Annotated in this window: 52 protein-coding genes (1 of these 52 only partly in view); 24 read left to right on the forward strand and 28 right to left on the reverse strand. The window is 57.0% G+C overall.

Annotated features, from left to right (window positions below; all coding sequences use genetic code 11):
• From glgP to asd, 6 genes are all read right to left on the reverse strand, one after another.
• Positions 1-823 carry the 5' end (the start) of a glycogen phosphorylase gene (gene glgP, locus ACMWJS_RS16425; RefSeq protein WP_025910282.1) on the reverse strand. 1,625 nt of this gene lie to the left of the window's left edge, so 823 of the gene's 2,448 nt are visible here — the first part of the coding sequence; the start codon lies at positions 821-823; its stop codon lies off the left edge, out of view.
• 18 nt (positions 824-841) lie between these two features.
• A complete protein-coding gene (gene glgA / locus ACMWJS_RS16430) occupies positions 842-2,275 on the reverse strand; it encodes a glycogen synthase GlgA (RefSeq protein WP_008503065.1) in 1,434 nt (477 codons plus the stop codon).
• Positions 2,275-3,570, reverse strand: a complete 1,296-nt coding sequence (gene glgC / locus ACMWJS_RS16435; RefSeq protein WP_008503066.1) for a glucose-1-phosphate adenylyltransferase — start codon at positions 3,568-3,570, stop codon at positions 2,275-2,277. Before glgC ends, glgA begins: the two co-directional genes overlap by 1 nt.
• A gap of 17 nt (positions 3,571-3,587) precedes the next feature.
• Positions 3,588-5,561, reverse strand: a complete 1,974-nt coding sequence (gene glgX, locus ACMWJS_RS16440; RefSeq protein WP_414747314.1) for a glycogen debranching protein GlgX — start codon at positions 5,559-5,561, stop codon at positions 3,588-3,590.
• Positions 5,558-7,744: a 1,4-alpha-glucan branching enzyme gene (gene glgB, locus ACMWJS_RS16445; protein ID WP_414747315.1), complete on the reverse strand. Its 2,187-nt coding sequence runs from the start codon at positions 7,742-7,744 to the stop codon at positions 5,558-5,560. Before glgB ends, glgX begins: the two co-directional genes overlap by 4 nt.
• 249 nt (positions 7,745-7,993) lie before the next feature.
• Positions 7,994-9,097 (reverse strand): aspartate-semialdehyde dehydrogenase, encoded by a 1,104-nt coding sequence (gene asd / locus ACMWJS_RS16450; protein WP_024908885.1) that lies wholly within the window; start codon positions 9,095-9,097, stop codon positions 7,994-7,996.
• Positions 9,098-9,274: 177 nt separating this feature from the next.
• Between asd and yhgN the strand changes: the two genes are divergently transcribed.
• Positions 9,275-9,868 (forward strand): NAAT family transporter YhgN, encoded by a 594-nt coding sequence (yhgN, locus tag ACMWJS_RS16455; protein ID WP_003861574.1) that lies wholly within the window; start codon positions 9,275-9,277, stop codon positions 9,866-9,868.
• 485 nt (positions 9,869-10,353) lie between these two features.
• Here the strand turns inward: yhgN and tusA are convergent, their stop codons facing one another.
• Positions 10,354-10,596 (reverse strand): sulfurtransferase TusA, encoded by a 243-nt coding sequence (gene tusA / locus ACMWJS_RS16460; protein ID WP_008503071.1) that lies wholly within the window; start codon positions 10,594-10,596, stop codon positions 10,354-10,356.
• Positions 10,597-10,763: 167 nt separating this feature from the next.
• Here tusA and ACMWJS_RS16465 point away from each other — a divergent pair, with 167 nt between their 5' ends.
• Positions 10,764-11,429 carry a 7-cyano-7-deazaguanine/7-aminomethyl-7-deazaguanine transporter gene (locus tag ACMWJS_RS16465; RefSeq protein WP_008503072.1) on the forward strand — a complete coding sequence of 222 codons (666 nt, stop codon included), beginning with the start codon at positions 10,764-10,766 and terminating at the stop codon, positions 11,427-11,429.
• Positions 11,430-11,501: 72 nt separating this feature from the next.
• Positions 11,502-12,059, forward strand: a complete 558-nt coding sequence (locus tag ACMWJS_RS16470) for a DcrB family lipoprotein (protein WP_008503073.1) — start codon at positions 11,502-11,504, stop codon at positions 12,057-12,059.
• 4 nt (positions 12,060-12,063) lie between these two features.
• Here the strand turns inward: ACMWJS_RS16470 and ACMWJS_RS16475 are convergent, their stop codons facing one another.
• Positions 12,064-13,281 carry an MFS transporter gene (locus ACMWJS_RS16475; RefSeq protein ID WP_414747316.1) on the reverse strand — a complete coding sequence of 406 codons (1,218 nt, stop codon included), beginning with the start codon at positions 13,279-13,281 and terminating at the stop codon, positions 12,064-12,066.
• A 145-nt stretch (positions 13,282-13,426) separates the two neighbouring features.
• On the opposite strand from ACMWJS_RS16475, the gene ACMWJS_RS16480 reads away from it, so the two are divergent.
• Both ACMWJS_RS16480 and acpT read left to right on the forward strand, forming a co-directional pair.
• Positions 13,427-14,476: an AI-2E family transporter gene (locus ACMWJS_RS16480; RefSeq protein WP_045909021.1), complete on the forward strand. Its 1,050-nt coding sequence runs from the start codon at positions 13,427-13,429 to the stop codon at positions 14,474-14,476.
• Positions 14,477-14,580: 104 nt separating this feature from the next.
• Positions 14,581-15,201: a 4'-phosphopantetheinyl transferase AcpT gene (gene acpT, locus ACMWJS_RS16485; RefSeq protein ID WP_063622753.1), complete on the forward strand. Its 621-nt coding sequence runs from the start codon at positions 14,581-14,583 to the stop codon at positions 15,199-15,201.
• Here the strand turns inward: acpT and arnF are convergent.
• From arnF to ACMWJS_RS16525, 8 genes are all read right to left on the reverse strand, one after another.
• Entirely contained in the window at positions 15,134-15,538 is a 405-nt protein-coding gene (arnF, locus tag ACMWJS_RS16490; RefSeq protein ID WP_414747317.1) for a 4-amino-4-deoxy-L-arabinose-phosphoundecaprenol flippase subunit ArnF, read from the reverse strand. The genes acpT and arnF overlap by 68 nt on opposite strands.
• Positions 15,535-15,870: a 4-amino-4-deoxy-L-arabinose-phosphoundecaprenol flippase subunit ArnE gene (gene arnE, locus ACMWJS_RS16495; RefSeq protein ID WP_048226328.1), complete on the reverse strand. Its 336-nt coding sequence runs from the start codon at positions 15,868-15,870 to the stop codon at positions 15,535-15,537. The genes arnF and arnE overlap by 4 nt, the downstream gene beginning before the upstream one ends.
• A complete protein-coding gene (gene arnT / locus ACMWJS_RS16500; RefSeq protein ID WP_069720556.1) occupies positions 15,870-17,525 on the reverse strand; it encodes a lipid IV(A) 4-amino-4-deoxy-L-arabinosyltransferase in 1,656 nt (551 codons plus the stop codon). Before arnT ends, arnE begins: the two co-directional genes overlap by 1 nt.
• A complete protein-coding gene (arnD, locus tag ACMWJS_RS16505) occupies positions 17,522-18,424 on the reverse strand; it encodes a 4-deoxy-4-formamido-L-arabinose-phosphoundecaprenol deformylase (protein ID WP_048226324.1) in 903 nt (300 codons plus the stop codon). The genes arnT and arnD overlap by 4 nt, the downstream gene beginning before the upstream one ends.
• Positions 18,421-20,403 (reverse strand): bifunctional UDP-4-amino-4-deoxy-L-arabinose formyltransferase/UDP-glucuronic acid oxidase ArnA, encoded by a 1,983-nt coding sequence (arnA, locus tag ACMWJS_RS16510; protein ID WP_414747318.1) that lies wholly within the window; start codon positions 20,401-20,403, stop codon positions 18,421-18,423. The genes arnD and arnA overlap by 4 nt, the downstream gene beginning before the upstream one ends.
• A complete protein-coding gene (arnC, locus tag ACMWJS_RS16515; protein WP_048027754.1) occupies positions 20,400-21,383 on the reverse strand; it encodes an undecaprenyl-phosphate 4-deoxy-4-formamido-L-arabinose transferase in 984 nt (327 codons plus the stop codon). The genes arnA and arnC overlap by 4 nt, the downstream gene beginning before the upstream one ends.
• Before the next feature lies 1 nt (position 21,384).
• Entirely contained in the window at positions 21,385-22,524 is a 1,140-nt protein-coding gene (arnB, locus tag ACMWJS_RS16520; protein ID WP_048027756.1) for a UDP-4-amino-4-deoxy-L-arabinose aminotransferase, read from the reverse strand.
• A 453-nt stretch (positions 22,525-22,977) separates the two neighbouring features.
• Positions 22,978-23,484 carry a phenolic acid decarboxylase gene (locus tag ACMWJS_RS16525; protein ID WP_024908855.1) on the reverse strand — a complete coding sequence of 169 codons (507 nt, stop codon included), beginning with the start codon at positions 23,482-23,484 and terminating at the stop codon, positions 22,978-22,980.
• Between the two features lie 99 nt (positions 23,485-23,583).
• Between ACMWJS_RS16525 and ACMWJS_RS16530 the strand changes: the two genes are divergently transcribed.
• Together ACMWJS_RS16530 and ACMWJS_RS16535 are read left to right on the forward strand one after the other, a co-directional pair.
• Positions 23,584-24,465 carry a LysR family transcriptional regulator gene (locus ACMWJS_RS16530; RefSeq protein WP_414747319.1) on the forward strand — a complete coding sequence of 294 codons (882 nt, stop codon included), beginning with the start codon at positions 23,584-23,586 and terminating at the stop codon, positions 24,463-24,465.
• Positions 24,466-24,497: 32 nt separating this feature from the next.
• The gene (locus ACMWJS_RS16535) at positions 24,498-25,292 is read left to right on the forward strand and encodes an SDR family NAD(P)-dependent oxidoreductase (RefSeq protein ID WP_414747330.1); all 795 of its coding nucleotides are present in this window, start codon (positions 24,498-24,500) and stop codon (positions 25,290-25,292) included.
• A gap of 5 nt (positions 25,293-25,297) precedes the next feature.
• Here ACMWJS_RS16535 and ACMWJS_RS16540 read toward each other — a convergent pair whose 3' ends face one another.
• On the reverse strand, positions 25,298-25,744 hold the full coding sequence (locus ACMWJS_RS16540) for an NlpC/P60 family protein (protein ID WP_414747320.1): 447 nt from the start codon (positions 25,742-25,744) through the stop codon (positions 25,298-25,300).
• 321 nt (positions 25,745-26,065) lie between these two features.
• Between ACMWJS_RS16540 and ACMWJS_RS16545 the strand changes: the two genes are divergently transcribed.
• Positions 26,066-26,728, forward strand: coding sequence for an HAD family hydrolase (locus tag ACMWJS_RS16545; protein WP_074180434.1), 663 nt, complete (start codon positions 26,066-26,068; stop codon positions 26,726-26,728).
• 95 nt (positions 26,729-26,823) lie between these two features.
• On the opposite strand, the gene ACMWJS_RS16550 is transcribed toward ACMWJS_RS16545, so the two are convergent.
• Complete coding sequence (locus ACMWJS_RS16550; protein WP_023616134.1) at positions 26,824-27,849, reverse strand: TerC/Alx family metal homeostasis membrane protein; 1,026 nt, start codon at positions 27,847-27,849, stop codon at positions 26,824-26,826.
• 168 nt (positions 27,850-28,017) lie between these two features.
• Complete coding sequence (locus ACMWJS_RS16555) at positions 28,018-28,416, reverse strand: potassium channel family protein (RefSeq protein ID WP_024908850.1); 399 nt, start codon at positions 28,414-28,416, stop codon at positions 28,018-28,020.
• Between the two features lie 315 nt (positions 28,417-28,731).
• On the opposite strand from ACMWJS_RS16555, the gene ACMWJS_RS16560 reads away from it, so the two are divergent.
• On the forward strand, positions 28,732-30,069 hold the full coding sequence (locus tag ACMWJS_RS16560) for an MFS transporter (protein WP_414747321.1): 1,338 nt from the start codon (positions 28,732-28,734) through the stop codon (positions 30,067-30,069).
• 34 nt (positions 30,070-30,103) lie between these two features.
• On the opposite strand, the gene ACMWJS_RS16565 is transcribed toward ACMWJS_RS16560, so the two are convergent.
• The gene (locus ACMWJS_RS16565) at positions 30,104-30,841 is read right to left on the reverse strand and encodes an IclR family transcriptional regulator (RefSeq protein ID WP_167214992.1); all 738 of its coding nucleotides are present in this window, start codon (positions 30,839-30,841) and stop codon (positions 30,104-30,106) included.
• Between the two features lie 169 nt (positions 30,842-31,010).
• Here ACMWJS_RS16565 and ACMWJS_RS16570 point away from each other — a divergent pair, with 169 nt between their 5' ends.
• Together ACMWJS_RS16570 and ACMWJS_RS16575 are read left to right on the forward strand one after the other, a co-directional pair.
• Complete coding sequence (locus ACMWJS_RS16570; protein ID WP_196347278.1) at positions 31,011-31,703, forward strand: RraA family protein; 693 nt, start codon at positions 31,011-31,013, stop codon at positions 31,701-31,703.
• Entirely contained in the window at positions 31,703-32,641 is a 939-nt protein-coding gene (locus ACMWJS_RS16575) for an NAD(P)-dependent oxidoreductase (protein ID WP_414747331.1), read from the forward strand. The genes ACMWJS_RS16570 and ACMWJS_RS16575 overlap by 1 nt, the downstream gene beginning before the upstream one ends.
• A 32-nt stretch (positions 32,642-32,673) precedes the next feature.
• Here ACMWJS_RS16575 and ACMWJS_RS16580 read toward each other — a convergent pair whose 3' ends face one another.
• A complete protein-coding gene (locus ACMWJS_RS16580) occupies positions 32,674-33,870 on the reverse strand; it encodes an NAD(P)/FAD-dependent oxidoreductase (RefSeq protein WP_048226402.1) in 1,197 nt (398 codons plus the stop codon).
• Positions 33,871-34,098: 228 nt separating this feature from the next.
• On the opposite strand from ACMWJS_RS16580, the gene pitA reads away from it, so the two are divergent.
• The 3 genes from pitA to ACMWJS_RS16595 all read left to right on the forward strand — a co-directional run bounded on the left by pitA (position 34,099) and on the right by ACMWJS_RS16595 (position 36,547).
• Entirely contained in the window at positions 34,099-35,598 is a 1,500-nt protein-coding gene (gene pitA, locus ACMWJS_RS16585) for an inorganic phosphate transporter PitA (protein WP_414747322.1), read from the forward strand.
• Between the two features lie 174 nt (positions 35,599-35,772).
• Positions 35,773-36,162, forward strand: coding sequence for a polymorphic toxin type 44 domain-containing protein (locus tag ACMWJS_RS16590; protein ID WP_063622762.1), 390 nt, complete (start codon positions 35,773-35,775; stop codon positions 36,160-36,162).
• Positions 36,140-36,547 (forward strand): hypothetical protein, encoded by a 408-nt coding sequence (locus tag ACMWJS_RS16595; protein ID WP_414747323.1) that lies wholly within the window; start codon positions 36,140-36,142, stop codon positions 36,545-36,547. Before ACMWJS_RS16590 ends, ACMWJS_RS16595 begins: the two co-directional genes overlap by 23 nt.
• Positions 36,548-36,590: 43 nt before the next feature.
• Here ACMWJS_RS16595 and uspB read toward each other — a convergent pair whose 3' ends face one another.
• Entirely contained in the window at positions 36,591-36,926 is a 336-nt protein-coding gene (uspB, locus tag ACMWJS_RS16600) for a universal stress protein UspB (RefSeq protein ID WP_003861224.1), read from the reverse strand.
• A gap of 283 nt (positions 36,927-37,209) precedes the next feature.
• On the opposite strand from uspB, the gene uspA reads away from it, so the two are divergent.
• Entirely contained in the window at positions 37,210-37,647 is a 438-nt protein-coding gene (gene uspA / locus ACMWJS_RS16605; protein WP_003861223.1) for a universal stress protein UspA, read from the forward strand.
• A gap of 93 nt (positions 37,648-37,740) precedes the next feature.
• On the opposite strand, the gene rsmJ is transcribed toward uspA, so the two are convergent.
• Positions 37,741-38,493, reverse strand: coding sequence for a 16S rRNA (guanine(1516)-N(2))-methyltransferase RsmJ (rsmJ, locus tag ACMWJS_RS16610; RefSeq protein WP_414747324.1), 753 nt, complete (start codon positions 38,491-38,493; stop codon positions 37,741-37,743).
• A 7-nt stretch (positions 38,494-38,500) separates the two neighbouring features.
• Complete coding sequence (gene prlC / locus ACMWJS_RS16615; RefSeq protein ID WP_048027782.1) at positions 38,501-40,543, reverse strand: oligopeptidase A; 2,043 nt, start codon at positions 40,541-40,543, stop codon at positions 38,501-38,503.
• Between the two features lie 207 nt (positions 40,544-40,750).
• Here prlC and ACMWJS_RS16620 point away from each other — a divergent pair, with 207 nt between their 5' ends.
• The 4 genes from ACMWJS_RS16620 (at position 40,751) to ACMWJS_RS16635 (ending at position 46,183) form a co-directional block, all read left to right on the forward strand.
• Positions 40,751-41,593 (forward strand): 23S rRNA (adenine(2030)-N(6))-methyltransferase RlmJ, encoded by an 843-nt coding sequence (locus tag ACMWJS_RS16620; RefSeq protein ID WP_008503119.1) that lies wholly within the window; start codon positions 40,751-40,753, stop codon positions 41,591-41,593.
• Between the two features lie 71 nt (positions 41,594-41,664).
• Entirely contained in the window at positions 41,665-43,017 is a 1,353-nt protein-coding gene (gorA, locus tag ACMWJS_RS16625; RefSeq protein WP_008503120.1) for a glutathione-disulfide reductase, read from the forward strand.
• Between the two features lie 135 nt (positions 43,018-43,152).
• Positions 43,153-44,334 carry a glycoside hydrolase family 5 protein gene (locus tag ACMWJS_RS16630; protein ID WP_414747325.1) on the forward strand — a complete coding sequence of 394 codons (1,182 nt, stop codon included), beginning with the start codon at positions 43,153-43,155 and terminating at the stop codon, positions 44,332-44,334.
• A gap of 199 nt (positions 44,335-44,533) precedes the next feature.
• On the forward strand, positions 44,534-46,183 hold the full coding sequence (locus tag ACMWJS_RS16635; protein ID WP_024908843.1) for an alpha,alpha-trehalase: 1,650 nt from the start codon (positions 44,534-44,536) through the stop codon (positions 46,181-46,183).
• A gap of 59 nt (positions 46,184-46,242) precedes the next feature.
• Here ACMWJS_RS16635 and ACMWJS_RS16640 read toward each other — a convergent pair whose 3' ends face one another.
• Positions 46,243-47,832 (reverse strand): STY4199 family HEPN domain-containing protein, encoded by a 1,590-nt coding sequence (locus ACMWJS_RS16640; protein WP_045909052.1) that lies wholly within the window; start codon positions 47,830-47,832, stop codon positions 46,243-46,245.
• 148 nt (positions 47,833-47,980) lie between these two features.
• Here ACMWJS_RS16640 and ACMWJS_RS16645 point away from each other — a divergent pair, with 148 nt between their 5' ends.
• Positions 47,981-48,520 (forward strand): GNAT family N-acetyltransferase, encoded by a 540-nt coding sequence (locus ACMWJS_RS16645; RefSeq protein WP_063622767.1) that lies wholly within the window; start codon positions 47,981-47,983, stop codon positions 48,518-48,520.
• 71 nt (positions 48,521-48,591) lie between these two features.
• Positions 48,592-48,930 carry a lysozyme gene (locus ACMWJS_RS16650; RefSeq protein ID WP_048027789.1) on the forward strand — a complete coding sequence of 113 codons (339 nt, stop codon included), beginning with the start codon at positions 48,592-48,594 and terminating at the stop codon, positions 48,928-48,930.
• On the opposite strand, the gene ACMWJS_RS16655 is transcribed toward ACMWJS_RS16650, so the two are convergent.
• Both ACMWJS_RS16655 and ACMWJS_RS16660 read right to left on the reverse strand, forming a co-directional pair.
• Positions 48,909-49,511 (reverse strand): response regulator transcription factor, encoded by a 603-nt coding sequence (locus ACMWJS_RS16655; RefSeq protein ID WP_048226297.1) that lies wholly within the window; start codon positions 49,509-49,511, stop codon positions 48,909-48,911. The genes ACMWJS_RS16650 and ACMWJS_RS16655 overlap by 22 nt on opposite strands.
• Positions 49,512-49,665: 154 nt before the next feature.
• Positions 49,666-50,424 carry an SDR family NAD(P)-dependent oxidoreductase gene (locus tag ACMWJS_RS16660; protein WP_414747332.1) on the reverse strand — a complete coding sequence of 253 codons (759 nt, stop codon included), beginning with the start codon at positions 50,422-50,424 and terminating at the stop codon, positions 49,666-49,668.
• A 119-nt stretch (positions 50,425-50,543) separates the two neighbouring features.
• Here ACMWJS_RS16660 and ACMWJS_RS16665 point away from each other — a divergent pair, with 119 nt between their 5' ends.
• The 3 genes from ACMWJS_RS16665 (at position 50,544) to ACMWJS_RS16675 (ending at position 54,102) form a co-directional block, all read left to right on the forward strand.
• Entirely contained in the window at positions 50,544-51,443 is a 900-nt protein-coding gene (locus tag ACMWJS_RS16665; protein ID WP_045909057.1) for a LysR family transcriptional regulator, read from the forward strand.
• A gap of 50 nt (positions 51,444-51,493) precedes the next feature.
• Positions 51,494-52,519 (forward strand): inner membrane protein YhjD, encoded by a 1,026-nt coding sequence (yhjD, locus tag ACMWJS_RS16670; RefSeq protein ID WP_262766589.1) that lies wholly within the window; start codon positions 51,494-51,496, stop codon positions 52,517-52,519.
• A gap of 260 nt (positions 52,520-52,779) precedes the next feature.
• The gene (locus tag ACMWJS_RS16675) at positions 52,780-54,102 is read left to right on the forward strand and encodes an MFS transporter (protein WP_023617091.1); all 1,323 of its coding nucleotides are present in this window, start codon (positions 52,780-52,782) and stop codon (positions 54,100-54,102) included.
• 93 nt (positions 54,103-54,195) lie between these two features.
• Here the strand turns inward: ACMWJS_RS16675 and ACMWJS_RS16680 are convergent, their stop codons facing one another.
• Positions 54,196-56,238 carry an AsmA family protein gene (locus ACMWJS_RS16680; protein ID WP_414747326.1) on the reverse strand — a complete coding sequence of 681 codons (2,043 nt, stop codon included), beginning with the start codon at positions 56,236-56,238 and terminating at the stop codon, positions 54,196-54,198.
• Positions 56,239-56,288: the final 50 nt, after the last annotated feature.

Below are 56,288 nucleotides of genomic sequence, written 5' to 3' on the forward strand. Positions count from 1 at the left end.
TCGAGTCATCCGGGTACAGCACGCGGGACACGTTCTCGGAGTGGTTTTTATCCTCCACCGCCGCGAAGTAGTCACCCTGGTTAAATTTACCGAGGTTAATTTCGCTACTGGCCTGGGCGCTCCACAGGCGCAGCGTGTTGGTGGCGTCAGTGTCGTAGCCGGGGATAATCTGGTCGTAGGCCACGGCCAGGATCTCTTCCGTTTCCACCCAGCGGGATTTTTTCCCTTCCTGCTGAATACGTCCGCCAAAGCGCACCTTGTAGCGCGTGTTGTGGCGCTTGAACTCCCACGGGTTGCCGTACTCCAGCCAGTAGTCCGGGGACTCTTTCTGACGCCCGTCGACGATGTTCTGCTTGAACATGCCGTAATCGTAGCGAATACCGTAGCCGCGGCCCGGCAGCGCCAGCGTCGCCAGCGAGTCGAGGAAGCAGGCGGCGAGACGTCCCAGACCGCCGTTACCGAGGCCCGGGTCGTTCTCTTCGTCGATCAGTTCTTCTAAATCTAACCCCATCTCTTCCAGTGCGGTTTTGACGTCGTCATAAATACCGAGCGACAACAGCGCATTGGACAGCGTGCGGCCAATCAAAAATTCCATCGACAGGTAGTAAACCTGACGCGTCTCCTGCGAGAGCTGGGCGCGGTTTGAGCGCAGCCAGCGTTCAACTAAGCGGTCACGCACGGCAAACAGGGTGGCGTTCAGCCACTCGTGCTTGTTGGCAATAACCGGATCTTTCCCGATGGTGAACATCAGCTTGTAGGCGATGGAGTGCTTTAACGCCTCAACGCTGAGCGTGGGTGAAGAGTAGCTAAATGGAGCGTTCATATCAGTAACTTCGCCTCGTTACATCAAGCGTTGATAGAGATCGCGGTATGACTGCGCCGCGACATGCCAGCTAAAGTCCATGGACATCGCCTGACGTTGTACATAACGCCACAGCGATGGACGGGACCACAAGACGAAAGCACGCCGAATCGCCCGAAGCAGCGACCAGGCATTACTGTCCTCAAAGACAAATCCGCTGGCGATACCGTCCGCCAGGTTTTCCAGAGAGCTGTCGGATACGGTATCCGCCAGTCCGCCCGTGCGGCGTACCAGCGGCAGGGTGCCGTATTTCAGGCCGTACAGCTGCGTCAGGCCGCAGGGTTCGAAACGGCTTGGCACCAGAATGACATCCGCGCCACCCATGATGCGGTGCGAGAACGCTTCGTGGTAGCCAATCTGTACGCCTACCTGCCCCGGATGTTCCGCGGCGGCGGCAAGGAAGCCTTCCTGCAGCACCGGGTCGCCCGCGCCGAGCAGCGCCAGCTGTCCGCCCTGCTCCAGTAAACCGGGCAGCGCCTCCAGCACCAGATCCAGCCCTTTCTGGCTGGTCAGGCGGCTCACGACGGCGAACAGCGGCACTTTGTCGTTCACCTTCAGGCCCATCGCAATCTGCAGCTGGCGTTTGTTCTCCGCTTTGTCCTCCACGGAATCACGACCGTAGCGCGCCGCCAGCAGGAGATCGGTTTCCGGGCTCCAGATTTGTTCATCCACGCCGTTCAGGATGCCCGACAGGCGGCCTTCGCGATGGCGCTGCTGCAGCAACCCTTCCATGCCGTAGCCAAACGCCGGCTGGGTGATCTCACGCGCGTAGGTTGGACTCACCGCCGTGATGTGATCGGCGTAGTACAGCCCCGCCTTCAGGAACGAGATCTGCCCGTTAAACTCCAGACCGTGCATGTTAAAGAACGACCATGGCAGATCGATGTCATTCATGTGATGGGCGTAGTACATCCCCTGATACGCCAGGTTATGCACGGTAAAGACCGATTTCGCCGGGTGGCCGCGCGCGGCGAGATACGCCGGAGCAAGCCCGGCGTGCCAGTCGTGCGCGTGCACCACATCCGGACGCCAGAACGGATCCAGCCCCGTCGCCATTTCGGCGCCGACCCAGCCGAGCAGCGCAAAGCGCAGCACGTTGTCGGTGTAGGCGAACAGGTTCGTATCGTGATACGGGCTACCCGGGCGATCGTATAAATGCGGCGCGTCGATCAGGTAAATCCCTACGCCATTGTAATGTCCAAACAGCAGGGTAATGCGTCCGGCAAACGTTTCACGGCGGGTCACCACTTTCGCATCAGGTATACCGCGCCGGATATCCGGAAAGGCGGGCAGCAGGACGCGGGTATCCACGCCTCCGGCGATTTGCGCCGCCGGTAATGCGCCAAGCACATCTGCCAGTCCGCCCGTTTTTAATAACGGGAACATCTCAGAACATACGTGTAAAACCTGCATCATCGCTCCTGTTTGATCTGCAGCTTCCGCAACATTTCCCGTGTGACTAACACGATCCCCTCTTCCGAACGGTAGAAACGACGCGCGTCTTCTTCCGCATTCTCCCCAATAACCATCCCTTCAGGGATGACGCAGGCACGGTCGATCACGCAACGACGCAGACGACACGAGCGCCCTACCCAGACATCCGGCAACAAGACTGCCGAATCGATATTACAGAATGAATTTATCCGCACGCGCGGGAACAGCACCGACTGCACCACGACCGAACCGGAGATAATGCACCCGCCGGACACCAGCGAGTTCAGCGTCATACCGTGGCTGCCGGAGCGGTCCTGGACGAACTTGGCCGGCGGCAGCGACTCCATATGGGTACGAATCGGCCAGTTCTGGTCGTACATATCCAGTTCAGGCGTGACCGATGCCAGATCGAGGTTCGCTTTCCAGTACGCTTCCAGCGTGCCCACATCGCGCCAGTAGGGTTCCGCATTCGGGTCGGACTGCACGCAGGACAGCGGGAAAGGATGTGCATACGCCATGCCAGCTTTCGTGATTTTCGGAATGATGTCTTTACCGAAGTCGTGGCTGGAGTTTTCGTCTTTGTCGTCTTCTTCCAGCAGCTCATAAAGATAATCTGCGTCAAAGACATAGATCCCCATGCTGGCGAGTGATTTGGTGTCATCGCCAGGCATGGTTGGCGGGTTCGCCGGTTTTTCAACGAAGTCGATAATTTTGTCGTCCGCATCCACGTGCATGACGCCAAACGCCGTCGCTTCAGCAACGGGCACAGGCAGACACGCCACGGTGCAGCGCGCCCCTTTTTCGACGTGGTCGATCAGCATGTGGGAGTAATCTTGCTTGTAGATGTGGTCCCCGGCGAGGATCACGATGTATTCCGCGTTGTAGCGACGAATGATGTCGAGGTTCTGGGTCACCGCATCCGCTGTCCCGCGATACCAGTTCTCGCCGTGGACGCGTTGCTGCGCAGGAAGGAGATCGACAAACTCGTTCATCTCTTCGCTGAAAAAAGACCAGCCGCGCTGGATATGCTGAACCAGCGTGTGCGACTGATACTGCGTAATGACGCCGATGCGGCGAATGCCCGAGTTCAGGCAGTTGGAGAGCGCAAAGTCGATGATACGGAACTTACCACCAAAGTGAACAGCCGGTTTGGCGCGCTTGATGGTCAAATCTTTCAGACGGGTACCACGCCCGCCCGCAAGTATCAGGGCAACCGTTTTTAATGGTAGCTGGCGTGCCAACATTAAGGGATCGTTCTTCTCTAATCTAACCATGACTAACTCCTTTTTTATCATCTTTGGAATACGCACACTCCGTGCGCAGGCCCGTGCCAGACAGCCATTACTACCGGATTATCCGCTCCGGCAAAGGGAGGAACGGCGCGCCATTCCCCTTCAGGTAAAACAATCTCTGCGACGTCATCCGTCGCGTTCAGCGTGACCAGCCATTTATCCGACAGCAGGATTTGCAGGCGTGGTACGCCGTGTTGCCACTCTTGCGCGCTTAACGGTTGCGCGTCTTTATTCAGCCAGCGAACGTTGCCGTCGCCCTCTTCCCACCAGCTGTTGGCAGTCAGCGCGGGGATCTGCTGGCGAAGATGGATCAGCGCAGCGGTAAAATGAATCAGCCCGCTGTTGGCTTCACCCCAGTCGAGCCAGGTTAAGGTGTTGTCCTGGCAATAGGCGTTGTTGTTACCGTGCTGGCTATGACCATGCTCGTCGCCTGCCAGCAGCATCGGCGTGCCCTGCGACAGTAAAAGCGTTGTCAGCAGCGCATGAACGCTGGCGCGTCGCCGCTCTATCACATCCAGACTTCCGCCTAACCCTTCTATACCATGATTGAAGCTATGGTTATTGTTAGTGCCATCGCGATTCTCTTCGCCGTTCGCCTCATTGTGTTTCTGATTGAAACAAACGCAGTCCCTGAGCGTAAAACCGTCGTGCGCCGTCAACAGATTGACGGTGGCCGACGGGCGTTTGCCGTCGCGCTTAAAGAGATCGCTCGACGCGGCAAAGCGCCCGGCAAATTCCCCCAGCGACAGGTTCCGCTCCAGCCAGAAGCGGCGCACGGCGTCGCGGTAGTGGTCGTTCCACTCGGCAAACAGCGGCGGGAAATTCCCGACCTGATAACCGCCTTCACCGATGTCCCACGGCTCGGCAATGAGCTTCACCTGCGAGAGCACCGGGCAGTTTTTTATCGCCTCAAACAGCGGCGCCTGCTGGCTGAACGCCGGCGTGCGCCCCATCACCGGCGCCAGGTCGAAACGAAAACCGTCGACGTGGTACGTCTCTACCCAGTATTTCAGGCATTCATACGCAAAATGCGTGACCGCCGGATGGCTGAGGTTGAGCGTGTTGCCGCAGCCGGTCCAGTTCTCGTAATCGCCATCCTGCCTGATCCAATAATAGCTACGGTTATCAATTCCGCGCATGGAGAGCGTCGGGCCGTCGAGATCGCTTTCTGCGCTGTGGTTCAGTACCACGTCCAGAATGACCTCAATGCCCGCCGCGTGGAGCGCCTTCACCGCATCGCGGAACTCGTCCCGCGCCTTTTCCGGATGAACTGCATAGCGCGGTTCGAGCGCGAACATCGCCAGCGGGTTGTAGCCCCAGTAGTTGCTTAGCCCCAGCCGCTGCAGGCGCGGCTCGCTGGCAAAATGGGCGACGGGGAGCAGTTCCAGGGCGGTGATGCCGAGGTGTTTCAGGTAGGCGATCATGGTGGGATGCCCGAGCGCCTTGTAGGTGCCGCGCATCTCTTTGGGGATCGACGGATGCAGGTAGGTCAGCCCTTTGACGTGGGCTTCATAAATAACCGTATTGCCCCACGGCGTGTGCGGCGGGGCATCGTCTTCCCAGTCATAAAGATCGTTCACCACCACGCTTTTTGGCGCGACGGGCGCGCTGTCGCGGTGGTCAGGCTCGCCGTAGCCCACGTGGAAGAGCGGGTCATCTTTAAATTCGCCGTCCACGCGGTGCGCGCACGGATCAATCAACAGCTTCGCCGGATTAAACCAGTGCCCCTGCGCGGGCTCCCACGGACCGTGAACGCGAAAGCCGTAGTGCATACCGGGCCGCCCTCCGGCCAGGTAGCCGTGCCAGGTATCCCCCGTGCGCGCGGGTAAATCGTAACGGTGCTCGTTACCTTCCCCGTCAAACACGCACAGTTCTACCCGCTCGGCGTGAGCGGAAAAGAGGGTGAAATTGACCCCCTTTCCGTCAAAACGCGCCCCGAGCGGTTCGGGTTTACCTGCCGTAAGCTGCGTCATTCGCCCTCCCGCATCAGCCAGATGGTGCCAAGCGGCGGCAGCGTCAGGCTCAGGGAGTTGGGTCGCCCGTGGCTTTCAATGGCGTCGCTCTGTACCAGCCCACCGTTACCGGCGTTGCTGCCGTGGTAGTGCATCGAGTCGGTATTCAGAATTTCACGCCATTTGCCCGGCTGGTTAATGCCGAAGCGGTAGTGTTCACGCGGCACCGGGGTGAAGTTGCTGGCGACGATGATCTCGTTACCCGCCTTGTCACGACGCACAAAGACAAACACCGAGCGCTCATGGTCGTCCACTACCAGCCATTCAAAGCCGTACGGATCGAAGTCGAGCTCGTGCAGCGCTTTGTGGTGGCGATAGGTCAGGTTCAGATCGCGTACCAGACGCTGCACCCCGTGGTGCCAGTTGTCGCCGCCTTCCAGCAGATGCCAGTCGAGGCTGGCGTCATGGTTCCACTCGCGCCCCTGGGCGAACTCATTGCCCATGAACAGCAGTTTCTTGCCCGGGAAGGCAAACATCCAGCCGTAATAGGCGCGCAGGTTGGCAAACTTCTGCCACGCGTCGCCCGGCATGCGGTCGAGAATCGATTTTTTACCGTGTACCACCTCATCGTGCGACAGCGGCAGCATGAAGTTTTCGGTGTAGTTGTAGAGCATCCCGAACGTCAGCTTATCGTGATGATACTTACGGTGAACCGGATCCAGCTTCATGTAATCGAGCGTGTCGTGCATCCAGCCCAGGTTCCACTTATACCAGAACCCCAGGCCGCCCAATGACGGCGGACGGGAGACGCCCGCAAAGTCGGTGGACTCTTCCGCCATGGTCACGGCACCGTCCACCTGCTCGCCGATAATGCGGTTGGTATTACGCAGGAATTCAATCGCTTCCAGGTTTTCGCGGCCGCCAAACTCGTTCGGGATCCACTCCCCCTCTTTGCGGCTGTAGTCGCGGTAGATCATCGACGCCACCGCATCCACGCGCAGGGCATCGATGCCAAACCGCTCGATCCAGTACAGGGCATTCCCGACCAGGTAGTTTGAGACCTCACGGCGACCGTAGTTGTAGATCAGCGTGTTCCAGTCCTGGTGATAGCCTTCGCGCGGATCGCTGTGCTCGTACAGCTTCGTACCGTCAAACTCTGCCAGCGCGAAATCATCCGCCGGGAAATGGCCCGGCACCCAGTCGAGGATGACGTTCAGCCCGGCGGCGTGCGCGGCATCAATGAAATAGCGGAAGTCGTCGCGGGTGCCGAAGCGGCGGGTCGGCGCATACAGCCCGGTGGGCTGATAGCCCCAGCTGCCGTCGAAAGGGTGCTCGTTGACCGGCAGCAGCTCCAGGTGGGTAAAGCCCATCCATTTGGCGTACGGGACCAGCTGGTCGGCAAGCTCCCGGTAGCTGAGCCAGAAGTTGTTATCGGTGTGGCGACGCCATGAGCCGAGATGGACTTCATAGACGGAGATCGGCGCATCAAAGCGGTTAGCCTGTTTACGCTCCTCCGTCTGAACGACCTTCTCCGGCAGGCCGCAGATCAGCGACGCGGTATCCGGACGCATCTGCGCTTCGAAGGCATACGGGTCGGCTTTAATGCGCAGCTTGCCGCGGGCGTCAATCATCTCGAATTTATAAAGCTGCCCGTGGTGCGCCCCGGGGATAAACAGCTCCCAGATGCCGGTTTCCCGACGCAGGCGCATCGGGTGGCGGCGGCCATCCCAGTAGTTGAACTGGCCGACAACGGAGACACGCTGGGCATTGGGCGCCCACACGGAGAACCGCGTGCCGGTAATGCCGTCCATGGTATCGGCATGGGCACCCAGCGTTTCATAAGGGCGAAGATGCGTCCCTTCGGAGAGCAGCCAGGCATCCATCTCTTTAAGCAGAGGGCCAAAGCTGTAGGGATCGTCAATCAGGTTTTGCTGACCGTGCCAGAGAACGGCGAGCTGATAGCGAAAAGGATTTTTACGACGGGGCATCACGCCCGAGAAGAAGCCACGGGAATCGAGGCATTCAAGGTTACCGACCTTGCGGCCGGTTTTGGGTTCAATCACCCAGACTTCTGTGGCATCCGGTAACAGTGCCCGAACTTCCAGACCGGCCTCAGTACGGTGCATCCCAAGCACAGAAAAGGGGTCAGCGAAATGACCCGCAATAAGCGCATTAATCACGTCTCTATCCACACGATCGGACATGGTATTCATCCTGTTTTTTATGTCGTCCTTTTTAAGCGCTCCGGGACGACTTTTAATGTGACCTGAACGGGACAGCACAAAAATGTGCATCCATTCTGCTCCGCTCGAACCTCAGGTAAGAAATGACTCTTCCTTAAAGCATAGCCAACGCTCTAGATGACTCCTGATAAAAAATAAGACATACGCGTGTTACTCCATGTAGTACGCAAAAAAAAGGGGTGAAAATCACCCCTGGTATTTAACAAATTATTACGCCAGCTGGCGCAGCATGCGGCGCAGCGGTTCGGCGGCGCCCCACAGGAGCTGGTCACCGACGGTGAACGCGGAGAGATACTCCGGCCCCATGTTCAGCTTACGCAGACGGCCAACCGGCGTGGTCAGCGTGCCGGTCACCGCTGCCGGGGTCAGCTCGCGCATAGTGATATCGCGATCGTTTGGTACCACTTTCGCCCACGGGTTGTGCGCGGCCAGCAGCTCTTCCACGGTCGGAATAGACACATCTTTTTTCAGTTTAATGGTGAAGGCCTGGCTGTGGCAGCGCAGTGCGCCGATACGTACGCACAGACCGTCAACCGGAATGGTGTTCGCGGTATTGAGGATTTTGTTGGTCTCAGCCTGGCCTTTCCACTCTTCGCGGGTCTGGCCATTATCCAGCTGCTTGTCGATCCACGGGATCAGGCCACCGGCCAGCGGTACGCCAAAGTTATCCACCGGCAGCTCGCCGCTGCGGGTCAGCTGGGTCACTTTACGCTCGATATCCAGAATAGCGGATGCCGGGTTTGCCAGCTCGGTCGCAACGCTCTGGTGCAGCTGCCCCATCTGGGTCAGCAGCTCGCGCATGTGACGCGCACCGCCGCCGGACGCCGCCTGGTAGGTCGCCACGGAGACCCACTCCACCAGATCCTGCGCGAACAGGCCGCCGAGGGACATCAGCATCAGGCTGACGGTGCAGTTACCGCCAACAAAAGTTTTCACGCCGTTGTTCAGGCCATCGGTGATCACGCCCTGGTTAACCGGGTCGAGAATGATGATGGCATCGTCTTTCATGCGCAGCGACGAGGCCGCATCAATCCAGTAGCCCTGCCAGCCGCTTTCACGCAGCTTTGGATAGATTTCGTTGGTATAATCGCCGCCCTGGCAGGTCACAATAATGTCGAGCGCCTTCAGCGCTTCCAGATCGTAAGCATCCTGCAACGTGCCTGTGGTACCACCAAAGGACGGAGCAGCCTGGCCGAGCTGAGAAGTGGAGAAGAAGACCGGGCGGATAGCGTCGAAATCGCGCTCTTCAACCATGCGTTGCATGAGTACAGAGCCGACCATACCGCGCCAGCCGATAAAACCAACGTTTTTCATAGCATTTTTTTCCTGCTGAGGGTGTGTGCTGATTGTGCAAGCCAGTATTGAACTGGGATATGCTTCACATTACAAAATGCTGCCAAAGTCGCAAGCGAAATTAATCGATGATTGCCCGGCAATCAGAAATACAGCTAATTATCATAATAACCTTAGAGAGTTTCAGGGATAATTTACATGAGTGAAATCATTTCCGCCGCGGTTTTATTGATCCTGATTATGGATCCCCTGGGCAACCTGCCCATCTTCATGTCGGTGCTAAAACACACCGAGCCGAAGCGACGCCGGGCGATCATGATCCGCGAGCTGCTCATCGCCCTGCTGGTGATGTTTATCTTCCTGTTTGCGGGTGAAAAAATTCTCGCATTCCTGAACCTGCGTGCCGAAACCGTGTCGATTTCCGGCGGGATTATTCTGTTCCTGATTGCCATTAAAATGATTTTCCCGAGCGCGGAAGGCAGCAGCAGCGGCCTGCCTGCGGGTGAAGAGCCATTTATTGTGCCGCTGGCGATCCCCCTCGTCGCGGGCCCGACCATTCTGGCCACGCTGATGCTGCTGTCGCATCAGTATCCGAATCAGATGAGCCATCTGGTGATTGCCCTGCTGATTGCCTGGGGCGGGACGTTCATTATCCTGCTGCAGTCGTCCCTGTTCCTGCGCCTGCTGGGCGAAAAAGGGGTAAACGCGCTGGAGCGCCTGATGGGGCTGATTCTGGTCATGATGGCAACGCAGATGTTTCTGGACGGGATCCGGGCGTGGATGAAGGGATGACGTTCTCCCTCTCCCTGGGGGCTGAAGGATCCCCAGTAATTTTTTATCTGAAGCGATTAACGTTTCTTTTTCGAAATTAATGGCTTACAGCGACGCCCTGGTCCGGCTGTAAATCGCCGAAGCGTTTCCGTAAGGCCGGGGCGAGGCGCAGGGATGCGCCGAGAGGGCGTGGCCTGCAGGGATGCAGGCTCATGCCCGACCCGATAGCCTGAAGGAATAAGCTGAGGGGACCGCGAAGCGGCGATTTACCGCCGGGAGCCCGGGTCGCCAGGGTGGTGGCGACTGAGCCACCCTGGCACGTTCAACGGTCATGTCGTTACAGAGTAGCAAGGAACATAAAGTGAACGGAATGACCTCCACAGCCGTATGTTCCCCCTCACCCCAGCCCTCTCCCTCAAGGGAGAGGGGGTCGTCCGTGCAGGCATTATTTTGTGGGGAACCCTCGGCCCACAGGGTGAGGGCATCAGGCCGCAGAAGCCGCCTACCTATCCCTTACGAATCAAATACCGGTACGGCAGCGCCTCAGTCTGCTGTGCCACCAGCTCATGCTCCATAAAGGTACAAAAACCGGGAATGTCGCGGGTCGTGGCCGGGTCGTCGGCGATGATCAGCAGCGTTTCACCGGTCTGCATGTTGCGCACGGTTTTACGTACCATCATTACCGGTTCCGGGCAGCGAAGGCCCTGGGCATCAAGGGTGTGGTCTGGGCTGGAAAACAGGTCGGTCATGATCTTCTCGGTCAGGTAAAAACGGCTGTAGTTTACGCCCGGTTGCGATCAATGCAAACCAGGTTAACGATTGCGTAAAAACTAACCATTGCAATGTCCTGCCAAAGCAGTATCATGCTGCGGTTTTTATTGGGTTCCCTCACCCCAACGTATAAAAAGGTCACAATATGACGCAGTTTTCTGAATCTCAGCGCGTAAAAGCGTTGTTCTGGCTTTCGCTTTTCCATTTGCTGGTGATCACCTCCAGCAACTATCTGGTGCAGCTCCCTATCTCCATCTTTGGTTTTCATACCACCTGGGGCGCGTTCAGTTTCCCGTTTATTTTCCTCGCCACCGATCTGACCGTGCGTATCTTTGGCGCACCGCTGGCTCGCCGCATTATTTTTGCGGTCATGCTCCCGGCGCTGTTCATCTCGTACGGGGTTTCGTCTCTGTTTTATATGGGAAGCTGGCAGGGTTTTGAGGCGTTAACCCACTTCAACCTGTTTGTCGCCCGTATCGCCGCGGCAAGCTTTATGGCCTACGCGCTGGGGCAGATTCTGGACGTACACGTGTTTAACCGCCTGCGTCAGAATCATCGCTGGTGGATGGCGCCCACCGCCTCCACGCTGTTCGGTAACGTGAGCGATACGCTGGCCTTCTTCTTCATCGCCTTCTGGCGTAGCCCGGATGCGTTTATGGCCGAACACTGGATGGAAATCGCGCTGGTGGACTACTGCTTTAAGGTGCTCATCAGCATTGTCTTCTTCCTGCCCATGTACGGCGTGCTGCTGAATATGCTGCTGAAAAGGCTGGCAGATAAATCTGAAATCACGGCATTGCAGGCAGGTTAAGGGTTCGCTTTATCAGTTGTGATAAGATGAACGAATGAGCCGTTATGGCCGTTTATCGAAAGGAAGAAGTCAATGCGCAATCTGGTTAAATATGTCGGGATTGGCCTGCTGGTTGTGGGTCTTGCAGCCTGTGATAACAGCGACACGAAAACGCCTGCTCAGGGCGCATCCGCAGAAAGCAATGCGACCGGTCAGCCGGTGAATCTGATGGATGGCAAACTCAGCTTCTCTCTGCCAGCCGATATGACTGACCAGAGCGGCAAGCTGGGCACTCAGGCGAACAACATGCACGTTTACTCCGACGCAACCGGGCAGAAAGCGGTCATTGTGATTGTGGGCGACGACACCAGCGAAGATCTGGCCGTCCTGTCCAAACGTCTTGAAGATCAGCAGCGCGGCCGCGACCCGCAACTGCAGGTCGTGACCAATAAATCCATCGAGTTGAAAGGCCATAAGCTGCAGCAGCTGGACAGCATCATCTCTGCGAAAGGCCAGACCGCTTACTCCTCTGTCGTGCTGGGCAAGGTCGATAACAAACTCCTGACCCTGCAGATCACCCTGCCAGCGGAAGATCAGCAGAAAGCGCAGACGGCTGCTGAAAACATCATTAACACCATCGTGATCCAGTAACGTTTCACGATGATGACGTGGCCTCCGGTGCCTGCACCGGGGGCCATTTTTTTAGCCGCCACGTCAGAAGCAAGGCCACGATCACCAGACCCGCTGCGGCAAGGTAGATCACCGGCACGCCTGCCCAGGCCATCACCAGCCCCGCCAGCGGGCCGGTAATGCCTAACGACATATCCATAAACACCGTATAGGTCGCCAGCGCGGCGCCCTGATTCTGCGGCGGCACGGCTTTAACCGCCACCACGCCCAGCGCCGGGAAGACCAGTGAAAAACCGGCTCCCGCGAGGAAGACGCCCACTTTCGCGACCCAGGGCACCATCGCTATTCCGGTCAGCAGCAGCCCGACAATTTCTATCGCAAAGCAGATCATCGACACGTTCAGCCCACCCAGACGGTTGATGCCGTTAGGGAAAAGCAGGCGCGCGCCAACAAACGCACAGCTGAACAGGGTTAACGCAAAGGCCGCGCCGTCCCAGCCTTTGGCGTCATAGAACAGGGTAATGAAGGTCGCGATCACACCGAAGCCGGTGGTCGCCAGCGCCAGGGCCATGCCGTACGGCCAGACGCGCCCCAGCACCGCCCGAAACGGCAGCGGCTTGCCCTTGCTGGCCTTCACTTTCGGGCGCGGCAGCGCAAACAGAATCGCCAGCAGCGCGACCGCCATGATGGTGACGGCCAGCCCATACAGCCCGCCAAACGCATAGCAGGCCACGCCGAGCGGCGCACCGAGCGCCATCGCACCGTAGGTGACAATCCCGTTCCAGGAGATCACCCGGCCAATGTGCGGCGCACCGACAACCCCCACGCCCCACAGCGTCGAGCCGGTTCCCGCCAGGCTTTGCCCGATGCCGAGGATGACGCGGCCCAGGCAGAGGAGCGCCAGGCTGACCAGCGGCCAGTGGCTGGCTGAGGCAGCCAGCAGGTAGCTCAGGCCACTGAGGAAGCAGCCGCACAATCCCACCACCACGATGCTTTTTGGACCGAACGTGTCCGCGTAGCGACCGGCATGCGGTCGGCTCAGGAGTGTCGCGAAATACTGCAGGCTAATCACCAGCCCAGCCCAGAAGGCACTGAAGCCCATCACGTCATGGACATAGCCCGGCAGGACCGCCAGCGGCAGGCCGATGGTGAGATAGCTGGCAAAGTTGAAAATAACAACGGAAACGATGCGCAGATTGAGGCGCAGTCCGCTCAGTGCCGTTTCAGCGGCAGGTTCGGGCATGGGGTTCTACCTGGATTTTTTACAACAGTGTTTCACTATTACCACGCCCCAATAAGAAAATCAGCACCGACTTTCAGATTAACGGTGCCAGACGAAGCGAAGCCCGGGCACTACACTTACCGGGTCATCATTTTAAGGAACACGCATGATCGCTAACCCGTCCGACAAAGCAGGACTCCACATCTTATTAAAGCTCGCCTGTCTGGTGGTTATCCTTGCGGGTATCCATGCTGCCGCTGACATTATTGTCCAGCTCCTGCTGGCGCTCTTTTTTGCCATTGTGCTTAATCCTCTGGTCACCTGGTTTCTTCGCCGGGGCGTCAGCCGTCCGGTCGCCATCACCATTGTCGTCATCGTGATGCTGATTGCCCTGACGGCGCTCTTCGGCGTGCTGGCGGCCTCGCTGAGTGAATTCTCCACCATGCTGCCGCAGTACAACAAAGAGCTGACGCGTAAGATTGTGGCGCTGCAGGAGATGGTGCCCTTTCTCAATCTGCATATCTCACCTGAACGGATGCTGCGCAGGATGGATTCCGAGAAGGTCATGACCTACGCCACCACGCTGATGACGGGGCTTTCCGGCGCAATGGCCAGCATTCTGCTGCTGGTCATGACGGTGGTGTTTATGCTGTTTGAAGTCCGCCACGTCCCCTATAAGCTGCGCTTTGCGTTGAATAATCCCCAAATTCACATTGCCGGATTACACCGGGCGCTGAAGGGGGTCTCAAAATATCTGGCGCTGAAAACGCTGCTGAGCGTCTGGACCGGGGTGATTGTCTGGCTGGGGCTGATGCTGATGGACGTGCAGTTCGCGCTGATGTGGGGCGTACTGGCCTTTCTGCTCAACTACGTGCCCAATATTGGCGCGGTGCTTTCCGCCGTACCGCCGATGATTCAGGCGTTTCTGTTTAACGGTTTTTACGAATGCATGCTGGTTGGCGCGCTGTTCCTCGTGGTGCATATGGTGCTGGGCAATATTCTCGAGCCGCGCATGATGGGGCACCGGCTGGGCATGTCGACGCTGGTCGTATTTTTATCCTTACTGATTTGGGGATGGCTGCTGGGCCCGGTCGGTATGCTGCTCTCGGTCCCTCTGACCAGCGTGTGTAAGATCTGGATGGAGACCACAAAAGGCGGCAGCAAGCTGGCGATCCTGCTCGGGCCGGGGAGGCCAAAAAGCCGGTTGCCTGGGTAAGCACTCTCGTCTGGTTAGCCATTACCGGGGACAATAGATTATAGTAATGGTTTCGCCGCGCAACTTTGCGACTCTCTCTGTTTTGACTGAAGGCCAGACGCTATATGTACCAGGTTTTTCTGGGAAAAATCTCCTCGCTGAGCACCAATCGCTGGGCTGAAGCACTCTCCCGACACGCGCCCGAAGGCGCCCAGCGTGCGCGCTGGCTGGCGGGTCGCGGGTTGCTTTCGCGTCTGCTGGCCCCGAAGTCACTGCCGGAGATTATCCACAACGAACAGGGGAAACCCCTTTTTGCCGGCGACTATCCGCTGTGGTTCAGCCTTAGCCACGCGGATGATGACATTGCGTTAATTATCAGTGACGAAGGTAACGTGGGCTGTTCACTGGAACGTATTCGCCCGCAGGATAACTGGCACACGCTCGCCAATGCCGTCTTCAGCGGCGCCGAGCATGAAGAGCTGGAAAAGGAAACGCCAGAGAGCCAGCTTACGGCATTCTGGCGCATCTGGACGCGAAAAGAAGCGATCGTTAAACAGAGCGGCGGTCACGCCTGGCAAATGGTTAGCATTGACAGTACCGCCCGCGCATTTCACTCAGTCAGCCACTGCCGGATAGACTCGCTGAGTCTTGCGGTCTGTACCGCGACGCCCTTTGAGCTCAGGGCCGGCTTGATCCATTCTGCTGACGACGTGCTGGCCGAAAAATCGTCAACACACCCAGAATAATAAACCCGACCCCCACCAGCCCGTGCCAGGAGAAACGTTCTTCCCAGCCCGGCAGCAGGATCGCGGCGCCCCACACCAGGATATAGCTAAGACTCAGCAAGGCATACGCTTTGCTGAGCGCCATGCGATGCAGCGCCAGGTACCAGCAGCCCATCGAGGCCACATATCCCATCAACCCCAGCAGCAGCGCCGCCGTGCCGGATGAGAAGTGCCACAGCGCGGAAATAAGCGCCAGAACATCGCTGACCGGCGGCAGTGACTGCATCGCACTGCGCAGCAACAGCTGCGCGGCGCTGACTAACAGCACGCTGCATAAGGCCCAGAACGCCCCTTTCACAGGCTTCCTCCCAGGATAACAATCCCAATGATGATCAACCCTACCCCCAGCCAGTGATGCGATGCGACGGTTTCACGCCAGAATACCTTCGCCGCCAGCGTCACCCAGACAAAATTGAGGCTCAGCATAGGGTAGGCAATGCCGACAGGCAGGCGCTGCAGCACCACCAGCCAGACCAGCATCCCACTGCCCAGCGCCAGCAGGGCCAGGCCAAGCCACAGCGCGATATGCACGCCACGCCGCCCGGCTTTCGCCGGACGGGTAGCCTGTTTCTGGCACAGCTGTCCTGCACAGCTGAGCAGGCTTGCCAGTACCAGCCAGATCCAGGTCATCACTTCGGCAGATACTGCAGGTAGGCCAGACGGCCCTGGATATACAGGCTGTCCGGTTCTGGCAGATTAGCCCGCGAAAGGTCATCGCGTTTTGACAGCAGGATAACCAGCGATACGCGTCCCTGCTGACGGTGCTCTGCCAGCCACTGCGCGAAGTCATCTTTACCGACAAAACGATCTTTCACATCAGGATAATCCAGCCCGTAGCGCAGTTCGCCACTCTGACCATACAGCGTGATATCATTGCGCTTCAGCTCCCACGCCAGGCCAGCGGCCACGCCCACGTTATTGGCCAGCACGTAACGGCTGTCCTGAAGCGGCTCGCGCACGGTGTCGACCAGCGACTGCGGCTGTTTGGAATCCACCACCAGGTTAGGAATGGCAAAACCAATCAGCAGCGCCAGGCCCGCAGGGCAGAACGCCGCCAGCCACCAGCGCTGCTGGCTCTGCCTGAACGTAAACCAGCCTACCGCGGCCCAGATGAGGAACGCGACCACCGCGCAGAACACTTTATACAGTTCGACCGAGGTCCAGACCGGATGCTTAGACAGTCCCCACGGGGAGACCACCAGCGCCGCCACCACGCCGATAACGCCAAACGCCAGGTTAATCCCGCCGTTAATGCGCAACGCTCTGGCGCCTTTCTCCGCCGCGAGGCAGGCATAGCGCGCCATCAGGATCGCCAGCGGGGCAAAGCACGGCAGGATGTAGGTCGGCAGCTTGCCTTTGGCGATGCTGAAGAACAGCAGCGGCATCACCACCCATCCCAGCAGATAGAACCCGCCGCCCGCGTTTTGTCGGTCATTCCAGCCGAGACGAAACGCGCCGGGCAGCAGTGCCAGCCACGGCAGGCTACCCGCAATCAGGAACGGTATGTAGTACCAGAACGGGGCTTTGTGCTGCGCGTCGCTCTGGGCGAAACGCTGAATATGCTCCACCCAGAAGAAGTAACGCCAGAAGTCAGGCTCACGCTGCGCAATGGCCAGCCCCCATGGCAGAACAATCAGCACGCAGCTCAGGATCGCGAGCCAGCCAAAAATCAGCACCTCTTTCCAGCGCTTCTGGGCGATCACCCACGGCAGCACGCCAATCACCGGTACCGCCAGTGCCAGGAAGCCTTTGGTCATCACCCCCATCCCGCAGGCCAGCCCAAGCAGCACATAGCCGCCCGCTTTTCCGGCAACGGTTTGGGCCTGTGACGCCAGCCAGAAGCTGCACATCGCCGCCACCAGCCACAGGGTGATGATAGGATCCAGCACCGCATACGTGCCGATGCCATACACCAGGAACAGGGTCAGGAAGATCAGGCCGGAGAAAATGGCTGTCCGCTTATCCCGCCAGAGACGCCAGGCCATCCAGATAACCAGCAGTGCGGCTAAACCGGTGGAGAAGATGGACCCGGCGCGCACGGCGAGGTTCGTGTGCCCGAACAGCATCTGCCCGATGCTGTTGACCCAGTAGCCAGCAATTGGTTTTTCAAAGTAACGCAGCCCCAGAAAATGCGGGACAACCCAGTCTCCGGAGGCCAGCATTTCGCGGCTGATTTCCGCATAGCGCGTTTCATCAGGCTGCCAAAGCAGGCGGATATCGACCGGAATGAGGTAGTAAACGATAAACAGTGCGAGAAGCGCTAAGCCATAACGGGCTGTTTTCATGGGACCGGACTCACGGTTTGTTGATAACCAAGCCAACCTTCCCGGCCAGCCAGTTCATTACGGACAACTTTGCCCACGGGCAGGGTGCTGAGGTCGTCTGGCAGCAGCTCGCTCAACGGGCAGAATTCGATGCCCTCCTGAGCGGCCATCGTCAGCAGTTCGTCGAAATCATGCTGATACGCAATCCCTTCCACTTCGGCATGGATGGTATACACCGGCGTACCGGCGTCACGATGAATGCGGTCCAGAATGTAGCGATTGAACTCATCCGCCTTAACCTCGCGTCCAACCACTTCATCCCAGGTGGGAAGCGTGACCGGAATTTGCACCGTACCGTAGCGATTTTCGCCTAACAGCGGCAAAAAGGGCCCGGTTCCGCGGCAATCGCTGTTGTAGCGAAACGCGAAGGCCTCTTTGGCCTTCACGACGCGCTGATCCGCACGCCATCCCGCCACGGCGGAGCAGCGCACGGGCTGACCGATAATGGCCTCCAGCTCCAGCATCCCACGCTCGACCTCACGGGACAGGCGCGGGATATCCCAGACGCCCGCCCAGGCTTGCCAGGCATGGTGATCCCAGGCGTGCAGACCCACCTCATGATGCTGCGCCGCCTCGCGGATAACCGCTTCATTACCCGCGCCGATGCGTCTGCCGGGCCAGGCGGTGCCGGCCAGCAAAATATCCCAGCCGTAGAGGGATGCTGCGCGCGAGCGCAGCATTTTGTACAGAAATGCCGGTTTAACCAGACGCCATAAATGGCGTCCCATGTTGTCAGGCCCCACGCTAAAGAAAATGCTGGAGCGCACACCGTGCTTGCTCAGCAGTTCCAGCAGTTTGGGTACGCCGTCACGCGTTCCCCTGAAGGTGTCGACATCAATGCGTAAACCGACTTTTTTCATGAGACCTGTTCCGACAGCTCCACGGTGCGCAGGAAGAAATCAAGCGTTTCATCAATGGTCTGTTCCATCTTCACGGTCGGCGTCCAGTTCAGGCAGCGCTTCGCATTGCGAATGCTTGGCTTACGGTGCTCAACGTCCTGATACCCTTTACCGTAGTAGCTGCTGCTTTCCACTTCGCGGAAACCGGCAAACGGCGGGAATCTATCGCGCAGCGGATGACGCTCAAAGCTGGCCAGCAGCATCTCGGCCAGTTCGCGAATGCTCGCTTCGTTGTCCGGGTTACCGATGTTGATGATTTCACCGTTGCAGCGGTTATCTTTGTTTTCGATGATGCGGAACAGCGCTTCGATACCGTCGCTGATATCCGTAAAGCAGCGTTTTTGTTTCCCACCTTCGATAAGCTTAATTGGCGAGCCTTCTACCAGGTTCAGGATCAACTGGGTGATTGCACGGGAGCTGCCGATACGCGCCGCGTTCAGGTTGTCCAGACGTGGCCCCATCCAGTTGAACGGACGGAACAGGGTAAAGCGCAGGCCCTCTTTCTCACCGTAGGCCCAAATCACGCGGTCCAGCAGCTGTTTGGAGACGGAGTAAATCCAGCGCTGTTTGTTGATCGGCCCGACCACCAGGTTGGAGGTGTCTTCATCGAAGTTCTTATCGGTACACATGCCGTACACTTCAGAGGTGGACGGGAAGATGATGCGCTTGTCGTATTTCACGCAGTCGCGGATGATCTTCAGGTTCTCTTCGAAGTCCAGCTCAAACACGCGCAGCGGGTTACGGGTGTACTCGATTGGCGTGGCAATAGCGACCAGCGGCAGCACCACGTCGCATTTCTTAATGTGGTATTCAATCCACTCGGAATGGATGCTAATGTCCCCTTCCACGAAGTGGAAGCGCGGGTTGTCGAGGAAGCGGCTGATGGCATCAGAGCCGATATCCAGACCGTAAATCTCGTAGTTATCGTCCTTAAGCAGACGTTCGGTCAGGTGGTTACCGATAAAACCGTTCACGCCGAGGATCAGCACGCGGGTGCGGCGTTTGATGGCAACAACCGGTGCGCTGGTGATCAGCGCCCCGGCCACCAGGCCCAACGACTGCGCCAGCTGTGTGCCCTGAACGTACAGGCCATTGTCGGTTTGTCCGGTAACGATCTCCAGCGCCTGCTCGCCGCAGCTCACAATCAGCGGGGAGACGGAGACGACGGTGCCCGGTTTTGCCGCCGGAATGTCGTCACGCACGCGGGATTTCCAGACGATGAATTTGCTTACGCCCGCAAAGCTGTAGGCGCCCGGCCACGGATCGGTTACGGCGCGCACCAGGTTGTGCAGCTCGCGGGCCGGTTTGTTCCAGTCCAGACGACCATCTTCCGGCGCGCGGCGACCAAAGCAGCTTGCCTTGCTCTCGTCCTGCGCGGTCTCGCTGAAGGTGCCGTTGAGGATGGCAGGAAGGGCATCACGCAGCAGCGTCTGTGCCGTCGCGTTCAGCTTCTGATGCAGCTGAAGCGCGGTATCGTCCGCATCAATAGCGACCTTCTGCTGTGCCACGATAGCGCCCGCATCCGCACGGCGCACCATGCGGTGCAGCGTCACGCCCGTTTCCGTTTCACCGTTCACCAGCACCCAGTTCAGCGGGGCGCGGCCACGGTAGGCAGGCAGCAGAGAACCGTGAAGATTAAAGGCACCTTTCGCGGCCAGGCCTAAGATCTCGTCAGAGAGCAGGTTGCGATAGTAGAACGAGAAGATCACGTCAGGCGCGAGGGCGCGGATGCGATCCACCCACAGCGGGTGGTTGACGTCGTCCGGCGCATAAACCGGGATACCGCGCTCGGCGGCGATACGCGCTACGGAGCCGAAAAAGTTGTTTTCTCCAGCCGTGTCCGGATGGGTAAAGATTGCCGCAATGTCATAGCCCGCTTCCAGCAGGGCCAGCGTGCCCGTGCACCCCATATCGTGATAGGCAAATACAACAGCTTTCATGGGTGAATTTCCTCTTGAGATGCTTTGTGTTCCTGACGGACAACACGTTGAATAAAGTAGCGCGGACGCGCGCGAACATCGTTATAGATACGGCCAATGTATTCACCGAGGAGACCCATCCCGACAAACTGGGCGCCGATGAACATAAACAGCACGGCAAAGAGCATAAAGACCCCTTCCGCCGCCCACTGCGGGCCAAAGACCAGGCGCAGTACCACCAGCAGGACAGAAATCGCAAAGCCCGCCAGCGCAATAATGCTGCCGAAAACGCTCAGCAGACGCAGCGGCGTGGTGGTCAGGCAGGTGATGAGGTCATACATCAGGTTGATGAGACGCATAAAGCTGTACTTCGATTCCCCGTGCTCGCGCTCGGCGTGCAGAACCGGGATTTCCGTTGCCTTACGGGCAAAGGTATTCGCCAGAATGGGAATAAAGGTGCTGCGCTCATGGCAATGCAGCATGGCGTCGACGATATGGCGGCGGTAGGCGCGCAGCATGCAGCCGTAATCGCCCATCGCTTTACCGGTCGTGCGCTGGATAAGACGGTTGATGGTGCGCGAGGCCAGCTTACGGAACAGGCTGTCCTGACGGTTCTGACGGACCGTGCCGACCACGTCATAGCCTTCGTCGGCTTTGGCCACCAGGCGCGGGATCTCTTCCGGCGGGTTTTGCAGGTCCGCGTCCAGGGTGATGATCAGATCGCCCGTGACGTGGCTAAACCCCGCCATAATCGCCGAGTGCTGGCCGTAGTTACGGTTGAGCAGCACGGCTACGATGTGGCTGCCTTCAACCTGCGCGGCTTCGGTCAGCATCAGCGCGGAATTATCGCTACTGCCATCATCCACCAGCAGAATTTCGTAGGCCTTGCCCATCGTGTCACAGGCGGCCGTTGTACGGCGGATCAGTTCGGGCAGGCTCTCCTGCTCGTTATAAACCGGGATTACCACGGATACTTTTTGTACAGGCGGTGCACTGAACATATCAATGTCCTGCAAGCTGATGGAGTGCGGTAATGACGCGGGTTGTGTCGTCATGAGTCATGTCCGGGAAAAGAGGGAGAGAACAAATACGCGCGCTATTCCATTCAGAATTCGGGAGCGATACATCAGGAAAACGCTCGCGGTAGTATTTTTGCGTGTGGGCCGCGCGGAAATGGAGGCCGGTACCGATGCCTTTCTCTTTCAGCGCCGCCATCAGGTTGTCGCGTGAGATCCCGCAGCGCGCTTCATCAACGCGAATAATAAACAGGTGCCAGGCGTGCACGTGCGGCCATGACGGAATAGTGAGCGGCTGGAACGGCGTATCGGCAAGCTCCCGCAGGTAGCGTTCAGCGATTTCCTGGCGGCGTTTGTTGGCCTCTTTCAGTTTGCCTAACTGCACCAGCGCCAGCGCGGCGTTGATGTCCGCCAGGTTGTATTTATAGCCCGGCGCGATCACTTCCGCCTGCGGCGCGCGGCCATGCGTCTGGCGATCATAGGCGTCTACGCCCAGGCCATGGAATTTCAGACTGCGGATCCGCTGTGCCAGCTGCGCGTTATCGGTGACCACCAGGCCGCCTTCTGCGCAGGTCATGTTTTTAATGGCGTGGAAGGAAAAAATTGCCGTTCCTTTCCAGCCCACGTGACGGTTTTTGTAATACGTTCCGGCGGCATGGGCCGCATCTTCAATCACCGGAATACCGTGACGTTCACCAATGGCATGGATAGCGTCGATTTCACACGGCGCGCCGGCATAGTGAACGGGAATAATGGCTTTGGTACGCGGGGTAATGGCAGCTTCAACGGCTTCTGGCGTCACCATTAATGTGTCTTTATCCACATCAATCATGACTGGCGTGGCGCCCAGCAATACGATCATATTCAGCGTGGACACCCAGGTCTGGGAAGGGGTAATGACTTCATCGCCCGGGCCAATATCCAGCGCCATCAGCGTAACATGCATGCCCGCGGTGGCGGAACAGACGGCAATCGCATGCTGATTCCCGGTAAGTTGACAGAATGCCTCTTCAAGTTCCTGATTCTTAGGCCCCGTGGTGATCCAGCCCGACATCAAAACGTCCTGAAGCGCCGCAATTTCCTCAGCGCCCATCGACGGTCGCGAAAAAGGCAGAAAATCACTCATTATTAATTTCCTTGCTGTATTAAAGGCGTCATCTTTTACTGCGCTGTCGTTATGGGCAGCTCAATGGAATCATGCAAGATGGTTATTAAATAAAGACCAAATAAAATTAAGTCGCTATAACAGTTATGTCAACAAACCATCAACTGAAGCAAAAGTAGCGTCGTTTTCTTAGGAAAAAATTAAGACAGAGGGGAAGCAGAAGAGGAACAGCATATAAAAAAGCACAGGAAAGTGTTTTACAACAGTAAGATAGCGTTTACGGCAATTTTTTCTGTTTTTTGTGGGGCCACTCACAGCAGCAACTATAATATTTCATTTGTTTTACACTAAAAATTATAGGAAAAGTAAATGAATACTCAACCAAAATAAAAATCCCGAAGGTTTGGGCGGGAATTCCGTCCTCCTCCGGGAACTTTTTATTAATTTGAATTGTCTCGGAATCAACTGTCGCGATCAGTTAAGATTAGCAGGAAAATCATTCGGCAATTCACTGGCCGCACAGGCGATCACGCTTTCGTTATTGGCGCCGCAGTCACGTACAAAGGTGATAGTGGCAAATTCATCAATCACTTCCGTTGGATACGCCGGGCCCGCATCACGGTAGCTGTTCATCAGTGGAATATGATCGTTCTGGAAGCAGACGGTTTTTTCCGGGTTGTTCATGACCCAGCGCGGGAAGAAGATGGTGCCGTGGAACAGTTTGTCGCCCAGGTTCACAATCAGGCTGACGTCGGTACCGGTTGGCTCGGTCCAGGAAATTTTATAGATGCTCTCCCCTACCCGCACGATGTAAGCCTGCTGATCTTTCACCCAACGGTTTGCCACCAGACCGCTGTGAATACGGTAATCCAGGGTCGTCTCATTTTTGACGTAAATCTCGTAGTTCCAGCCGTTGTCGTAGGTATAAACAAGGTGTTTGCCAACGAAGCCGCTTAAGTCGTGTTTGTCGAAGGTGTTCATAAGATGTCTCCTTTGTTTTGATGAGACGATCGTACCCCTTCAAAAAATGAATGAATAACGCTATGTTTTAATCAAATTCATCCAAATTTTAGATAAATTATGCAAAAGACGACGCTTGAACAATGGTCTTTACTGGCGAAAGTGATCGAGGCGGGCAGCTTTGCCCGAGCGGCGGAAGAAACGCACCGCAGCCAGTCTTCGGTGAGCTATAACCTGTCGCTGCTGCAGGAGCGGCTGGGCGTGACCCTCCTGGTGCCGGAAGGACGACGGGCGGTGTTAACGCCGGCAGGAGAACTGCTGCTCAACCAGGTTAAACCGCTGCTGAAAGCCTTTTCGTACGTTGAGACGCGCGCAGCGACCCTTCGCAACGGAATGCGCACGCGGCTGGATCTGGTGGTGGATTCCATTTTCCCCCGCCGCCGCCTGTTTGCCATTCTGCGCCAGTTCCAGCAGCAGTATCCGCAAACCCAGGTACGACTCACCGAGGTGCTGGAAAACACCCGGGACGACGCCATTAACGACGAAGCCGATGTGATGGTCCTCACCCGCCGCCAGGACATGACCGGGCTCGGCGAATGGCTGATGAATATCGACTTTGTTGCCGTGGCCCACCATCAGCACCCCCTCTTTGACCTCGACGCGCCGCTTAACGATGACATGCTACGCCCGTGGCCGCTCATTCAGATTGCGGACAGCCAGCCCGCCGCGCGCGCGGCCGGTGAGTCATGGACCTTCTCCACCATCGATGCCGCCATTGAGGCCGTCCTCTCTCAGGTCGGCTACGGCTGGCTGCCGGAGGAACGCATCCAGACTCAGCTGGATCAAGGCATCCTGAAACGCCTGCCGCTGAGCCACGGTGCACGCAGAGCGACGCCGCTTCACCTGATTGTTAAGCGCTCCCTCGCCCCGCTTGACGAGCAGGTGGAGACGCTGCTGCGCCTTTTTAGCCAGGAGCCGTCATCCTCACCTGCTACGCTTTAAGGTCCGAACGTTAAAACGATAAGGAGCGGATGATGAAAATCGACTTTACGGGGAAAGTGGCGCTGGTGACCGCCTCAACCGGCGGGATCGGGTTCGCCATTGCCAGAGGGCTGGCAGAAAGCGGTGCCGAGGTGATCGTCAATGGCCGCAGCACGGAATCGGTGAATAATGGCATTCAGCAGCTGCAGCAGGTGGTGCCGGGCGTCCAGGTGCGCGCCGCGATTGCCGATCTCAGCACGGCGGAAGGGGTCGAGTCGCTGCTGAAGGTGGCGAATAACGTCGACATTCTGGTTAACAACGCCGGGATTTACGGCCCGCAGGATTTCTATTCCACCGACGATGAAACCTGGGAGCGTTACTGGCAGACCAACGTAATGTCCGGCGTGCGTCTGTCCCGCGCCTTGCTGCCAGGCATGGTGCAAAAAGGCTGGGGGCGGGTGGTGTTTATCTCCTCCGAGTCGGCCTGCAATATCCCGGCGGATATGATCCACTACGGGGTGACCAAAACGGCGCAGCTCTCCCTGGCGCGCGGGCTGGCGAAGTTCGTGGCGGGAAGCGGCGTGACGGTCAACAGCGTCTTGCCGGGGCCAACGATGTCGGACGGTTTCGCAGAGATGATGAAGGATGAAATCGAAAAAACCGGTAAATCGTTGGAGCAGCTGGCGAAAGAGTTTGTGATGGCCAACCGCCCCAGCTCGGTGATCCAGCGCGCGGCCACGGTTGAAGAGGTGGCCAATATGGTGATTTATGTCTGTTCGCCCCAGGCTTCCGCCACCTCGGGCGCGGCACTGCGCGTTGATGGCGGCGTCGTGGATGACATCATCTGAGGCTGTCAGGCTGCACGGCCTGCAACCCGACGGGCAGTAATGTAGTGCGCCTGCCAGTAAGCATCCGTCAGGGTTGAGACCGTGACGCCCTGGCTGCTTGATGCATGAATGAACTGGCTATTACCAATATAAACGCCGACATGCCTGCGGTTCGGACCCGTCTGGAAGAACACCAGATCTCCGGGCCTCAGGCGATATTGCGTCACCTGCACCCCGCGGTGGATCTGCTCGCCGGTCGTGCGCGGTAAATTAAGATGCGCCACATCGCTGAACAGGTGCTGCATGAGCGCGGAGCAATCCACCCCGCGGCGCGTGGTACCGCCCCACTGATACTGGGTTCCCTTCCACTTTTGGTATTGATCGAGCATGCGCACGCGCAGCGGGCCCGTATCCTGTTGCATCAGCGCAGATTTCGCTGGCGAGACTGCCAGTTCATGGTTCATCGATAACATCGACGCGGGAAGTTGAAAACTGAATGCAGAAAACGACGCAAAACTTAACGTAAGGATTGAAATAAACGATCTAAGAGTCATATCAAGAAAGAGGTAGTGAGTGAGTTTTTCCTTACCTGTGGGGGCCAAAGGGTTCCCCTAAATATCGTGCGATGTGGCGATAATATAGACAGATCGTTTTTTCACCAATTCTTATCGAGGCCAAAATTGGACTCACTTTGAGATCGCAAGATCGAGAAAAAAATGGTGGTGATGTAAGGACAGTCCTGGTAAAGCAGGTAAACTGATCCACAGAATGTGTATTTCAGCTAAGACGTATTTATGACCAATATGATTGCCGACGAGACGGTGGCGAAATCCAGCGTGCTCTCTGTCTTTGACTTTGATGGGACGTTAACACACCACGACAGCTTTATCCCTTTCCTGCGCTTTGCCTTCGGGAAACGTTACTTCGCGGGCCGCCTGGTGCGCATGGCACTGCCCACGCTCCACTGCGTGCGTCGCAAGCTGACGCGCGATGAGCTGAAGGAAGTGTTGATTAAAACGTTCCTGACGGGCGTGGATGAACACTGGTTGCGCCAGCAGGCGGAAGCGTTTTGCGAAAAATACTGGAACAAGCTGATGCGCCCCGAAGGGGTTCTGGCCGTGGCGGCCGAGGTGAATTCCGGTGCGGAGGTGACCATCTGTTCCGCGTCTCCGGCACTGGTGCTTCAGCCGTGGGCTGACAAACTGGGCATTAAGCTGATTGGCACGCAGCTGGAAGTGAAAAACGGCAAGCTGACGGGGCGCATCACGGGCCACAACTGCCGCTGCGCCCAGAAGGTGGCCAGGCTGGAAAAAGTGTATGGCGACCTGAACGCCTATCACCTGCGCGCCTGGGGAGACACCCGCGGCGACCACGAGCTGCTGGCGGCGGCGCAGGATCCGCACTGGCGGCACTTCCATCCGCCGCGCAAGCGCCGGAATTCACCGATTAAGGGTTAGGTGCGGTCTGGTGCCCTCACCCCAGCCCTCTCCCACAGGGAGAGGGAGAAAACCAAACTGTAGGCCCGGTAAGCGAAGCGCCGCCGGGCGGAACATCAGGCCTCACGTTTCCCCGGGAACATCACGCTCGCAATAATTCCCAGCGCCAGCACGCCCAATACCACAAACAGGCTGGCCGTCGCGCCAATGCTGTAACCGTGATGCCAGAAGTGATCGGTGGCATTTAACCCCAGCTTGAACGCCACGAAGAACAGCAGCAGCACCACGGCTTTCTCGAGGTGCACCAGATACTGCTTCAGCGCTTCCAGCACGAAGTAAAGCGTACGCAGACCGAGAATAGCGAACATCATGGCGCTATAGATAATCAGCGGCTCGCGGCTCACGGCAATAATGGCCGGCACGGAGTCAAACGCGAACATCACGTCAGAGAGTTCGACCACGGCCACGCACAGCAATAGCGGCGTCGCATAGCGCTTCGCCTTCTTCACGCGTCCGACCATCACGTCCTGGTTTTCCGGCTTTTCAAGCTCCGCATCCACCTCTTTCTGCGTCAGAATAAAGGCATTGCTGCTGATTTTCGGCCAGACCGGATAGAAGCGTTTTACCAGGCGATAGGCGAGATGACCCGAGTAATCTTCCACTTCGTCACTCTCTTCATTACGTCTGAGCATCATCACCGCCGTCCAGCCGACGACCAGCGCGAAAATCACTTCGACGTAGGGCCCCAGGCTTAACAGGCTGGTGCCGATAGCCACGAAAATACCGCGGAAGACAATCGCCCCCAGCACGCCCCAGTAGAGCACACGGTGACGGTACTTATCCGGCACGCCGAACCAGGCGAAGATCGCCATCATCACAAACAGGTTATCGACGGAGAGCACCTCTTCCAGCGCATAGCCGGTAAGGAACAGGCTCGCCATCTCGGCGCCGTGGTGAACGTACAGGAACCCGGCGAAGGCCATCGCCATCATGACCCAGAAGATGGACCACATTGCGGCGCTTTTCAGCGAGATCGGTTTGTCGTGACGGTGCATAAAGAGGTCGATAAACATCGCCCCAACGGCCATCACCACAAAGACAACAACGGTTTCCGTCGGGAAACCGAGATGAGCAGCAGACATACAAAACCCTTTTGGCAGACAAAACACAGAACCATGCAAACTGGCGTAAACCAGGAACGAAACAGGGCGGGCCGTTAATCAGCCTCTTCACCCTTAAAGCCGCAGCCCAATCGGCTACGCAAGGAGGGGGTACTTTACCTTACCAGGCGGGGATTGCGCATCTGCCGTTTAGGCGCTCATGCCACGTAAACGCTGCAGCACCGCGACCAAAACCGCCACAGACCAGCCTACCATCAACGCGCCCACCAGCCCTTCCACCCCGCCGATGAGCCGCCAGTGCTGGGGTAACGTGACGTCGCCGTACCCTACCGTCGCATAGCTCACCAGCGAAAAGTAGAAGCTGGTGTTCCAGTCATTAAACGCGTCGATGACAAAATAAAACGCAGCAAACAGCCCGGCTTCCAGGAGATGGGCGAAAATCATAGAGATCACGATGCCGACATTGCGTAAAACAATGCGTACCGCAGAATCGACCTCTAACGTAATGAATTTTAAAACGCCAAACATCCACAGCGAATGAATCACCACGGTTAGGGTAAGCAAAATAATAATGCTGAGTAGCTGCATGGTACGTGCTCTGACCAAAAGGAGTTTGGCCCCGCGAACGCGGCGGGGCATCTGGTCGAAGCTTAGCCGAAGGGAGAGGAAAAGTTGGTGCAATAATTGCGTTACGTGATTATTTCTCTGCCAGCACGTCCTGCTTGCGGCTGGTCAGCAGCCTTGAGCGATATCCGCAGCGCACTATCTGTGAGTCACCTCTTATTTACATCATTTAAACCTTCCATTAACTGGATAAAAAGAACGCGCCGTCGCTATAGTGGTTTTGTTTAATAAAACTAAGTTGTACCTGATAAAACAAAGAACACACCCTGCGAGGATACAATGACAGAACATTTACGTAACGGCGCGACCGCCACCGAGGACATAGAAAGAGAGACGATGCGGAAGGTGATCTGGCGTATTCTCCCGTTTCTGATTGTCAGTTACCTGGTCTCGATTATCGATCGCGGGAATATCGGCATGGCTTCGCTGCAGATGAATGAGGACCTTGGCCTCAGCAAAGCGGCGTTTGGCTTCGCCAGCAGCCTTTACTTCGTGGCCTATTTTTTGTTTGAGGTTCCCAGTAACCTGGCCATGCAGAAAGTCGGTGCCCGGCTGTGGATACCGCGCATTATGATCAGCTGGGGCATCGTCTCCATGGGCATGGCGCTGGTTCAAAATGCCACCTCGCTCTATATCGTCCGTTTTCTCCTCGGGGCAGCGGAAGCAGGCTTCTTCCCGGGCGTCGTGCTGTATCTGACCTGGTGGATCCCTGCCCGCTACCGCGCGCGCATTATTGCGTCCTTTATGGTCGCCATCCCGCTCGCTAACTTCATCGGCTCCCCGCTTTCCGGGTTGATACTGTCGCTGGATGGCTGGCTGGGTCTTCGCGGCTGGCATCTGCTGTTCATTATTGAAGGCTTACCTGCGGTACTGCTGGGTATTGCGGCCTGGTTTATTCTCCGGGATCGCCCTCATCAGGCGAAATGGCTCGGTGATGAACAGAAAAAGTGGCTGGAAACCACGCTTGAGACCGAGCGGAGCCAGCAAAAGAACATTGGACATCAGACGACGTGGCAGTTGCTGAAGCATCGTCAGATCTGGCTGATGGCGCTGATTTATGCGGGCGCATCGTCCGCGGGCACCACGATCAGCGTCTGGTCTCCTCAACTGCTGAAATCCTTCCATCTCGATAACCTTGAGACAGGTCTGTTTAACGCTATCCCTTACGGTCTGGCATCGGTTCTGATGATTGTCTGGGGACGACACTCCGATCGCACCAACGAACGCCGCTGGCATACCGCGCTGACGCTGTTCATGATTGCCGCCGGCGTGTTCGCTGCCTTTGTAAACGTCTCGCTCTTTGCCACTATCGTGATCCTGAGCATTATCCTGACAGGCGCGTATTCTGCGAAAGGGCCTTTCTGGGCGCTGGCATCCGGCTGGATGAGCAGCTCCTCGGCGGCAGCAGGTCTGGCCGCGATTGGCGCCATCGCGAACCTGATTGGCGGGGTGGTCATGGTAAATGCCTACGGCATAATCAGCGAGCAGACGGGCAGCTACACGCTGGCTATGCTTCCGCTGGCGGCGCTGTGCCTGGCCGGGGGTATCGCGGTGCTCATTATGGGACGGCAGGCCCGCAACGCTCAGCTACACGAAAAACAGGTCACGCATTCGTGATGACAAAAGCGGGACACGTGTCCCGCTTCTGCGTTTAAAGATTTTCTTCCGCCGCGTCGCTCGTTTCACCAAAGAACTGCAGACAGAAGGGCTTACTGGCTCCCATTTTTTGCGACAGACGGCTGGCCGCCGCCTTCATCAAAGGCCCTATCTCCTTCTCACGACGATCTTCCGTCAGCCGTGAGATGGGGCCGGTCAGGGCTAACGCCGCAACCAGCTTGTCGTGAACGCCGAAGACAGGCATCGCAAACGCCGCGGTGTGGGGATCGCGCGCGCCTGACGTGTAGAAAGGGAGTTCAGCGTCTCCCTCTGGCAGGCTCTCATTGAGCCCCCAATGGCGCAAGACCTTACTGATGGCCGAATTATCGAGCGGGAACTGGCTGCCGGGAAGATTGCTGTGTCGCAGGCCGTGCGACGCTTCCGCGCGAAACAGGCAAAGGCGCTGCCCACCCTCCAGCACATACCAGCTGGCACTTTCCTGAGACGCCAGGGAGAGCGCCTGAAGCTCTGGCTGAACCACCCGCGAAAGATGGAAAGATTGTTCATACAGCTTGCCGAGGTAAAGCAGACGTGGGCCAAGCGCATAATTGCCGTCTTCATGCCTGACGACGTAATTCATCCGTTCAAGAGAATTCATCAAGCGGTAAACCGTGGTTTTGTGATAACCCGACAGCTGTGCCAGCGCGGTCAGCGTCAGGCTCTCATCCCCAGGACGGAAGCAATCCAGTAAAGCCAGCGCTTTTTCAACCGCTACAACGCCTTCATTCCCCATCATTATCTCCTTGTTAGCCCGGCAGTGAGTGTACCTCAAATTTTGTGAGTCACTTCGTGTTTACATCACAAACGCCACCTCGGGTCTGGCTAAAAGGAAAGCAACACCGCTATAGTTGTTTTGTTCTGTACACCTGCGTTGTACTAAGTAAAACAATATGGAGGCATTCATGTCCTTTTCTGAAAAAAAACCGATTAATCGCCAGTTCGAACGCGTTTCTGCCGAGGACGTTCGTCGGGCTGCCGAGTATCAGGCAGCCATTCTGGCCGACGTGGCTGGTCGCCGCGGTACGCTTCACGGCCGCATCAAACCGCTGGCTCCTCACATGTCCGTTGCGGGTCCGGCCATCACCGTGGAAGTCCGTCCGGGTGATAATCTGGCGATTCATGCCGCGATGGCGGTTGCGCAACCCGGCGATGTCCTGGTCGTCGATGGCAAAGGCGACCTGAGCTGCGCGCTGCTGGGCGAAATCATGGCCACTCAGGCTCAGGCGAGCGGCATTGCGGGCATCATTATTGACGGTGCTGTACGTGACGCCGATTCCCTGAGCAAAGGTCACTACCCTGTCTTTTCTGCCGGTCTGAACCCCTGCGGTCCGACAAAGTTAATTTCTGGCCGGGTTAATCATCCCATTTCAGTCGCCGGGGCGACGGTTCAGGCCGGGGATCTGGTTGTCGCGGATATCGACGGCGTGGTCGTCATCCCGCGCGATGAGGTTCAGCAGGTTATCGCGCTGGCAAAAGAAAAGCTGGAGATGGAGACCCGGCGTCTTGCCGCCATCCGTGAAGGCGATTTGCGTCCACACTGGCTTGATGACGCGCTTCGTAAGGCAGGTATGTTAGCTGACGGGGAGACGCTGTGATGGGGGGCAAAGACGTAGTTTTGGTTACCGGAAGCGACCTGGCGGAGCAGGCCATGGTGATGCTGCAGGGCTTTGAGGTGGTGTTTGCGGGCCGCCAGCCGACAGAAGATGACCTGATCGCGCTGTGTGAACGACACAATCCCGTGGCGATTCTGGTTCGTTACGGCCGGATCACCGCGAAAGTCATGGATGCCGCCCCGGCTCTGCAGGTTATTTCCAAGCACGGAAGCGGGATCGATGTGATAGACCAGACGGCAGCGGCCGAGCGCAATATCGCCGTCCGCGCGGCCCCAGGCGCAAACGCGGCGGCAGTGGCTGAACATACCTGGGCGCTGATCCTCGCCTGCGCAAAGTCCTTGGTGCCTCTGGACAAGCGGTTACGGGACGGGCACTGGGATAAGGCGACGCATAAATCCATTGAGCTGGAGGGATTAACCCTGGGGCTAATCGGATTGGGCGCTATCGGCTCGCGCGTGGCAACTATTGGTCATGCCTTCGGTATGAAGGTGCTGGCTTACGATCCTTATGCTAAGTCCATGCCCGCCCTGTGCGAACGCGCAGAGACGCTGACCGGACTTCTTTCCCGTTCCGATGTCATCTCTTTGCACTGTCCGCTAACCGATGAGAATCGGGGAATGATCAATAGCGAGACGCTCGCACACTGCAAGCGGAACGCCATTCTGGTCAATACGGCACGCGGTGGACTGATCCACAGTGAATCGTTACTGGCGGCGCTCCGGGATGGCACGCTGCACAGCGCAGCGCTGGACAGCTTTACCCACGAGCCGCTGACGGCGCCGCACCTCTGGCAGTCTGTAGAAAACGTGGTTATTTCACCGCATATCGGCGGCGTTACCGCCGCGTCATACATCAAGATGGGGACCGTGGCCGCGAGCAATATTCTGGCCGTGACTGACGCCACCACCGTCAGCCCGTAAAGCCAAGCGTGACGAGTGGCAGCGCGCTGATGTCACTTGTCTTCTGCCAGCGCCTGAGCACATGCCCAGGCACTTGCCCATGCCCACTGGAAGTTGTATCCGCCGAGCCAGCCGGTGACGTCCATCACTTCGCCAATAAAATAGAGCCCCGGTACGTTGCGCGCTTCCATGGTGCGGGAAGAGAGTTCATTCGTATCAACCCCGCCCAGCGTGACTTCCGCGGTGCGGTAGCCTTCCGTGCCGTTTGGCTGCACGCGCCAGTTTGTCAGGGTCTCCACCAGCGTCTCCTGCTCGCGGCTGTTAAGCTGCTTAAGCGACACGTCGGGGATCTGCCCCAGCACCTGCAAACACTCCACCAGACGCTTCGGCAGCTGCATTGCCAGCGTGTTTTTCAGGCTTTGATTCGGGTGTGCGGTACGCTGCTCGTTGAGGAACGCATCGAGATCGCAGTCCGGGAGCAGGTTAACCGTGACAAACTCCCCCGGCTGCCAGTAGCTGGAGATTTGCAGGACCGCCGGGCCGGAGAGGCCGCGATGGGTAAAGAGCAGGTTTTCGCGAAACACCGTGCCGTCTTCGGCGGTGATAACGGAGGGAACAGATACGCCAGACAGCGTCTGAAGCTGTTCCAGAAGCGGTTTATGCAGCGTGAACGGCACCAGCCCGGCGCGCGTAGGCAAAACGTTCAGGCCAAACTGTTCGGCAATCTTATAGCCGAACGGGGAAGCGCCCAGCCCCGGCATAGAGAGGCCGCCGCTGGCGATCACCAGATTATCGGCACTGACGGTTTCGCCGTTGAGCTGCAGCGTGTAGCCCTGGTCGTCACGGGAAACCTCCAGCACCTCGGTGCGCAGGCGCATGACCACGCCGCCCTTCTCGCACTCGGCCACCAGCATATCGACAATCTGCTGCGCGGAGTCGTCGCAGAACAGCTGGCCCAGCGTCTTCTCATGCCATGCGATACCGTGCTTACCCACCAGATCGATAAAGTCCCACTGGGTATAACGCGCCAGCGCAGATTTACAAAAATGACGGTTTTGGCTCAAATAGGCCGCGGGTTCAACATACAGGTTAGTAAAGTTGCAGCGCCCGCCGCCGGACATCAGGATCTTACGGCCTGGCTTTTTACCGTTATCCAGCAGCAGCACGCGACGACCCGCCTGTCCGGCCATTGCCGCACAAAACATACCCGCCGCACCGGCGCCAATTACCACGGCATCAAACCTTTCCACGTCAAAACCCTCTTTGTTAACTGCCGCGGATTGTAAAGTTTCCTCTGTGGTCACACCAGCGTAAAAAGATATTACAAAGCCATTCCATTGAAATTTAAAGAATATCCTTTCAGGCACTTTTCTCAATTCAGGTGGTATGTCAAAAAAAGTCTATATTTCACTTTGCCCGTTGCGCATTTGTCCTGGATAATGCGCCGCGTTCATGTCCTCAAAATGGCGTAACGTCCTATGCTACATTTGTTTGTCGGCCTGGATTTACATACCGGGCTTTTACTCTTGCTTGCTCTGGTTTTTGTACTGTTTTACGAAGCGATCAACGGCTTCCACGACACTGCAAACGCAGTAGCGACGGTTATCTACACTCGCGCAATGCGATCGCAGCTTGCGGTTGTTATGGCGGCGGTATTTAACTTTTTTGGTGTCCTCCTGGGCGGACTGAGCGTTGCGTATGCCATTGTGCATATGCTGCCAACAGATCTGCTGCTTAACGTAAGTTCTGGCCATGGCCTCGCTATGGTGTTCTCAATGCTGCTTGCTGCAATTATCTGGAACCTCGGTACCTGGTATTTCGGCCTGCCTGCATCCAGTTCTCACACCCTCATCGGCGCGATTATCGGTATCGGGTTAACCAACGCCCTCATGACCGGTACATCGGTTGTTGATGCGTTAAATATCCCGAAAGTTCTGGGGATCTTTGCCTCTCTCATCGTCTCCCCTATCGTGGGTCTGGTGGTGGCGGGCGGGCTGATCTTCATCCTGCGTCGTTACTGGAGCAATACCAAAAAACGCTCCCGTATTCACCTGACGCCAGCAGAGCGTGAAAAGAAAGACGGCAAGAAAAAGCCGCCATTCTGGACGCGTATCGCCCTGATCATTTCCGCAATCGGTGTGGCTTTCTCACACGGCGCGAACGATGGTCAGAAAGGCATTGGTCTGGTGATGCTGGTACTGATCGGCGTTGCTCCGGCAGGCTTCGTGGTTAACATGAACGCCTCCGGCTACGAAATCACCCGGACCCGTGATGCGGTCAACAACGTTGAAACCTACTTCCAGCAGCACCCTGAGCTGCTGAAAAAAGCGACCGGCGTTGACCAGTTGATTCCGTCTCCGGAAGCCGGTGCTACCACCGCGCCTGGCGAATTCCACTGCCATCCGGCAAACGCGATTAACGCGCTGGAACGTGCCAAAGGCATGCTGGGCAATATCGAAAGTTATGACAAACTGACCGTTGAGCAGCGTGGTCAGCTGCGTCGCATTATGCTGTGCATCTCTGATGTAACGGATAAAGTGGCGAAGCTGCCTGACGTGAATGCTGACGACCAGCGTCTCCTGAAGAAACTGAAAGGCGATATGCTCAACACCATTGAGTACGCGCCAATCTGGATCATCATGGCGGTCGCACTGGCACTCGGTATCGGTACGATGATTGGCTGGCGCCGTGTGGCGACCACCATCGGCGAGAAGATCGGTAAGAAAGGCATGACCTATGCGCAGGGTATGTCCGCGCAGATGACGGCGGCAGTGTCTATCGGTCTGGCGAGCTACACCGGTATGCCGGTATCCACCACCCACGTACTCTCCTCGTCCGTGGCAGGTACCATGATTGTTGACGGTGGCGGCCTGCAGCGCAAAACCGTGACCAACATTCTGATGGCCTGGGTGTTCACCCTTCCGGCATCCATCCTGCTGTCTGGCGGGCTGTACTGGATTTCGCTGAAGCTGATTTAATCGGTTGAAGGCGACAAAAAAGCGGGTCAGGAAACTGACCCGCTTTTTTTATGGCTGTTATTTGCAATCGAACAGTTTATAACATTAGGATTTCCTGAACATTTTTTGCTCAAAAGCGTTGCGAAGATAACACTATGATGGCGGTCAGAAGAAAAACCAGACAAAGGAGAATGTATGGCTTCTGTCCCAATTTCAGGACCTGGCTCAATGGTTATAGCAAATAATATGCGTGAAGCACGTCTTCATGGCATGTCGCGTAACATGGCCACTCCCTCAACGTATTACTGGTTCTACCAAAAAGTCCGAAATGGTGGTCCCTGGGATTACAAAAAGTTCGACCCTTATTTTGCTGCATTTGGTAATTTCAACTTCGGAGCCGCCGGAACTGCAGCAGGCATTCCTGCAAACATCCTTCTTATGGGAGCAGGTTGGGCTCAAAGCCGTGCTGGCACGTCAAAACCTGAATGGGGAAAATGGTACGAAAAGCCGCCTTACGGGGACGATCCAACGGACCAACGCAATATCAGAGAAGGAATAGAGTATGCCATTCAAAACGGCTACTAAATGGATTCATCGCCTTGTTACGGTTTCGCTTCTGGCTCTGGTCATTGGATTTGTGTGGCTAAACCACCAGCCTAATCAGCGAAATAACGATGCAATTCAACGCGTTTATAAATTATCTGACAGCGTCTGGCTCTATATGACCGTGAACAATCAGGGTGGCGCCACCGTACCCACAATCTACCGTTACTATCTCTCGGAAAAGATAACAGGGAAAGACACCGACATTATCCATCAGTTGGCTATGAAGCATCCTGTCATTGAAGGTACGGGTACAATCACTGCGGCCAGCATTGATACAAACGGAGACGTTAATATCGCCTATAGCGGGAAGGTTACTTCGATTGAGACCAATATCTCCAATCTGCGGTTCTCAGTTAAGCCTTGAACTAGCGAAAAGAAGGCGGGGTTGACCCCGCCTGTTGTGATGCTCAGTGCCAAATCATCAATGCAATCATGCTGACCACGACCAGGCCACACAGGGCGCTGGTTAAAATGAACTGACGACGCAGGCGCTCGCAGCGACGGATAAACTCTTCATCGTGATGATCGCGGTAGCGCTGGTAGTAGATATATCCCACCAGACGCATCTGTTTGCTGGGCTGTCCATGCGAGGTGAAGAACCCTCCACCGTCCACATACTGATAAAGCAACGGATCGCAACCACGAAGTACCACTAACAGCGCACGTAACGATGAGAAGTAGCGCGCCATATTCACTATGCAAACCACGCATAACGCCCAAAACAATGCGACGGTGCTAATCATACATCCTCCCCGGCGTCCGCCCACGAAGCAAGGCTTCTGAGCTACCGCACCCCAATGCCCTGACAGACAGTTCAGTGAAAGAATGACCAAAAGTCGATCCGGTTCGCGTTTTAATATCCGAACGGCTCATTTAATAGTGTAGGAGATCCGTTAATTTTTTTGCCACAAGGTTAATCGTTATCAACACCAAAGCTTGAAAAATATGTTTAACTGGGCCGTAATGAAAGCATCAGACGACGGCTTTCCCATTTAGTCATCGATAACTTAAGGAAGGAGTAACACTATGGCTTACAAACACATTCTCATCGCGGTAGACCTCTCCCCGGAGAGCAAAGTGCTGGTTGATAAAGCGGTATCCATGGCACGTCCCTACAACGCGAAAGTTTCGCTGATTCACGTTGATGTGAATTACTCCGACCTCTACACCGGTCTGATCGACGTCAATCTGGGCGATATGCAGAAGCGTATCTCCGAAGAGACGCACCACGCCCTGAGCGAACTGTCCACTAACGCAGGCTACCCGATTACCGAAACCCTGAGCGGCAGCGGCGACCTGGGCCAGGTACTGGTTGATGCGATCAAGAAATATGACATGGACCTGGTGGTGTGCGGTCACCATCAGGACTTCTGGAGCAAGCTGATGTCTTCCGCGCGCCAGCTGATTAACACCGTTCACGTGGATATGCTGATTGTTCCACTGCGTGACGAAGAAGACGAGTAAGTGCAAAAAAGCCCGGTGGCGCTAACGCTTACCGGGCCTACAAACGGCACTAACTGTAGGCCGGGTAAGGCGAAGCCGCCACCCGGCTTTTTTTTATTCCGGCGTGCCTGAGTAGATATCAAACCGGTGCCCTTTGGTGGTCACCGCATTGGTCGTGGCAACGTCCGCCAGCGGCGGCGCATAGTCAGGGCGTTTCACCACCACCCGCTTCGTCGCCAGCTGGCGAGCCGGCGCCAGCAGGCCATCCGCATCCAGATCAGGCCCCACCAGAGACTGAAACACCCGCATCTCTTTCTTCACCAGCGCGCTTTTCTGCTTGTGCGGAAACATCGGGTCGAGATAGACCACCTGCGGGCGCGGGGTGATATCGGTCAGCGCCGTCAGGCTCGAGGCGTGGATCAGCTGCAATCGTTCCTGCAACCACGGGCCGATGTCCGGATCCGCGTAGCCACGGCTCAGACCGTCGTCGAGCAGGGCCGCCACTACCGGATTACGCTCCAGCATCCGCACCCGACAGCCGACAGACGCCAGTACAAAAGCATCGCGCCCCAGCCCCGCCGTGGCATCGACCACGTCCGGCAGATAGCTTCCTTTAATCCCAACCGCTTTAGCCACCGCTTCGCCGCGACCGCCGCCGAACTTGCGCCGGTGCGCCATGGCACCACCGACAAAATCGACAAAAATCCCGCCGAGCTTCGGTTCGTCGCGCTTACGTAATTCGAGATGTTCTGGTGTCATCACCAGCGCCATCGGGTTTTCATCATCGTGCTCCAGCCCCCAGCGGGCGGCCAGAACAGATAAGGCGCCGTCTCCGGCGCCCGTTTCATCCACTAAGCAGATCTTCACGTAACAATCAGCCTTTGATCCCGTAATGCTCAAGCATCGCATCCAGCTGCGGCTCGCGTCCGCGGAAGCGTTTGAACAGCACCATTGGCTCTTCGGAACCGCCGCGGGTCAGGATATTGTCGAGGAACGACTGGCCGGTTTCGCGGTTGAAGATCCCCTCTTCTTCGAAACGAGAGAAGGCATCCGCAGCCAGCACGTCGGCCCACAGGTAGCTGTAGTAACCCGCCGCGTAACCGCCTGCAAAGATATGGCTGAACGCGTGCGGGAAGCGGCCCCAGGTTGGCCCAGGAATAACGGCAACCTGCTTTTTAATCTCGGCCAGGGTTTCAAGAATTTTCGCGCCCTGCTCCGGGCTGAACTCGGCGTGCAGGCGGAAATCGAACAGGCCGAACTCCAGCTGACGCAGGATAAACATCGCCGCCTGGTAGTTCTTCGCCGCCAGCATTTTATCCAGCAGTTCTTTCGGCAGTGGTTCGCCGGTCTCATAGTGACCGGAGATAAACGCCAGCGCGTCCGGCTCCCAGCACCAGTTTTCCATAAACTGGCTCGGCAGCTCGACCGCATCCCACGGCACACCGCTGATGCCTGCCACGCCTGCGGTTTCGATGCGGGTCAGCATATGGTGCAGACCGTGTCCGAACTCGTGGAACAGGGTGATCACTTCGTCGTGGGTAAAGAGCGCAGGTTTGCCATTCACCGGACGGTTGAAGTTACAGGTCAGGTAGGCGACCGGCTTCTGCAGAGAACCGTCTGCTTTACGCATCTGGCCCACGCAGTCGTCCATCCACGCCCCGCCGCGCTTGTTCTCACGCGCGTAGAGATCGAGATAGAAGCTGCCGCGCAGTTCGTTTTTCTCGTCATACAGTTCAAAGAAGCGCACGTCCGGGTGCCAGACGTCGATATCGGTACGCTCTTTGGCGGTGATGCCATAGATGCGCTTCACCACTTCAAACAGGCCGTTAACGGCTTTGTTTTCCGGGAAATACGGGCGCAGCTGCTCGTCGCTGATGCTGTAGAGGTGCTGCTTCTGTTTTTCGCTGTAGTAAGCAATGTCCCACGGCTGCAGCTCGTCCACGCCGAACTCCGCTTTCGCGAAGGCGCGCAGCTGGGCCAGCTCTTTTTCACCCTGTGGACGGGCGCGTTTCGCCAGATCGGTCAGGAAGTCGAGCACCTGCTGCGGATTTTCCGCCATTTTGGTGGCGAGGGATTTATCGGCGTAGTTTTCGAAGCCCAGCAGTTGGGCCAGCTCGTGGCGCAGGGCGAGGATTTCCGCCATGACCGGGCTGTTGTCCCACTTACCGGCATTCGGCCCCTGATCGGAGGCGCGGGTGCTGTAGGCGCGGTACATCTCTTCGCGAAGCGCCTGGTTGTCGCAATAGGTCATCACCGGCAGATAGCTCGGGATATCCAGGGTTAGCAGGAAGCCGTCCTGCTCTTTCGCCTCGGCCTGCGCTTTTGCCGCCGCCAGAGCGCTTTCCGGCATGCCGGAAAGCTCCGCTTCGTCGGTGATCAGCTTCGTCCAGCCCATGGTGGCGTCGAGCACGTTGTTGCTGTACTGGTTGCCCAGCTCGGACAGGCGCGCGGCGATTTCACCGTAGCGGGTCTGCTTCTCTTTTGGCAGGCCAATCCCGGACAGCTCAAAATCACGCAGGGCGTTATCGACCGATTTTTTCTGCGCCGTGTTCAGTTCGGCATAATGGTCGCCGTCGCGCAGGTCGCGATAGGCTTTGTAGAGCCCTTCGTGCTGGCCAACCCAGGTGCTGTACTCAGAGAGCAGTGGCAGGGTTTGCTCGTAGGCTTCGCGCAGCTCCGGGCTGTTTTTTACCGAGTTCAGGTGGCTCACCGGGGAGAAGATGCGCCCCAGCACGTCGTCCACTTCGGCCAGCGGCTGACACAGATTTTCCCAGGTGTACGGCGCGCCCTGCGCTACCACGCTTTCTACCGCCGCGCGGCAGTTGTCCAGCGATTGCGTAACGGCTGGAACCACATGCTCGGGGAGGATTTTAGAAAACGGCGGCAACGAAAAAGGCGTCAGTAATGGATTGGTCATAAACGCTGTCCTGTTGAATAAGATGAATGAAGCGCGCATCCGGCGCTGTGCATATGCGATCTAGAATGGGGTTAAGTGTAGAGGATTTCAATGCCGGACGTTGTCGAAAAGAGCCCGGTGGCGCTGCGCTTACCGGGCCTACGGGTAATCTGCGCCGTTCTGCTGTAAACTGTGGCAAATCGTCAATTCAGCGGAATATCATTACCCATGCTCAGTTATCGCCACAGCTTCCACGCAGGCAACCACGCCGACGTCCTTAAACACACCGTTCAGAGCCTGATCATCGAATCGCTCAAAGAGAAAGAGAAGCCGTTTCTCTATCTGGACACCCACGCGGGCGCGGGCCGTTATCAACTGAGCGGTGAGCATGCCGAGCGTACCGGTGAATATCTGGAAGGGATCGCCCGCATCTGGCAGCAGGACGACCTGCCTGCCGAGCTGGAGCCGTACATCGGCGTGGTGAATCACTTCAACCGCAACGGCCAGCTGCGTTACTACCCGGGATCCCCGCTGATTGCCCGCCAGCTGCTGCGCGAGCAGGACAGCATCCAGTTGACCGAGCTGCACCCGAGCGACTTCCCGCTGCTGCGCTCTGAATTCCAGAAAGACAGCCGCGCCCGCGTGGAAAAAGCCGACGGCTACCAGCAACTGAAAGCCAAGCTGCCGCCGGTCTCCCGTCGCGGCCTGGTGCTGATCGACCCGCCGTACGAAATCAAAACCGACTATCAGGCGGTGGTGACCGGCATCCACGAAGGCTACAAACGCTTCGCCACCGGGACATACGCCCTGTGGTATCCGGTGGTGCTGCGTGCGCAAATTAAGCGCATGATCAAAGACCTGGAAGCCACCGGCATCCGCAAAATTCTGCAGATCGAGCTGGCGGTACGTCCGGACAGCGACCAGCGCGGCATGACCGCCTCGGGCATGATCGTCATTAACCCGCCGTGGAAGCTCGAAGCGCAGATGAACAACGTGCTGCCGTGGCTGCACAAAACGCTGGTGCCAGCCGGTACGGGCCATACCTCCGTCAGTTGGATCGTCCCGGAGTAATCGCAGCCATCGGTGGAAACTATTGATTTCAGGTATACAATCGCGGCAATTCACGATTAAGGACAAAAGCTATGACTAAGCATTATGACTACATCGCCATCGGCGGCGGCAGCGGCGGCATCGCCTCCATCAACCGCGCGGCCATGTACGGCCAGAAGTGCGCGCTGATTGAAGCCAAAGCGCTGGGCGGCACCTGTGTGAACGTGGGTTGTGTACCGAAGAAGGTCATGTGGCATGCGGCGCAAATCCGTGAAGCTATCCACATGTATGGCCCGGACTACGGCTTTGACACCACCATCAACCACTTCGACTGGGACAAGCTGATCGCCAGCCGTACCGCCTACATCGACCGTATTCATACCTCCTACGACAACGTGTTGGGCAAAAATAACGTCGACGTTATCCACGGTTTCGCTCGCTTCGTTGATGCGAAAACGATCGAAGTAAACGGTGAGACGATCACCGCCGATCACATCCTGATCGCTACCGGTGGTCGTCCAAGCCACCCGAACATCCCGGGCGTGGAATACGGCATCGACTCCGACGGTTTCTTCGAACTGCCTGCCCTGCCAAAACGCGTTGCCGTGGTGGGCGCGGGTTACATCGCGGTGGAGCTGGCTGGCGTGATTAACGGTCTGGGTGCCGAAGCGCACCTGTTCGTGCGTAAACACGCGCCGCTGCGCAGCTTCGATCCGCTGATTGTTGATACGCTGGTTGAAGTGATGAACACCGAAGGTCCAACCCTGCATACCAACGCCGTGCCAAAAGCGGTCGTAAAAAATGCAGACGGCAGCCTGACGCTGGAACTGGAAGATGGCCGCAGCCAGACCGTCGATTGCCTGATCTGGGCGATTGGCCGTGAACCGGCGAACGATAACTTCAACCTGGGCGTGACCGGCGTGAAAACCGACGAAAAAGGCTATATCGTCGTCGATAAATTCCAGAACACCAGCGTACCGGGCATTTACGCGGTCGGCGACAATACCGGTGCGGTTGAGCTGACCCCGGTGGCCGTTGCGGCGGGTCGTCGTCTTTCCGAGCGCCTGTTTAACAACAAGCCGGACGAGCATCTCGACTACAGCAACATCCCGACCGTGGTCTTCAGCCACCCGCCAATCGGCACCGTCGGCTTAACCGAGCCGCAGGCGCGCGAGCAGTATGGCGACGACCAGGTGAAAGTGTATAAATCGGCCTTCACCGCGATGTATACCGCCGTCACCTCGCACCGTCAGCCGTGCCGCATGAAGCTGGTCTGCGTCGGTCCGGACGAGAAGATTGTCGGTATCCACGGCATCGGCTTCGGCATGGACGAGATCCTGCAGGGCTTCGCCGTGGCGCTGAAGATGGGCGCAACGAAGAAAGATTTCGATAACACCGTGGCAATCCACCCAACGGCGGCGGAAGAGTTTGTGACCATGCGTTAAGGGCTTTTCGCAGGAAAGCACGTCATCAAAACTGGCCTTTGCGGGCCAGTTTTTTTATATGGCTCGATAATTTAAAGACAAAGCCTCATCATCCCGGCGAATATAAAATCATCATCACGCTAAAAAGGAATTGAGATGAAAGCGCTTATCGGGTTGACCCTGCTTCTTTTTTGCTTTGCTGCCTCCTCATCTGATCAAATCACCTTCTGGGATACCCCTCAGCACGGTGGAAACAGCTTTAACCGCCTGCCGCCCACACAGGAATACTATGATGCGCTGCGTGGCTATGGCGCGACGTGGGTTCGCCTCTCTTATGATAAATGGAAACCTGCCGGGAGAGATTTTCTTCTCGGCAATGCCGACGGCTACCGTGGGCTCGAGGCCGCAGACCTCGCGACGCTCAAAGCCTCCATCAGGAAAGCCCACGCGGCCGGGCTACAGGTCGTTATTGCCCCACTCTCTTTACCCGGCATGCGCTGGGCGCAAAATAACAATAACCAGTTTGATGACCGCATCTGGCAGGACAAAAAATACTGGCAGGAAGCCGCTCAGTTCTGGCGTGATTTGGCCCAGGCCCTGAAGGACGAACCGGGCATTGCGGCCTGGAACCTGGTCAATGAACCCGCGCCTGAAAAAAGAGGCAACATTAGCGAGCAGGCGTCGCCAGAGGCGTTAAAAACCTGGTATCAGCAGCAGCAAAGCACGGCGCGTAACCTTCCCGCTATCTACAATCAGATTATTGCCGCCATCCGCGAGGTCGATGCCACCACACCGATTATGGTCGATGGAGGCTGGTACGCCTCCGCACGTGGTTTTTCTGGCTGGCCGTCCGCGCTTGAGGATAAGCGGGTACTCTACAGCTTCCACATGTACGAGCCCTATGATTTCACCAGCGCGCCAAATGCACGCCGCAAAGTGCCGTTCGACTATCCCGGCATGGTCACGTTCGGCGGTAAAAAGGTGAAATGGGACGCTACGGCCATAGAGAAATGGATGAACGCACCCTTTGACTGGGCGAAACAGCACGGTATTCCGGCCAACCGGGTTGTCGCGGGAGAGTTTGGCTGCGTTCGCACGCTGCAGGGCTGCAGGCAGTGGCTTAATGATGTCCTGACCGTCCTCGACAAACATCATGCACACTGGGCATTTTATGCGTTTCGTGAAGATGCCTGGGACGCCATGGACTATGAGCTGGGGAAAAAACCGGTGCCGTGGGCCTACTGGAAAGCCATTGAGGATAACGCCCCTGATACGCTCAAGCGCCATTCTACCGAGGAATTTGAACCGATTGCTAAGCGGCTAAAACAAGGCCTTTGATCCGGCAGGCTCCCCTCTTGTTCAGTAGCCTCTCCTGGAGAGGCTACTGTTAACATACATAAATCGTTGCAAAACGAATGCTCCGAAAATAGTGATCTACCGCACATATTCCTCCCCCTCTACCGAAGCGAATGTCTACGCTTATAAGACGCCCGGATAAACCTGTCTTTTGAACACACAACCGGAGGTCCCTATCACCATGTTCAACCAGAAACTACAGGCTACCGAGAACATCGAATTCGAGATTGCAGAAGAGCTGCGCTACGAGACCGATCCCTGCGAGTTGAAACTGGATGAAATGATTGAGGCGGAGCCGGAACCCGAAATGATCGAGGGGCTACCCGCCTCCGATGCGTTGACGCCCGCAGACCGCTATCTTGAACTGTTCGAGCATGTGCAGTCGACGCGGCTGTTTGCGGACAGCAAAACCTTCCCCGACTGCGCGCCGAAAATGGATCCGCTGGATATCCTGATCCGCTACCGCAAGGTCAGACGCCACCGGGACTTCGACCTGCGCCAGTTTGTGGAGAACCACTTCTGGATGCCGGAAACGTTCGGCACCGAGTATGTCTCCGACCCGGGCCTCTCCCTCAAGGAGCACATTGATAACCTGTGGCCGGTGCTGACGCGCGAGCCGCAGGATCATATTCCCTGGTCTTCCCTGCTGGCGCTGCCGCAGGCCTATATCGTTCCCGGCGGACGATTCAGCGAGACCTACTACTGGGATTCCTATTTCTCCATGCTGGGGCTGGCGGAGAGCGGTCGTAACGACCTGCTGAAGTGCATGGCGGACAACTTCGCCTGGCTGATTGAACGCTACGGGCACATCCCCAACGGCAACCGTACCTATTATCTCAGCCGCTCCCAGCCGCCGGTCTTTGCTCTGATGGTAGAGCTGTTTGAGGAGGACGGCGTGCGCGGTGCGAAACGCTATCTGGATCACCTCAAAATGGAGTACGCCTTCTGGATGGACGGCGCGGAGTCGCTGCTGCTTAACCAGGCTTACCGCAGCGCCGTGCGCATGCCGGACGGTTCATTGCTCAACCGCTACTGGGATGACCGTGATACCCCGCGCGACGAATCGTGGATTGAGGACGTAGAAACCGCGCGCCACTCGGGGCGACCGCCAAACGAGGTCTATCGCGACCTGCGGGCGGGGGCGGCGTCCGGCTGGGACTATTCGTCCCGCTGGCTGCGCGATCCGTCGCGGCTCGCCAGCATCCGCACAACGCAGTTTATCCCCATCGACCTGAACGCCTTCCTGTTCAAGCTGGAAAGCGCCATTGCCAACATCTCGGCGTCGAAAGGAGACAAAGAGACGGCCGACCTGTTCCGCCAGAAAGCCAGCGATCGTCGCGAGGCGGTGAACCGCTATCTGTGGGACGAGGAGAGCGGCTGTTACCGCGATTACGACTGGCGACGTGAAGAGCTGGCACTGTTTTCTGCCGCCAGCATCGTGCCGCTTTATGTCGGCATGGCGACCCATGAGCAGGCTGAGCGCCTGTCGGATGCGGTTAAGGCGCGACTGCTCACGCCGGGCGGGATTCTGGCGACCGAGTATGAAACCGGCGAGCAGTGGGATAAACCCAACGGCTGGGCGCCGCTGCAGTGGATGGCGATTCAGGGGTTCAAGCAGTATGGCAACGACTCGCTGGGGGATGAGATCGCCTGGAGCTGGCTGCATACGGTGAACCATTTTTATCAGACGCACCATAAGCTGATTGAGAAGTACCACATCGCCAGCAGCACGCCGCGCGAAGGTGGCGGGGGTGAGTATCCGCTGCAGGACGGTTTTGGCTGGACAAACGGCGTGGTGCGGCGGCTGATTGGGTTGTATGGGGAGCCTTAAGCAGGGTGCGGTCTGGTGCCCTCACCCCGGCCCTCTCCCACTGGGAGAGGGAGAACAACTTAGCGGATCACCTCATAAATGGCGCTCTGAATAGACTGCCATTTTTTGGTGGTGGCATCCGGCTGTGACTTCGCACGGCGCGTGGCCATGTCGAGATCGTGCTGCTGGCGTTTCACCACCGCAGGCACGGTGCAGAAAGCTTTGAGGTACTCTTTACGTACCGAGGTCAGAGACTCGCCGTTCGACATCGCGTGGCTGAGCGTGTTGATGAAGCGCCGACACGGCTTCTCCTCCACCATGTTTTGCCGGTAGCGTAACATCAGCTCCAACACGTCGTCATAGCCTGCCGACATCGCCTCTTCGGTCCAGGACAGCTTCCAGTCCATACCGCCCTGCAAAAAGAGCTGGGTCACGCGGGTGTCATTGCGGTTAATGGCCGAGCGGAAATTATTCTCGTCCCAGGTCACTCCCATCCGCGTGAGCGTTTCGCGCGAGGAAGGCGTTTCACGCATTTCCTGTGGTGGTGCCGCTTCAGCCGCGCTGACGGCCGCAGGCTGCGGTTTACTGCTGGTCACCAGCCAGAATCCCCCGGCCACGATGGCAATCACCATAACGCCAACTGCCCCCCATAACGCACCGGAAATGAGCTGCTCGCGTTGTTCGGGGGTGCGCGGCGCGCGCTGGGTCGGCTTTTCAATGGTGTCGCGGACTTCAAACAGATCCCCGCCGGTGACCCGATCCATTTTCTGCGCCTTTTCCCAGAAGGTATGCAGTTCGCTGGCATCTACCGCCATGAATCCCGCCGGATTGACGCGCGTTCTCCCCTCTTCAAACGCGCGTTGAACGGGCCGCGCGATCTGCGCGTAGTAGTTATCCAGCAGCTGAATTTGCGCCGAGCTCAGCGTTTTCTGAACGGTGATGTTGTTGCGAATTTGCCGAATGTCATCGAGGAAGGTTTGCAGCGTTTTACGCGGTTCAACCAGCAGCGTCAGCATGGACGGATCGCTGAACAGCGAAGCGTAATAGCGGCTGAACTCCTTTTTATCCACCAGCATCTGAGCCAGCTCGCTGAACATCATGCCGCTCAGCACATCGTTGATCTCGCCCAGCTTCAGCCAGCGCCGTACGCGATCGGCGTTAAACAAAGTCTTGAGATGGTTGTTCAGCTTGACCTGATCGGGCCAGGCCTGCTGGATGAGCCCTTTTATCATCAGCTCTATCGCCCGCACCTGCTTGTGCGCCTGCTGCTGCTGGAGTTCGCTGCCCGGAGACAGCTCTGTGCTGTAGGTCAACAGCGGCTGCTGCAGGCGAAGGTGCTCCAGCGCGGTGACAAACCGCATCGCCGCAATCAGCTGGTTTTCACTCACATCCTGTCCGCTTTCATACTGCGGCACGCGCTGCTGCAGCAGGCGCAGCTGGAGCGTAAATTCCGACATCTCGGCATCATTCAGGTTGAGTTTTTTCGCCACGGCTCCCCAGCCGCCCAGGGCTAATCGCGCGCTGTCCAGTTGTTCCAGAAACCAGCGTGGATCTTTGCCCTCAGATGCATGTACATTCAGAAGAAGCAAAATTTCCACCGACGCATGGCGAATGACCGCCAGACAGTGTTCGAACTGTTCGCGAATATGATGTGATGTGCTGAGAGTCATTGTTTTCCTTAAGCGACAACGAAGACATCCGGAATGGGCACGAGACGGCCTTTTTTCTTTTTATTTATACGCGGTTAACCATACCTGACTTTCTGTTGAAATAAAGTGACAACCCTAAAATCATTTAAAAAGTGTCAGGAGAATCTGAATGCCCGTTTTAATTACCCCTCGCCTGAACTGCTCACCTTTGCAGGAAGAAGACTGGCCCTTTTTTCTGGCGTTACAGCAACATCCCGACGTCATGCGCTTTGTGGCGGAAAACCGCCCCGTCGCAGTTATTCGCGAGGCGTTCGATGCCCGTCTGACGCCCTGGACGCCAGGCAGCGCGCACTGGCTTTGCCTCGTCGTGCGTGACGCCGCCTCCCGGGCCCCGCTGGGCGTCACCGGGTATATTCATCGGGAGGCGGATTGTGCCGAAGTGGGTTTCCTTTTCGCCCCCGAGGCGCAGGGAAAAGGCTACGGCTTCGAATCCCTGCAGGCTCTTTGCCGCTATGCCTTTGAAGAAGGCGGTATACGCCGACTTACCGCCACCGTCACGGCGGGCAATATCGCCTCACGACGCCTGCTGGAAAAAGTCCGCTTTCGCCTGGAGGGCGAATTACGCGAGAGCTATTTCCTTGCGGGGCATTGGCATAATGACTGGTTATTTGGTTTATTGCGGCATGAATATCTGAATAACAAGGCGTGATCAACAGCCATTTGGCGGATATTTCTCGTAAGCCGTTTCCTCTACAGTGTCGCCATTAAGAGGAAACGAATATGAAAGAGCATGGGCTGAAAATATCATCTGCCGCCATCGCGTTAATAAAAAAACATCAGGGTCTTTCTCTGGAAAAATATCGTGACGAAAACGGATTATGGGTTATCGGCTATGGCCACGTTATCCGTGACCAGGAACATTTTCACGGTCCTGTCACACCGCTGGAGGCAGACCATTTGCTGCATGAAGATATACGGCTGTGTGAGACGCTGCTGCGGGAAAATCTGACACGTCCATTAACCCAACAGCAGCATGATGCGCTGGTCATGATGATATTCAGTTTCGGAGAGATAACGTCGCTCCCCGACGCGCTTATTCAGGCCGTCGCCCGGGTATAGTACATGGCTGCCTGCGTTCTGTTTTTCACGTCCAGCCGCCGGAAAAGTGCCTCAAGGTGCGCTTTTACCGTGGCCGCACTGATGTTGAGATTGCGGCCAATCTCTTTATTTGACTCCCCCGCCGCCAGCAGTTTCAACACTTCGCGCTGGCGCTCGCTTAAGGATAATAACGCCTGAGGCGACGTCGGCTCTCGGACCCACTCTCCGGGAAAGCAGACCATCCCTCGGGATACCGAATCCAGCACGGCGGAAAACCGTTCGGGACTGGCATTGCGGGGAATAATGGCCATGACGTTTCGCTGTCGCAGTTGCTCCACCCATCTGGCCTCTTTTTTCGCCAAAACCAGAATCACGCGTATCGCCGGAAAGCGATGCACGATCGCTTCCAGCAAAGCGCTCCCTTCGTCCTGAATTAAATTCCCATCAATCATGACGATAGCTGACGGCGAAGCAGAAGCCTGAGCCCATAAATCTTGTGCCTGACAGGTCCCTGTTATAGTTATTTCCGGGATTAGCGCCTGAAGACTGTGTATCGCTCCGTGAATAAAGAGTGACTGCCTGTCAAACATGATTACTCGCATCGTTTTTTCCCCTCTGAGAATAGCGAAGGGGGATTCTACAGAGGCGCTATTTAAGAAAAAACTCAACGAATGGAGCCGTTACAAATCCCCCGTGTTCTTTATATCTGTCAGTATCTGGACACATTCGTCTTAAGGATTTCCTTAAGCGCAGATATCACAGGAACATGCCGCCTGAGACTTCAATACGTTGCGCAGTCATCCAGCCCAGTTTGTCGCTGAGCAGTGCCGCAATAGCATCGCCAATATCGTCCGGCAGCCCCACCCGTCCCAGCGCCGTCTGGGATGCCAGCATCTGGTTCAGCTCCGCGTTGTCGCGCACGCGTCCGCCGCCAAAGTCGGTTTCGATCGCGCCAGGCGCAATGATATTGACGGAAATACCGCGCGCCCCCAGCTCTTTCGCCTGATAACGCGTCAGCACCTCCATCGCCCCCTTCATCGCCGCGTAGGTTCCCGAGCCCGGCTGGGTAAAACGGGCCAGTCCGCTGGAGACGTTAAGGATCCGTCCGCCGTCGTTAAGCAACGGCAGCAGGCGCTGGGTCAGGAAGAAAGGTCCTTTGAAATGAATGTTCAGCGCCTCATCAAACTGAGCTTCCGTCGTGTCGGTGTAGGGCGCATATAAACCCGTTCCGGCATTGTTCAATAAATAGTCAAAGGTTTCACGCTGCCAGACGGTTCGGAGGGTTTCCTGAAGCTGTCGGGCAAAATAATCAAAACTTGTGACTTCCTCGACGTTAAGCTGTATTGCCGCCGCGTTAACGCCTTTTTCCTGAATTTCATGCACAACCGCCAGCGCTTCCTGCTGGCTACGATTGTAGGTCAGCACAATTCCCGTGCCGTCTGCCGCCAGCTTTAAGGCCGCGTTTTTACCCAAACCACGGCTACCACCCGTCACTAATGCGATACGTTCAGTCATCATAAACCTCGTTTTGGCTGTTATGGAGATTGAGTAAGAGCTTATTAGGTGATAGAAGATCAATAAAGGTGGGTTAAAACGCTTCACTGTTTCATCGGAAACAACAATGAGCTTCATCTATGGATAAAATTCACGCAATGCAGCTTTTTGTCCGCGTCGCGGAACTGGAGAGTTTTTCCCGCGCGGCAGAAACTTTAACGCTGCCAAAAGGCAGCGTGTCACGGCAGATTCAGGCCCTCGAAAACCGGCTTGGCACCCAGCTATTGCACCGCACCACGCGTCGCGTCAGCCTCACGCAGGACGGCATGGTCTATTACGAACGGGCAAAAGATCTGCTGGCGAACCTTGATGAGCTCGACGGGATGTTTCAGCACGATCCCTCCAGCATCAGCGGACGGCTTCGCGTGGATATGCCCGTCGCCGTTGCTCGAAATTTAGTCATCCCCAAACTCCCTGCGTTTCTGCAGCATTATCCGGGCATTGAGCTGGAACTCAGCAGCAGCGATCGTCTGGTGGATGTGATCCGCGAAGGGTTTGATTGCGTGGTACGCGTCGGCACGCTGAAGGATTCAGGGCTTATCGCCCGACCGTTGGGCAAGCTGTCGGTGATTAACTGCGCCAGTCCGGACTATCTGGCGCGGTTTGGCTACCCGGACACGCTGGACGATTTAGGCTCGCACGCCGTCATTCACTACACCGCTATGCTGGGAACTCGCCCGCAGGGCTTTGAGTTTTATAACGGCAGTGCGACGCAGTGGATAAAAACAGGCGGGGTATTGACCGTTAACAGCACCGAAACCTACCAGGCGGCCTGCCTCGCCGGGCTGGGCATCATTCAGGTTCCACGGGTTGGGGTACGAGATTTGCTGCGCGCGAAGAAGCTGGTTGAGATCCTCCCGCAATACCGGGCCGAACCGATGCCTGTTTCCCTGATTTATCCCCACCGGCGCAACCTCTCCCGCCGGGTACATCTGTTCATGGAGTGGCTGACCGAACTCACAAAAGCTTACGTGGACTAGTCGCAAGCTATAATTCAATAACATCCAGCCAAACGAAAAGGAAAAGTCGCGTGACGCCGGAAAACAACCCGCAACGACCCACCCAACATTTAGAGTATGAGCCCGTCAAAAAGATGGAAACCGGGCCTGAAGAGACCAGGTCCCCTGGTACCGCCAGCAAAGCGCTGGGGACCGTCACCGGCATTGTCGCCAGAATTCAGCAGTTTCCCATGATTGCGCATCTGATACGCGCGACCGAACGCTTTAATGACCGCATGGGAAACCAGTTTGGTGCCGCCATCACCTATTTTTCCTTCCTGTCGATGATCCCGATCCTGATGGTGTCGTTTGCGGCGGCCGGTTTTGTGCTCGCCTCGCACCCGACGCTGCTGCAGGATATCTTTAATAAGATCCTGAATAACGTCAGTGACCCAACCCTTGCCAGCACGCTCAAAAGCACCATCAATACCGCCGTGCAGCAGCGTACCACCGTCGGTATCGTCGGCTTACTGATTGCCCTTTACTCCGGCGTTAACTGGATGGGCAACCTGCGCGAGGCCATTCGCGCCCAGTCGCGCGACGTCTGGGAGCGTAAGCCACAGGACCAGGAGAAAATCTGGGTTAAGTATCTCCGTGATTTTGTTTCGCTGATTGGCCTGCTCGTCGCGCTCATCGTGACGCTTTCCATTACCTCCGTGGCGGGCTCGGCGCAGCAGATGATCATCTCCGCGCTCTATCTTGATTACATCGAATGGCTGAAGCCCGCCTGGCGCAGCATTGGGCTGGCGATTTCTATCTTCGCCAACTATCTGCTGTTCTTCTGGATCTTCTGGCGCTTGCCCCGTCATCGTCCGCGCAAGAAGGCGCTGATCCGCGGCACGTTGATCGCAGCGATCGGCTTTGAGGTGATCAAAATCGTGATGACCTACACCCTGCCGTCACTGGTGAAATCCCCTTCCGGCGCGGCGTTCGGCTCGGTACTGGGGTTAATGGCGTTCTTCTATTTCTTCGCACGTTTAACCCTGTTCTGCGCAGCATGGATTGCCACTGCCGAGTACAAAGACGACCCGAGAATGCCGGGTAAAACACACCGGTAACGCCACTCCCGGGCTGAAATTTCAGCCCGATTCATCATTTCAGCATATAAATCCAGTCCGTAACTTTTATTTAACCGAAAACCAGTTTTATTGACTGATATTTAAAATCTGTGAAGCATTTCATAGACGTGTTTTGGCTGGCCTGAAAATTATCCGCTTTTTGTTGCTTTTATCACCAGGTCGCGGCTTTGTTACAGATTGAAATGTCGCTTTTGCTGTGCGTAATATGGCCTTTCGTTCGACAAAAATAAGAAAATATTATGCAAGCAACCGCCACCACACTCGACTCAGAAACGGAAAACGTTCCGGTAAATTCGCGCAATAAAGTTGTCGTCGCCTCGCTGATTGGCACCGCCATCGAGTTCTTCGACTTTTATATTTACGCCACCGCGGCGGTCATCGTCTTCCCGCATATTTTCTTCCCGCAGGGCGATCCGACGGCGGCCACGCTACAGTCCCTGGCGACCTTTGCTATCGCGTTTGTTGCGCGTCCGATTGGCTCCGCGCTGTTTGGACACTTTGGCGATCGCATTGGGCGTAAAGTGACGCTGGTGGCCTCGCTGCTGACGATGGGGATCTCCACCGTGGCCATCGGCCTGCTGCCGACGTATGAGACCATCGGCATTCTGGCGCCGGTCCTGCTGGCGCTGGCGCGTTTTGGTCAGGGTCTGGGCCTGGGTGGTGAATGGGGTGGCGCGGCGCTGCTGGCCACCGAGAACGCCCCGGCGCGCAAGCGCGCGCTGTACGGTTCTTTCCCGCAGCTTGGCGCACCGATTGGCTTCTTCTTTGCCAACGGGACGTTCCTGCTGCTCTCCTGGCTGCTGACGGATGAACAGTTCATGAGCTGGGGCTGGCGTATCCCGTTTGTCTTCTCAGCCGTGCTGGTGCTGATTGGCCTGTACGTGCGTGTTTCTCTGCATGAGACCCCGGTTTTCGCGAAAGTGGCCGCGGCGAACAAGCAGGTGAAAGTGCCGCTGGGCACGCTGCTGACCAAACACGTGCGCGTGACCGTGCTGGGCACGTTTATCATGCTCGCCACCTACACGCTGTTCTACATCATGACCGTTTACTCCATGACCTTCAGTACCGCCGCCGCGCCGGTTGGGCTGGGTCTGCCGCGTAACGAAGTGCTGTGGATGCTGATGATGGCGGTGATCGGGTTTGGCGTGATGGTTCCGATTGCGGGGCTGCTGGCGGATAAGTTCGGTCGTCGCGCGAGCATGATTACCATCACCACGCTGATCATTCTGTTTGCTCTGTTCGTCTTCCCGCCGCTGCTGGGTTCAGGCAGCCCGGCGCTGGTGATGGCCTATCTGCTGATTGGCCTGAGCCTGATGGGGTTGACCTTCGGCCCGATGGGTGCGCTGCTGCCAGAGCTGTTCCCAACGGAAGTGCGTTATACCGGCGCGTCGTTCTCCTATAACGTCTCGTCTATTCTGGGTGCCTCCGTAGCGCCGTATATCGCCACCTGGCTGCAGGCAAACTATGGTCTGTTCTATGTGGGCGTCTATCTGGCGGCCATGGCGGCGCTGACGCTGATTGCGCTGCTGCTGACGCACGAGACGAAGCACCAGGCTCTGTAAGCTAATGCCGGGTGGCGGCTACGCCTTACCCGGCCTACGATTCAAATGTAGGCCGGGTAAGCGCAGCGCCACCCGGCAATAACAGGCCGCACCTTACTTCTTCATCTGTGACAAAATGGTCCGGCACTGATTCGCCTCGCCCTCTGACGGCGATATTAACGCCAGCAGCGCTGCGGCTGGGGTAACCAGCGTCGCAAGCGCCGCAGCCACCGCACCACGCGCAATCAACGGTCCGGGCTTCACGCCCGCCTGCGGATTTTTGAAGGTCCCGCGCACGTACAGCGGCGAGCGCAGCGTGATAATACGGATCCCCTTACTCTCCGGGTCAATCGTCAGATCAAGCTGCTCGGAGGCCATGCTGGCGGTTCCGGTCACGTTAATTACCGCGTTTTCCGTGTCGAAGGCAAAAATCTGCGGACGCGCCACGCCGTTCACCAGATCCAGATTGGCCGCCGCACAGTTCACCCGTACCTCATCATCCCCGAAGATTTGCCCGATGATGTAGTTCCCGACGTTCAGCCCCAGGATCTCCATCAGGTTGCGGCTCACCAGCCCGTCGTTCATCAGCAGCTTCAGGTTGCCATTACCGCTGCCCAGCAGCGCCGCCACGGAGTTACCCACGCCGCGAATGTCGGCATCGCCGTTCATCTCGCCGAGGGTTTTCTGCATCAGTTCGACGTTCGGCATCAGCGCTTTCAGCTTAAGCCTGCGCGCCTGAATCTCCGCCCGACCCTGCATCGGCTTTTTATCGCCTTCCAGGTGAATGTTTGAGGAAATCGTCCCGCCTGCCATGCCAAACTTCAGCGGCTGCAGGCGCAGGTCGGCGTTTTTGAGGATGATATGCGTCGAGAGATCGCTCAGCGGCAACGTGCTGCCATGCTCAATTTTACGCCCTTTGAAGCGGACGTCCGCATCCATCACGTTCCACTTATCGGTTTCAAAGCGATCGTAAGGCAGCACTTTTCCCGCAGGCTGAATGTCCTTTTTCACCTCTTTTGATTTTGTGCCTTTGCCGGAATCCACGCCGATCAGCGGGCCGAGATCGGCCAGACGCAGCTGTCGGGACTCAACGTCCCCTTCCAGCTTCGGCCTCGGTTTTCCGGTGGTGTAGGTCAGCGAGCCGTGGATATCACTGTCGCCGATGCGGCCGTTAAAATCACGGTAGTCAAAAACAGACGCTTTTTCGGTATCGATTTTGGCGACCAGATGCCCGTCCGTTTCGAACGGCGGCGTATCCGGCAGCAGCACGCCGGTCAGCTCATACAGCTCGCCCAGCGAATCACCGGCAAATTTAAGCTGAAGATCGACGCCGCCCATGTTCATCGGGTCGTTGACCGTCCCCACAAACGCCACGCGGGTGTTACCGGAGCGGAAGTCCGCCTGCACCGGGAACGGCGTGCCTTCGCTCCGGAGCGCCAGCATGCCGCCTATTTTCCCTTTACCGCTGAGCGGCTGGTCGTTGTAGCGTCCTTTTGCCGTCAGGCCGAAGACATAGTCGCCCACGCTTGCCGTGTCACCTTTGGCTTTCGTCCCCGTGACCTCGCTAAACGGCAGCGGCTTGCCCAGCGGATCGACCATGATCTCCACGTCGGCCTTGCTGACTTTGTCGTCGATGGCGATCCGCCCGCGATCGAAGAGAATATTGTCGAGACGGAATGACCAGGAAGAAGGCTGGGCGTTCGGATCCTTTTCGCCGTCGCTGGCAAGGTTAAAGGTCCAGTTGTTATTTTTTTCTGAGAGGCGGATCAGGCGCGCGTCGGGCTGTTGAAGTTTGATCCACGGCAGATAAACAGTTTTGGTGAACAGCGCGAGCGGGGCCAGCGTGGCCTCAACGCGCGGCAGGTGGATCATGGTGACCGCCGGGATATCCGGCGGGTTACCGAGAATGATGTCGTCGGCGTGGACGTGTGGCCACGGGATCCAGCTTCGCCAGCCGGGCTCCTCTTTCTGACGCTCCCACACAACCCCTAAATCACCGCGTATGGCGAAGGGGCGGTTCAGTTCGGTTGAGACTTTCTGGTTGATGGTCGGCTTAAGACGGTTCCAGTCAAACGTCGCGATAATGATGGCGACGACCACGATCAACAACAAGAAAATCCCTGCTGTCCAGGAGATTACCCTGGTTGTTCTTGTCATTTTTATCCCCTTTCCTGATGACCTGTCCTGTAAAACTATAGTCCAGACAA

It is taken from the genome of Enterobacter sp. HK-058-C-ECC, from assembly GCF_047531125.1.
In the GTDB taxonomy this organism is placed as follows: domain Bacteria; phylum Pseudomonadota; class Gammaproteobacteria; order Enterobacterales; family Enterobacteriaceae; genus Enterobacter; species Enterobacter quasiroggenkampii.

What these genes read in the sequence shown, in the direction of transcription:
- arnT (WP_069720556.1), bottom strand. Translation starts at nt 17,525, where the DNA reads ATGAAAACAGCCCGTTATGGCTTAGCGCTTCTCGCACTGTTTATCGTT.
- ACMWJS_RS16660 (WP_414747332.1), bottom strand. Translation starts at nt 50,424, where the DNA reads ATGACTGAACGTATCGCATTAGTGACGGGTGGTAGCCGTGGTTTGGGT.
- prlC (WP_048027782.1), bottom strand. Translation starts at nt 40,543, where the DNA reads ATGACCAATCCATTACTGACGCCTTTTTCGTTGCCGCCGTTTTCTAAA.
- ACMWJS_RS16525 (WP_024908855.1), bottom strand. Translation starts at nt 23,484, where the DNA reads ATGAACACCTTCGACAAACACGACTTAAGCGGCTTCGTTGGCAAACAC.
- ACMWJS_RS16655 (WP_048226297.1), bottom strand. Translation starts at nt 49,511, where the DNA reads ATGCGAGTAATCATGTTTGACAGGCAGTCACTCTTTATTCACGGAGCG.
- ACMWJS_RS16575 (WP_414747331.1), top strand. Translation starts at nt 31,703, where the DNA reads ATGGGGGGCAAAGACGTAGTTTTGGTTACCGGAAGCGACCTGGCGGAG.
- ACMWJS_RS16535 (WP_414747330.1), top strand. Translation starts at nt 24,498, where the DNA reads ATGAAAATCGACTTTACGGGGAAAGTGGCGCTGGTGACCGCCTCAACC.
- ACMWJS_RS16480 (WP_045909021.1), top strand. Translation starts at nt 13,427, where the DNA reads ATGATCGCTAACCCGTCCGACAAAGCAGGACTCCACATCTTATTAAAG.
- arnD (WP_048226324.1), bottom strand. Translation starts at nt 18,424, where the DNA reads ATGAAAAAAGTCGGTTTACGCATTGATGTCGACACCTTCAGGGGAACG.
- pitA (WP_414747322.1), top strand. Translation starts at nt 34,099, where the DNA reads ATGCTACATTTGTTTGTCGGCCTGGATTTACATACCGGGCTTTTACTC.
- ACMWJS_RS16530 (WP_414747319.1), top strand. Translation starts at nt 23,584, where the DNA reads ATGCAAAAGACGACGCTTGAACAATGGTCTTTACTGGCGAAAGTGATC.
- ACMWJS_RS16635 (WP_024908843.1), top strand. Translation starts at nt 44,534, where the DNA reads ATGTTCAACCAGAAACTACAGGCTACCGAGAACATCGAATTCGAGATT.
- glgC (WP_008503066.1), bottom strand. Translation starts at nt 3,570, where the DNA reads ATGGTTAGATTAGAGAAGAACGATCCCTTAATGTTGGCACGCCAGCTA.
- ACMWJS_RS16540 (WP_414747320.1), bottom strand. Translation starts at nt 25,744, where the DNA reads ATGTTATCGATGAACCATGAACTGGCAGTCTCGCCAGCGAAATCTGCG.
- ACMWJS_RS16650 (WP_048027789.1), top strand. Translation starts at nt 48,592, where the DNA reads ATGAAAGAGCATGGGCTGAAAATATCATCTGCCGCCATCGCGTTAATA.
- ACMWJS_RS16590 (WP_063622762.1), top strand. Translation starts at nt 35,773, where the DNA reads ATGGCTTCTGTCCCAATTTCAGGACCTGGCTCAATGGTTATAGCAAAT.
- ACMWJS_RS16675 (WP_023617091.1), top strand. Translation starts at nt 52,780, where the DNA reads ATGCAAGCAACCGCCACCACACTCGACTCAGAAACGGAAAACGTTCCG.
- arnE (WP_048226328.1), bottom strand. Translation starts at nt 15,870, where the DNA reads ATGACCTGGATCTGGCTGGTACTGGCAAGCCTGCTCAGCTGTGCAGGA.
- ACMWJS_RS16595 (WP_414747323.1), top strand. Translation starts at nt 36,140, where the DNA reads ATGCCATTCAAAACGGCTACTAAATGGATTCATCGCCTTGTTACGGTT.
- ACMWJS_RS16645 (WP_063622767.1), top strand. Translation starts at nt 47,981, where the DNA reads ATGCCCGTTTTAATTACCCCTCGCCTGAACTGCTCACCTTTGCAGGAA.
- glgX (WP_414747314.1), bottom strand. Translation starts at nt 5,561, where the DNA reads ATGACGCAGCTTACGGCAGGTAAACCCGAACCGCTCGGGGCGCGTTTT.
- uspA (WP_003861223.1), top strand. Translation starts at nt 37,210, where the DNA reads ATGGCTTACAAACACATTCTCATCGCGGTAGACCTCTCCCCGGAGAGC.
- asd (WP_024908885.1), bottom strand. Translation starts at nt 9,097, where the DNA reads ATGAAAAACGTTGGTTTTATCGGCTGGCGCGGTATGGTCGGCTCTGTA.
- ACMWJS_RS16665 (WP_045909057.1), top strand. Translation starts at nt 50,544, where the DNA reads ATGGATAAAATTCACGCAATGCAGCTTTTTGTCCGCGTCGCGGAACTG.
- arnC (WP_048027754.1), bottom strand. Translation starts at nt 21,383, where the DNA reads ATGTTCAGTGCACCGCCTGTACAAAAAGTATCCGTGGTAATCCCGGTT.
- ACMWJS_RS16560 (WP_414747321.1), top strand. Translation starts at nt 28,732, where the DNA reads ATGACAGAACATTTACGTAACGGCGCGACCGCCACCGAGGACATAGAA.
- arnA (WP_414747318.1), bottom strand. Translation starts at nt 20,403, where the DNA reads ATGAAAGCTGTTGTATTTGCCTATCACGATATGGGGTGCACGGGCACG.
- ACMWJS_RS16680 (WP_414747326.1), bottom strand. Translation starts at nt 56,238, where the DNA reads ATGACAAGAACAACCAGGGTAATCTCCTGGACAGCAGGGATTTTCTTG.
- ACMWJS_RS16555 (WP_024908850.1), bottom strand. Translation starts at nt 28,416, where the DNA reads ATGCAGCTACTCAGCATTATTATTTTGCTTACCCTAACCGTGGTGATT.
- ACMWJS_RS16565 (WP_167214992.1), bottom strand. Translation starts at nt 30,841, where the DNA reads ATGGGGAATGAAGGCGTTGTAGCGGTTGAAAAAGCGCTGGCTTTACTG.
- ACMWJS_RS16620 (WP_008503119.1), top strand. Translation starts at nt 40,751, where the DNA reads ATGCTCAGTTATCGCCACAGCTTCCACGCAGGCAACCACGCCGACGTC.
- ACMWJS_RS16630 (WP_414747325.1), top strand. Translation starts at nt 43,153, where the DNA reads ATGAAAGCGCTTATCGGGTTGACCCTGCTTCTTTTTTGCTTTGCTGCC.
- tusA (WP_008503071.1), bottom strand. Translation starts at nt 10,596, where the DNA reads ATGACCGACCTGTTTTCCAGCCCAGACCACACCCTTGATGCCCAGGGC.
- ACMWJS_RS16640 (WP_045909052.1), bottom strand. Translation starts at nt 47,832, where the DNA reads ATGACTCTCAGCACATCACATCATATTCGCGAACAGTTCGAACACTGT.
- acpT (WP_063622753.1), top strand. Translation starts at nt 14,581, where the DNA reads ATGTACCAGGTTTTTCTGGGAAAAATCTCCTCGCTGAGCACCAATCGC.
- glgB (WP_414747315.1), bottom strand. Translation starts at nt 7,744, where the DNA reads ATGTCCGATCGTGTGGATAGAGACGTGATTAATGCGCTTATTGCGGGT.
- ACMWJS_RS16570 (WP_196347278.1), top strand. Translation starts at nt 31,011, where the DNA reads ATGTCCTTTTCTGAAAAAAAACCGATTAATCGCCAGTTCGAACGCGTT.
- glgA (WP_008503065.1), bottom strand. Translation starts at nt 2,275, where the DNA reads ATGCAGGTTTTACACGTATGTTCTGAGATGTTCCCGTTATTAAAAACG.
- ACMWJS_RS16465 (WP_008503072.1), top strand. Translation starts at nt 10,764, where the DNA reads ATGACGCAGTTTTCTGAATCTCAGCGCGTAAAAGCGTTGTTCTGGCTT.
- ACMWJS_RS16545 (WP_074180434.1), top strand. Translation starts at nt 26,066, where the DNA reads ATGACCAATATGATTGCCGACGAGACGGTGGCGAAATCCAGCGTGCTC.
- uspB (WP_003861224.1), bottom strand. Translation starts at nt 36,926, where the DNA reads ATGATTAGCACCGTCGCATTGTTTTGGGCGTTATGCGTGGTTTGCATA.
- arnB (WP_048027756.1), bottom strand. Translation starts at nt 22,524, where the DNA reads ATGAGTGATTTTCTGCCTTTTTCGCGACCGTCGATGGGCGCTGAGGAA.
- ACMWJS_RS16550 (WP_023616134.1), bottom strand. Translation starts at nt 27,849, where the DNA reads ATGTCTGCTGCTCATCTCGGTTTCCCGACGGAAACCGTTGTTGTCTTT.
- ACMWJS_RS16470 (WP_008503073.1), top strand. Translation starts at nt 11,502, where the DNA reads ATGCGCAATCTGGTTAAATATGTCGGGATTGGCCTGCTGGTTGTGGGT.
- yhgN (WP_003861574.1), top strand. Translation starts at nt 9,275, where the DNA reads ATGAGTGAAATCATTTCCGCCGCGGTTTTATTGATCCTGATTATGGAT.
- ACMWJS_RS16475 (WP_414747316.1), bottom strand. Translation starts at nt 13,281, where the DNA reads ATGCCCGAACCTGCCGCTGAAACGGCACTGAGCGGACTGCGCCTCAAT.
- gorA (WP_008503120.1), top strand. Translation starts at nt 41,665, where the DNA reads ATGACTAAGCATTATGACTACATCGCCATCGGCGGCGGCAGCGGCGGC.